Raw genomic sequence first — 56543 nt, forward strand, 5'->3', positions numbered from 1 at the left:
ATTTTGACGCTTCGGGAAATAGACGGAGAAACGCGCCGACGCCGCGTCGCAGCGCCGTTTCGAGCTTGCCGCACGAGCCGTTGACGGCCATTTGTTTAGCTGCTCCGATCCGTGTCCATGGGCAGCGCTGTGGAACGCGGAGACAAAGCATTGCAAAAGGCGCCGACACTATATGTTCACGTTTTCGCGCTCGCCCTGCTGTCGACGACCGTTTGCGCGAGGGAAAAGGGCGGCGTTCGATTCATGGAGCCCTATGCGGTCGAAGGATTGGGCGTTGGAGCCCCTGTCGTCCCCGGCTCATGGCAGTACAGACGATATAAATGTCAGCCGAGCGAACAATATCAGAGTTCGATCGTCTGCCGCTTCAACGAAATGAAGGACGGCGCCAGCAATGCGATCACAATTCTGCATCTCTACAACAACATCGTCACATATATAAATAAATCGGTTTCGCCCGCCTTTTTCACCCGACAAGAAATCGAGCGCGAACTGACGCGGCTTTCGACCCAGTTCGGGAACGCGCCGCAAATTCGCATGTCACGCGCCGGCGTGATCGCGACATGGGGCGACATCGAACTTCAGCCGTTGCATCCGCGCGCTTTGTCCGCGCTGGCCGGCGGGGACAATCCGAAACTCGGATTCCTCGTCGATTACCTCATGAATTTTCATCAGTCCGCAAGAGAGGGCCTTCCCGTCTACAGGCTTGCAGGTGGCAAGGGCTTCGTCTGGGTCGCCAGATTCGCGAGGCCGGGGCAGAATGGAATGCTCCGTTTTCTCGCGGCGGACCCTTCCCGGATGGAACAGACCTCCGCGCAGTTTCATCCTGTAGGAGAGGAGCCCGCCGAACCGCCGCCGCCAGCGCCGGGGGTTTCTCGTGTCCCGGGGCCGGAATCGAAGCAGGACGCCACGTCGTGGGGCTCGGGATTTTTCATTTCCGCTTCGGGGAGCGTCGTCACCAACGCCCATGTCGTCGAGGGCTGCGACAGGCCCTGGATCATTGCCGGATCGGGAGCGCCTGAACCCGCGCGCGTAATCGCCCGCGACAGCGCAAATGATCTCGCCCTGCTCAAAAGCGAAATAAAGCCTCCCTCGACGGCGTCGCTGCGCGCCGGCGTCAGGATCGGCGAGGAGATCGCCGTATTCGGCTATCCGCTGGTCGGCCTTCTCTCGACAAAAGGAAATTTCACGGTCGGAAATGTCTCTGCGCTCGCGGGCCTGAACGACGACACGCGATACATCCAGATTTCCGCGCCGGTGCAGCCGGGCAACAGCGGCGGCCCCGTGCTCGACCGGAATGGCGGCGTGATCGGCGTGGTCGTCAGCAAGCTCAATGTCCTCAAGATCGCGGCGACGACGCAGGACGTGGCCCAGAACGTCAATTTTGCGATCAAGGCGACGGTGCTGATGAATTTTCTCGACGTCAACGGCGTGCGCTACGCGACTTCGAACGCGACGCAGCCCATGGCCTCAGCCGATCTCGCCGAACACGCGAAAGCGATGTCGACGCTCGTCCGGTGCGACAGGTAGACGAATTGGAGCGCGCAGGCCTCACGCCCGCGGCCCCAGCCGAGATCTGAGAAATTTATCGGGAGAAGCGCATTCCTTTTTCATGATACGAGGACTTCCGGGTCAGCGTCGTCATCTGTTTGGATGACGCTGCACACAGCGGATCGCGGTAGCGTGAATCACGATCATTCGTTTCAATTCACATTAGACGACGAGCCGTGTCATGCAGATGCTATCTCAAGAAGATCAGGATTTTCTCAATCTTGAAAATTCCGTGTCCGAATTTTGCGCGCGCTTTCAGCAAAACGATCCCCACACGACAATAAGCTCGATTCACAAACTTTGCAGATCACTTGGGGATTATCTGCAGCACCAACCTGAAGACGTCGGCGAAATTCTTCGCCCGGCATGGCGACTGCACGGCGCGTCACCATTCATAAGGAGGCTGCAGAGGTGGCCGCGTGGTTATCCGGGCGACTTCGAAACGATCGAATGGTTGGCTGACGCAACGCCTCGCATCGACGCGAGCGATCCAGCCTACTGGCTGGAATGGTACGCCCTGAACTGTCCGATCGCCCAGCAGCACAGGAACAAACTCGTTTGGCAACGAAGGATTATTGAACGGGCGGCGCGACGAGGCGGCAGGATTATGAATCTCGGCTGCGGCGGATGCGCCGACCTCGCCGGCGATCCGCCATTCCTCGAGGATTGCGACTTCACCCTCATCGACATGGACAGCGACGCGCTCGCACTCTCGGCCGACAGGCTGCGAAAGGCCCGGTCGGTGGCTTCAATCAAACAGGATGCTTTAAGGGGCGCTCGCGAAGCGGCGACGTTGGGTCCTTTCGACGCCATCGTTTGCGGCGGATTGTTCGACTATCTGCCATCGCGGCACGTCAGCCGGCTTCTCAATCAGCTTTCGGCTTCGGTAGCCGCCGACGGCTGCATCGCGTTCACCAATATTTCCGACAGCAATCCATACAGGATCTGGATCGAGAACCTGGCCGACTGGAAACTGATTCACCGCAGCGAAGACGACATACGTTGCATTGTCGCCAAAGCAGACGCGCCGTCCGCGAAATTGAGAATAGAACGAGATGCGTCGAAGCTGGCGCTCCTTTGCACGCTGCATTTTTAGGCCTATGCCTGCCGCGTCAGCCGTGCCGCGAAAAACCCGTCGATCCCCGCAAGCCTCGGGTCTTCGTTCGGCCAGAAGCACGGCAGGGTGCGCAGGTCGCCGTCGCGATTGATGAATTCCGCCGGCACGCCCTCCGCGGCCGTGATCGGCTCGCGTCGGAAATCCGGATTGCGTCGCAGGAAGGCCGCTATCTGCTGCTCGCCTTCTTCCGGCTCCAGCGAGCAAGTGCAGTAGACGATGCGTCCGCCCGCCTTCGTCAGCAAGGCGGCGCGCGCGAGCATCTTGGCCTGCAGCGCGGCGAGCGTGTCGATGTCGCCGGGTTTCTTGGTCCAGGGCACGTCGGGATGCCGCCTTATCGTGCCCGTCGCGGAACAGGGCGCGTCGACGAGTATGGCGTCGAAAGGCTGCGCCTGATAGCCCGTGGCGTCGCCCACGGCGATATCGGCGCGCAGGTCGAGCCGCGCGAGATTTGCGGCGAGCAGCTTCAGCCGCTCAGCCGAGCGGTCCAGCGCAACGACATGGGCGCGCGCATGAACGAGTTGCGCCGTCTTGCCGCCGGGCGCGGCGCACATGTCGAGCACGCGCTCGTCGGGCTTTGCGCCGAGGAGACGCGCCGGCAGCGCGGCGGCTGCGTCCTGCACCCACCATTCGCCGTCGGCGTAGCCGGGAAGCTCCGGGATCGCGGCGCGCGTCCGCAGCCGCACGGAGCCCGTCGGCAGCACGAGGCCGTCGAGCTGTCTCGCCCATTCTTCCGGATTCGACTTCACGGAGACGTCGAGCGGAGGCTCAAGCATGTGCATGGCGGAGATGGCGTGCGCCGCCTCGTCCCCGTAGTGCTTGCGCCAGCGCTGGGCGAGCCAGGGCGGCGTGTCGTATTCGCCGCTCGCGGCGAGTTCGAGAAATTCCTCGCGCCGACGAAGCAGATTGCGCAGGACGCCATTAACGAGGCCGGCGAAGGCGCCGGTCTTGGGCTCGAGCCGCGTCGCTCGCACGGCGAGGTCGACGGCCGCGTGGTCGGCGGCGTCGAGAAACAGGAGCTGCGCGGCGGCGGCGATCAGCGTGTATTCGAGGCGCCCGGCCTGCCGCGGCAGGCCCTTCTCCAGAAGCTCGGACAGGACGTGACGGATGACGCCGAGCCGGCGGAGCGAGACGGTCGCGATGGAGCGCGTGAGCGCGACGTCCCGCGGGTCGAGGCCGGTGAGGCGCGAGGGCACCGCATTGGCCGAAAAACATTCGTCGAGCCGGTGGCCGCCCTGCACCACGTCGCAGATGATGGCGGCGGCCGCGAGACGGGCGAGAAGGCCGGGCGTCTTGGCCGCTTCGGCCTCGCGAGCGGCTTCCGCCGGGACGAAGCCCTGTCGCGCGGACGGCCGCGCCGGTTTCGATCGCGAGGGGGTTGATCTACTATTGCTGCTCACGAAATAGCCGTCTCCACTGCCCCGACGCGTCGCGAATCATATCACAAGCGACGCCTCGCAGGGCGAGGAAAGCAGGGAAAGCAGCCATGTCCGACGCGCCTCGCGCAAGCGACGACGACAAGCATCGCGAAACAAAGAACAATTTGCCGGCCGCCGCACAGCGAGCGCTGGCCGAGGCCGAAGCTCGCCGCCGCGACGCTGTGGACAAGGCCAAGGCGACGGAGATCGGCGGTCGCGGCGGGCTCGATCCCGCGCGCTTCGGCGATTGGGAGGTGAAGGGCGTCGCCAGCGATTTCTGAACCGGCCTACCCCACCCCCTTCGCCCGCAGGAAGGCCAGCATCCGCCCCCAGGCGTCGACGGCCGCGGCGTCGCGATAGCTCTCGCGGTAATCTGCGTAGAAGGCGTGGGGGGCGTCGTCATAAACGACAATTTCCGCCGGCGCCCCGGCCGCGGAGAGCTTCGCCCGCATGGCGGCTATGAGATCGAGCGGAATGCTCGGATCGGCGCCCCCGTAAAGGCCGAGCGTCGGCACGCGCAAGTCGCCCGCGATGTCGATCGGCCAGCGCGGCTGTCGGTCGGTATGCGGGCCGTCGAGGCGACCGTACCAGGGCGCACAGGCTTTCAGCTTCGGATTATGCGCGGCATAAAGCCAGGCGATGCGCCCGCCCCAGCAAAAGCCGGTGACGGCCGCGCGCGACACATCGCCGCCATTCGCGCCGGCGTGCGCCAGCGCCGCGTCGAAGATGGCCATAGTCTCGGCGTCCGGGACTTTGGCGACGATGGCGCGGATGGCGTCGATATCCGGCGCCGCCATCGGGTCGCCGTATCGGATGAGATAATCGGGGGCGACCGCGAAATAGCCCAGCTTCGCGAAACGGCGGGCGATGTCGCGGATATGTTCGTGCAGGCCGAAAATCTCCTGACCGATCAATATTACGGGTAGGCCGCGTCGTCCCTCCGGCCGGGCGACATAGGCGGGCGAGCCGTCCGGCAATGTCGTCAATGCCGCTTCCAGCCCCGCCTCGTCCGTGACGATCGTCTGTGGCGCGGCTGCGCCGGCCGCCTTCGCATATCCCTTGCCGCCGTCTTGTTGCGTCATCGCGGACCTCCGGGACGACAAACTGCGCGCTCGCCGGCGCCGGCGCAAGCCGCGACCGCCGGGCCAGCGCGACGGCGGCGCCTTCTCTTTGCGGAGAAAAGCGCGTATATCGCCGCTCCGATCGCGGAGAGGGCTCTCCGCGCTGGAGAGGGTAAGCCCGTGTTCGCCCCGAGTACCGTCGCAAAGGCGCCCTGTTCCAGACACGCGTCGCGCCGCGCTTCCGCCCGCAATTCCAGAAGGACCATTCAATGATGCAGCAGCCGGGCGCGGAACAGCCGCAGACGATCACGCCGGTTCCGGCCTCCGGCCCCGAACTCGAGCATGGGCATGAGCATGGCAAGGGCGGACTCATCGGCCTCGTGATCGGCTCGATCGGCGTCGTCTACGGCGACATCGGCACGAGCCCGCTCTATGCGCTGCGCGAGTCGCTCGCCCATCAGGTCGAGGCCGACTCGCTCACCGAGGAAGCTGTGATCGGCTCCATCTCGCTCCTCATCTTCGCGCTGATTTTCACGGTCACGATCAAATACATCTTCTTCGTGATGCGCGCCGACAACCGCGGCGAGGGCGGCATTCTCTCGCTGATGGCGCTGGCGCAAACGGCCATGGGTCGGCGCACGCAGGTCGCCTTCCTGCTCGGCGTCGGCGGCGCCGCGCTTTTCGCCGGCGAGGCGATGATCACCCCGGCCATCTCGGTGATGTCGGCGATCGAGGGTCTCGAACTCGTGACGCATCGCTTCAGCGAATTCGTCATACCCATCACCATTTTCATTCTGGTGACGCTGTTCTGGGTGCAGAGCCATGGCACGGCGCGGGTTGCGGCCTTCTTCGGCCCGATCATGATCACCTTCTTCCTCACCATCGGCGTGCTCGGCGCCTCGCATATTCCCGACGCGCCGCAGGTGCTCGCCGCATTCGATCCGCGGCGCGGCATCATGTTCCTTGTCACCCATGGCTGGCTCGGCTTCGTGGTGCTCGGCTCGGTGTTTCTGGCCGTGACCGGCGTCGAGGCGCTCTATGCCGACATGGGCCATTTCGGCCGCTTTCCGATCCAGATCGCCTGGCTCTGCTTCGTGCTGCCGGCGCTTCTGCTCAACTATCTCGGCCAGGGCGCGCTGATCCTGTCGAAGCCCGAGTCGGTCGGCAACCCGTTCTTTCTGCTTGCGCCGGACTGGGGGCTCCTGCCGCTCGTCATCCTCTCCACAATGGCGACGACCATCGCCGCGCAGGCGGTCATCACCGGCGCCTTCTCGCTCGCCCGGCAGGCCATCCAGCTCGGCCTTCTGCCGCGCCTCGAAATCACCCACACCTCAGCCATGCAGGAGGGGCAGATCTACATCGGCCGCGTCAATCGCCTGCTGCTGATCGGCGTGCTTCTGCTCGTCATCGCCTTCAAGAGCTCGTCCGCGCTCGCCTCCGCCTATGGCATCGCCGTGACGGGCACGATGGTGCTGTCGACCTCGCTCCTCTTCATCGTTGCCTGGCGCAAATGGGGCTGGCCGCTGGGGGCGGCGATCCTGTTCGCGGCGTCGTTCCTCATCGTCGAATTCGCCTTCCTCGCCGCCAATCTGATGAAGGTCGTGGACGGCGGCTGGGTGCCGCTGGTGCTCGGCGGCTGCGCGATGATCGTCATGTGGACATGGGTGCGGGGAACGCGGCTGCTGGCCGAAAAGACCCATCGCGACTCGCTCCCCATCATGGAGCTGATCGCCATGCTGGAGAAATCCCGTCCCACGCGCGTGCCGGGCATGGCGATCTTTCTCACGAGCGACCCCAATGTCGCGCCCACCGCGCTCATGCATAATCTCAAGCACAACAAGGTGTTGCATGAGCGTGTGCTGGTGATTTGCGTGAAGACCGAGGACCGGCCCCGCGTCGCGCCGGAGAAGCGTTTCGAAATCGAGAAGCTTGCCGAGAATTTCTACACCGCGAAGCTGCATTACGGCTTCATGGAAAGCCCGCGCGTGCCCGCCGCCCTCGCCGCCATGCGGAAGGCGGGGCTGAAATATGACATCATGACCACGAGCTTCTTCCTCGGCCGTCGCTCCATCAAGGAAAGCCCCGCCTCCGAAATGCCGGCCTGGCAGGACAAGCTCTATGTCGCGCTCACGAAACAGGCCGCCAACGCCACGGACTTCTTCTCGATTCCATCCGACCGCGTGGTGGAGCTGGGGGCGCAGGTGACGATCTGACGCGCGCCTTTTCGGACCGAGCGAAAAGGGTGGACGAGAGACGGGCCAGGGACTAAGCCATCGGTTGAAAAATGGCGGCATGACCCATCACGAAGACCGCTGAACCGGAAAGAACTCGAAGCCTTATGTCCACTCGCATCGACGACCGTTTCAACGCCCTGAAAGCCGAAGGGCGCGCCGCGCTCGTGACATTCGTGATGGCGGGCGATCCCGACCCCGCGACCTCTCTCGACATCGTCAAGGCGCTGCCAGCCGCCGGCGCCGACGTGATCGAACTGGGCATGCCCTTCACCGACCCCATGGCCGACGGACCGGCGATTCAGGCCGCGGGCCTGCGGGCGCTCAAGGCCGGGATGACGCTCAGGAAGACCCTGAAGCTCGTGACCGACTTCCGCGCCGGCGACAACGAAACGCCAATCGTGCTGATGGGCTACTACAACCCCATTTATGTCTATGGCGTGGACAAGTTCCTCGCCGACGCCAGGGCGGCGGGCGTGGACGGCCTGATCGTCGTCGATCTTCCCCCCGAAGAAGACCAGGAGCTGTGCATCCCCGCGCGCGACGCGGGGCTGAACTTCATCCGCCTCGCCACGCCGACGACGGACGACCGGCGCCTTCCCAAGGTTCTCGAAAATACGTCTGGCTTCGTCTATTATGTCTCGCTGACGGGCATCACTGGCGCGGCGCTCGCGGATTACGCCGGCGTGAGTCAGGCGGTGAAACGCATCAAGGGCCATACGGGATTGCCGATCGCAGTGGGCTTCGGCGTGAAAAACGCGGCGAACGCCGCGGAAATGGCGCGGACGGCGGACGGCGTGGTGGTGGGCTCGGCGCTGGTCGAGGCGCTGAAGGCGTCGCTCGACGCTGGTAACAAGGCGAGCCCGCAAAGCGTCGAGGCGGTGACGTCGCTCGTCGCGAGCATCGCCGGCGGCGTGCATGGCGCGAGAAGCCCGGCCCCCGCGAAAATCGGCGCGTTTTCCTGGCTGACGAGGCTCTGGTCATGAACTGGTATTCCAACGTCGTCCCGCCCAAGATAAAGGCCCTCATCAAGCGCGAGGCGCCAGAGAATCTATGGGTGAAATGCCCGGAGAGCGGCCAGCTCGTGTTCCACAAGGACATCGAGGCCAATCTCTTCGTCGTGCCGGGCTCCGGCTATCACATGCGCTGTCCGGTCGAGGTTCGGCTGACGACGCTGTTCGACAATGGCGAGATGGAGCTGCTGCCGACGCCCGAGGCGCCGGTCGATCCGCTGAAATTCCGCGACATCAAGCGCTATGTCGACAAGTTGAAGGAATATCGAACCAAGACCGGCATGCAGGACGCGGTGACGCTCGCGACCGGCAAGCTCGAAGGTTCGCAGGTCACGGTCGCCGTACAGGATTTCGACTTTCTCGGCGGCTCGCTCGGCATGGCGGCGGGCGAGGCCATCGTCGCCGGCGCCGAACATGCGCTCGCCAAGCGCACGCCTTTCATTATCTTCACCGCCTCCGGCGGCGCCCGCATGCAGGAGGGCATGTTCTCGCTGATGCAGATGCCGCGCACGACCATCGCCGTGCAGCGCCTGCGCGACGCGAAGCTCCCCTATATTGTCGTGCTGACGAATCCGACGACCGGCGGCGTCACGGCCTCCTATGCGATGCTCGGCGACGTGCAGATAGCGGAGCCCGGCGCGATCATCGGCTTCGCCGGCGCCCGCGTCATCGAGCAGACGATCCGCGAGAAACTGCCGGACGGCTTCCAGCGCGCTGAATATCTGCGCGACCATGGCATGGTCGACATGGTGGTGCCGCGTCAGGAGATGCGCGAGACTCTCGCGCGCCTGTGCGGCCTCCTGACCAAGTCGCCGCCGCGCCGCGCCGCGTAATCTCGAGAAAGGCGCGACCCGCAATGGATCAGCATGACGCGATCCTGTCGCGACTGCTCACGCTTCATCCCAAGCGCATCGATCTGTCGCTCGGCCGCACCGAGCGGCTGCTGGAGGCGCTCGGCCGTCCGGACCTGCGCCTGCCGCCGACGATCCATGTCGCCGGCACGAACGGCAAGGGCTCGACCATCGCCTTTCTGCGCGCGATGCTGGAGGCGGCGGGCAAGCGCGTGCATGTCTACACCTCGCCACATCTGCTGCGTTTCAACGAGCGCATCCGGCTCGGCGCGGAGGGCGGCGGCAAGCTCGTCGACGACGACCGGCTGAATGCGGCGCTGGAGCGCTGCGAACAGGCGAATGGCGGCCAGCCGATCACCTTCTTCGAGGTGACGACGGCGGCGGCCTTCTCGCTGTTCGCCGAGACGCCCGCCGACTGGCTGCTGCTGGAGACCGGCCTCGGCGGACGCTACGACGCGACCAACGTCATCGCCAATCCAAAGGCGACGATCATCACATCGATCTCGATCGACCATCCCGAATTCCTGGGCGCGACCGTCGACAAGATCGCCTATGAAAAGGCCGGCATCTTCAAGCGCGGCGCGCCGGCGATCATCGGCTTCCAGTCCGAGCCGGCCGCGAACGTGCTTGAGCGCGAGGCGCGGCGCGTCGGCGCGCCGTTGATCGTCGCCGGACAGGATTTCCATATTCGCGAGGAGAACGGTCGCCTCGTCTTCGAGGACGAGGGCGGCCTGCTCGATTTGCCGCTGCCGCGCCTCGCTGGGCGCCACCAGCATGAAAACGCCGCCGGCGCCATCGCGGCGATCCGCGCTGTCGCGCCCGAACTGCCGTCGAGCGCGATAGAAGCCGGCCTCACCCGCGCCGAATGGCCCGCGCGCCTGCAAAGGCTGATGCGCGGCCGCGTGGTCGATCTGGCCCCCGACGGGGCCGAGGTCTGGCTGGACGGCGGCCACAATGAAGACGGCGGCAGGGTGCTCGCCGAGGCGATGGCCGAATTCCACGACCGCGCGCCGCGCCCGCTGGCGCTAATCTGCGGCGCGCAGACGACCAAGGACGTGGGCGCGCTGCTGCGGCACTTCGCCGGTCTCGCCCGCGAAGTGGTGGCCGTGCCCGTCGAAGGCGAGCACAAGAGCTGGCCGCCGGAGGAAGTCGCCGCGCTGGCGAAGGCCGAGGGCATTCCGAGCGCCGCCGCCGCCAACAGCGTCGAGGAGGCGCTGTCGATCCTGCGGATGCGGAGCTTCGACCAGCCGCCCCGCGTGCTCATCGCCGGCTCCCTCTACCTCGCCGCGACGGTGCTGGGAGCGAACGGGTCGCAGATAGAGTAGGCCGCGCGCATCCCACACGAATGTAGTAAGAGCTGCAATCGACGGTTTTTCGGAGCGTAAGTAATGACCCTGATGTTGGCCAGCGTTCTGTCGCGCGAGGAGGCGGAGATCGCGCTCGCGCACGGCGCCGACATCATCGACTGCAAGGACCCCGCTCGCGGCGCGCTCGGCGCCCTGCCGCTAGCGCAGGTCTCCGAAATCGTCGCCGCGGTGAACGGCCGCCGGCCCGTGAGCGCCGTCGTCGAACTGCCGCATGACGTGGCCCACGCGCGCCGCGACTTCGAGGCCGCCATCGCGACTGGCGTCGAATATGTGAAATTCGCTTTGCCCGTCACACCCGACGCCGACGAGATCATCGAGGCCCTGGCCCCCCTCGCGGCGCGCGTAAAACTCGTCGCGGTGATTTTCGCGGACCTCGGACCGGACTTCGACCTTCTTCCCGCCCTCGCCCGCGCCGGTTTCCACGGCGCGATGCTGGACACGGCGCACAAGGGCAAGGGCCGCCTCATCGACATAATGAACATCGGCGACCTTTCCGAATTCGTCGCCAAATGCCGCGCACTGGGCCTCGCCTCGGGACTCGCCGGCGCGCTGGAGCCGCCCGACGCCCCGCGCCTTCTCGTCACGGGCGCGAGCGTCATCGGCTTTCGCGGCGCGCTTTGCGCACATGGCGACCGGCGCGGCGCCATCGACGGCCGCGCGACGGCGCTGATCCGCGATCTCATCCCGCTCGAGCGCGGCGAGAAAGTGGCGCCCGTCGCCGACTGGTCGCATCTCGGCCGCGGCTATATCCAGCCGCCCAGCGCCAATGACACCGACTGCGTCTTCCTGCACGACTATGTCGTGCCGATGGAGGTCGGCGCCTATGCGCATGAATATGGTCATACGCAACGCGTGCGTTTCAACGTCGACGCCGACGTGGCGCGCGCCAATGGCGCCGACGACATGCGCTCGGTCTTCTCCTACGACGTCATCATGGACGCGATCAAAATGATCCTCGCCGGAGGCCACATCGCCATGGTCGAGACGATCGCGGAGCGGCTTGCGGAGAGCGTGCTGCTGCATGAGCGCGTGCGCTCGGTGACGGTGCAGGTCGAAAAGCTCGACGTTGCGCCCGGCGCCGTCGGCGTGAAGATCCGCCGCGAGCGCGTCCATGAGGACGCCCGCCGCTCGCCCTACGCGCCGAACTACGCCGATGCCGCCGAAGACTGAGGCGCGGCCGCTCGCTGTCGCGAAGATCGGCGGCAGCCTTCACGCCTCGCCCGATCTCGCGCGCTGGATCGCGGCGCTGAAAAACTATCCGCACAGGCTGACGCTGGTTTCAGGCGGCGGCCCCTTCGCAGACGCAGTGCGCGCCGCGCAGCCGAAGATCGGCTTCCCGGATACGACAGCCCACGCCATGGCCGTGCTGGCGATGGAGCAATACGCGCTGGCGCTCGCGAGCCTTCACGATCTCGACCTCGCCGGAACGCGCGAGGAGTTCGAGGCGATCCACGCCCGCGGCCGCATCGCGCTCTGGCGCCCCTCTCCAATGGTCGGAGCGGCGCGCGACATTGCGCCGGGCTGGGACGTGACCTCGGACAGTCTTGCGGCCTGGCTGGCGAGAGAAACGAATGCGGCCGCGCTACTGATGATCAAGAGCGTCGATGTCGGCGTCGATCTTGCTTTGCGCGATCTCGTCTCGGCCGGCGTTGTCGACCTGGCCTTTCCAACCTATGTCGACGGAACGCCCGTCTTCGTCGCCGGTCCGCGGGCGCTCGCTGATGCAGCGCAGCTCTTGACCGGCGGCGCCCTGCCCGGCGTTCCTGTCGCGGCATCAACACAGAAGATCGCCTCATGACAAAAAAGAACGTTGTGACGCCGCGCTGGGGCTGGGCGCTCACCGGCTCGGGACATTTCTTTACCGAATGTCTCGAAATGATCCGCTCGCTCGATCACTGCGATCTGTTCGTCAGCAAGGCGGCGGCGGAAGTCGTGCGCATGTACAAGCACGACCTCGACCTGCCGGACACGATCCGCATCTTCAAGGACACGACAGCGAGCGCCGCGCCAGTCGGCGGCTTCTATTACAACGTCTATCACACGCTGGTCGTCGCGCCCGCGACCTCGAACACCGTGGCGAAAGCCGTCGTCGGAATTTCCGACAATCTCGCCACGAATGTCTTCGCGCAGGCCGGCAAGTGCCGCGTGCCGACCATCGTCTTCGCCTGCGACACGGCGCCGGAACTCGAAACGCGCGCGCCAAAGGGCATGGTGATGGTCTACCCGCGCCGCATCGACCTGGAGAACACCGACAAGCTCAAATCCTTCGAGGCGACGCAGGTCGTCGAGAGCCTCGCGGCCCTGAACGAGGCGGTCGAACGCCGCCGCCGCGAAGTCACGCCGCAAGGATAGGCGCGCCAGCGGGCGTGCTTCAAATGAAAGACATTGCATGAGCGAGCGCCTGCTGTTCCTCACCGGCCATCTGGCCTTTCCGCGGCTCGAGCGGATGGTGGCGGGCTTCGGCGAGACGGCGCGCGACTGGCGCATTCACGACATTGGCGTGAAGGTCGCGGCGTTGATGACGCAGGAGATCATCCAGCGTCGCCTGCCCCGGCCCGTGGAGGCGGATCGCGTGATCCTGCCCGGCCGCTGCCGCGCTGACCTCGACGCGCTCGCCAGGGAATTCGGCGTGCCCTTCGAGCGCGGGCCGGAGGAAATCGCGGACCTTCCCGCCTATCTCGGCCATGGCGGCCGCGCGCCCGATCTCTCGCGCCATGACATGCGCATTTTCGCGGAGATCGTCGACGCCTCGAAAATGACGGTCGACGAGGTGGTGACGAAAGCGCTCGTCCTGCAACGCGGCGGCGCCGACGTCATCGACCTCGGCTGCCTGCCCGATACGCCGTTCGACCACATGGAGGAAACCATAGCGGCGCTGAAGGCGAACGGCCTCAAGGTGAGCGTCGATTCCGCCAATGTCTCCGAACTCGAGCGGGCGGCGAGAGCCGGCGTCGATCATCTGCTGAGCCTCGACGAAGAGACGCTGCGGATTCTTCCCGATCATTCGTCCGTCGTTCCGATACTCGTGCCGCGCCCGCACGGCGATCTGGATTCGCTTCAGCGCGCGGCGCGGATCGCGCACAGACGCGGAATCAGCGCGATCCTCGATCCGATTCTCGATCCGATTCACTTCGGATTCGCGGCGTCCATCGCGCGCTATGTGGAGCTGCGCGCGCGCGAGCCCGAGGCCGAGATCATGATGGGCACGGGCAATCTCACCGAACTCACCGACGCGGACTCGGGCGGCGTCACGGCCGCGATGCTCGGCATATGTTCGGAGCTCAATATCCGCCATCTCCTCACCGTGCAGGTGAGCCCGCACACGCGTCGCACGCTGCAGGAGCATGACGCGGCGCGGCGTCTTATGTACGCGGCCCGCGCCGATCGCGCGTTGCCGAAGGGTTACAGCGACGCGCTCTTACAATTGCACGACCGTCGCCCCTACGCCGCTACGCCGCTCGAAATCGCCGAGCTCGCGCGCGAATTGCGCGACAGCAATTTCCGAATCGATACGACGCAGGACGGCGTTCATATCTACGCCAAGCGCTTCCACCACGTCGCGAGCGACGCCATGTCGCTCTTTCCGCATCTGGGCGTCGAGCACGACGGCGCGCACGCCTTCTATCTCGGAACGGAGCTGATGAAGGCCGAGATCGCCTTCAAGCTGGGCAAGCGCTATCGCCAGGACGAGCCGCTGGACTTTGGCGCGGCCGTGGACATTAATGAAGAGGACGCCACGCGCTTCAAGGAAATGGGACACACCATGCGCAAGGCGGGCGAGGGACGCGCGGAAGATGCCTCTGATACATGAATGCGTCGTGACGACGCTCTCTCCCGTCGGCCGCCCGCATATCGCGCCTCTCGGACTGATCGAGGACGGACCTCACTGGATCATCGCCCCCTTTCGCCCCTCTGCAACGCTCTTCAATCTGAGCCAGACGCCGAAAGCCACCGCCAGCTTCACGGACGACGCGCGCGTCTTCGCGGGGCTCGTCGTCGGTCATCGCACCTTTCCGCTGACGGACATAGAGAACTGGCCGGCCCCGCGCCTCTCCTGCGCGCTGGCCCATGCGGAACTGGAAGTCGTGCGCGTCGAGGAGGATGAGATTCGCCCGCGTTTCATCTGTCGCGTGAAGCACACGGAAGCGCATCGCCCCTTCCTCGGCATGAATCGCGCCCGCGCCGCCGTGCTGGAAGCGGCGATTCTCGCCACGCGTCTCGGACGCCTGCCGCGCGAGAAGATCGAGAGCGAAATCGCCTATCTCAGGATCGCAATAGAAAAGACGGCGGGAGAGGCCGAGCGCGAGGCCTGGGACATGGTGATGGAAAAGATCGCCGAGCATCTCTCGCGGGAAACCGCCTAGGCGCATTCTGCGAAAGCCGACAGACTTTTGCAGCCAGAATGCGCGCCGGCTTCATGTTTATGCGCGCTACTTCTCTTCGAGTAACGCGAGCGCCGCCGCTGGCGCGCAATCGGACGCCGCCGCGCGCAAATCTTCGGGCGCGGGGATGAAGTCCGCGAAATCCTGATAGGGGCGCGCCGTCATTTGCGCGAGACGCGCGACAAGCGCGCGGCCGACGCCGGCGCCGATGAAGGGCGCGTCGGGCGCGATCGCGTCGCGCGAGGCGAGGAGCGCGATCTGGTCCTCGATGGCGCGCATCTGCGCGCGCGCGAAATAATCGGCCAGCGCGCGCGCCTGCGAATCGGAAAGCTGCGCGGCGTCGCGGGCAATGAGGCGCGCAAGCCGCGCGCGCGAAGCGGGAATCGTTTTCGGGCGGCCGTCGGCGGTCGGCGAGAGATCGGCGCCGCTCTCGCCCTCCGGCAAATCGCCGAGCACGCGGCGCACGTCGGCCATGGAGGCGAAGGCCTCGTTGACGAGCGGCGTCCACGTCCCGTCGATTGGCGCGCGCGACGCATAGGCCTGCGGAGACCCGCGGCTGAAACCGGCGTAAGCGAGTTCGCCGGAGGCAAGCCGCTCGGCGTCAGTCGCGCCCGAGGCGCTGACGCAGCCGTTACGGATGGGGATCAAATCGCTCGTGGTCGAACCGATGTCGACGAACAACGCTTCGGCGCAATGCTGCGCGGCGAGTTCGGCGCTCGCGCGCCAATTGGCGGACGCCACCGACCCGGCGAATTCCGGCAGCGCCGCGCGCGAAACGAAACCATCCGCGCCGGCGTAGAAAAGAATATCGCCCGCGCCGATCTCCCGCGCGACGATCGCCGCAACCGAGATCACGCCGCGCGCGCGGTCCTCGAAAGCGTCCGACAATTCGGCCGTCATCGTGACGCGATGACGCGCGGCGGAGCCGAGTTCCGCGAGCGTTTCCCGGATCGGCTGCTCGAGATGCGCGAGGCCCATGTGCGGCGCGCAGGCGCGCTGGGTGACGGCGACAAGGCGACCATCTTCCGCCCGCGCGGCCTTCACATGCGCGCCGCCAATGTCCCAGCCGATGACGCTCGTCATGCTTCCTCGAAATGAAAAAGGGGAGCCCTGCGGCTCCCCTTCGATCTTACGCCGTCGCGCGAAATCAGTTCGCGGCGAAGGGGTGCTTGGCCTCGTTGCGCTTGGCGACGACTTCGGCGGCCTTCGGCTCGCCGCGAACGGCGCGGGCGATGGCTTCCTTCGTGGCCTGATAGTTGTAGTCCTGGATCTTCTTGTCGTCCGAAGCGTCCCAGTGAATGAACACGCCGACCGAGATGAACAGGTCGTCGGCTTCGGCCACCGGGATCACGCCCTCGGCGACCGAGTCGGCGACGGCCTTGGCGACGCCGTGCTGAGCCGGGCCGAACATCTGGACGGCCTGCTTGGCGCCCTTGATGGTGACCTTGTTGAACAGGATCGTGTTGGGCTTGCAGAGCAGGTTCGGAGCGACGACCGCGAGAAGCGTCGTGAAGCCGTCCTTGTTGTTGACGAGAGCGTTCGCGAAAGCGAGCTCGGCGGCCGAACCGCGCGGACCCATGATCAGGTCGATGTGCGCGACTTCATTGCCTTCGCCAACCAGCGACTCGCCGACCAGCATCTTGTTGATAACTGCCATGTGCGTTCCCTTTCAAAGAAACATTGCATCCCGCCAGGGGCGGCGGGCGTTTTGCCAGGAGCCGGACACACGAAGGCGCCGGCCATGAGAAAGCGCTGCGGACAAACGACCGCGGCGCGGACTCAACCAGTTTTGCGCACGCTTGCCAAGTTCCTCGCCCGGCAATTGCGCGCGCGTCTTACACGAGCTGACGCGCGAGGGCGAAAGCGTGACGGAAGTCGAGGCAGAGCGGCTTGTCGGAAGTGACCATCTGCTTGAAGAGGCCCGACTCCGCGCCGTATTTCACATTGCCGATGGCCAGCGCGCCGATGCCCAGCGCCCCATGCTCGGAAACGACGACGCCGTTGTCGTGCAGGCCGCAGCCTTCGACGCCGAGCGGCGGCACGGCGTTCACGTCGGCGGCGATCAGCAGGCTCTTCGCCGCGTTGAGGTCGTGCTTCGACAAGACCTGCACGCCGGCGCGGGCGGCGCAGAGCGCGATCTCATGCTCGACGAGCAGCGCGCGCACCATTTCCGGCGAGCTGCCGTCAGCCGGCTTCACCTTGATGTTGAAGCGCTTGCACATTTCGTCGGCCTGCTTGGCGACGCGGTCGAGGCCGCTGTAGCCGACGATCGTCACTTCGGCGCCTTCCAGCGCAGCGATGACAGCCGAGGAATAGCCGACGACGCCCGTGGCGCCGTAAATCACGATCCGGGAGCCCTTCAGCTCGCGCTGCTTCTTGTCGCGCAGCACCTTCTCGACGCAGGCGACCATCGCGCCGGCCGTGGTGAAGGAGCCGTAGGGGTCGGCGAAGAGCGAAACCTCGAAGGGCTTGAGCAGCGCCTTCTGGGCGGCTTCGAGCATGTCGAGGGCGAGCACGGCGTCGCGGCCCGCGAAGAAAATGCCGGTCTTCAGCGCCGCGGAGGGCGCGCGCGAGAACATCGCGTCCTGCACGAGCGCCGTGACTTCATCGAGAGTGACGTTGGTGTAGGGAATCGCCGCATCATAACCGGCGTCGAGGGCCATGTTCACGTCGAAGGGGCTCATATGCTTCAACGTGCTGAGCATGTGCAGAATTGCTTTGGCCATGGAATTTCCCCAACCTTTCTGTCGTTTAAGCGTCGCGCCGCCGCAAACCGGCGGGCGTGGCGGGAGGACAGGCTCCGGCCCTGTCGTTTTTCGAAGATTCCGGGCCAGAAAGAACGGCGCGGCGCGGCGCGCCTCGCCCCGCCCGGAGCGACGACAGGCTTAGAACCCAGAACGCCGCCGATGTCCAGAGGCGATTGCGGCTTCTCCGCAGGCTTTCCCGCTGTGGATTAACAAGGCATGACACAGATCAAGCCGCCCCGCCGGACCCGCCCGGTTGACGCTCGCGGCCCTTTGCTCTTATAAGGCTCGCGAACAGGGCTCGGCGCTTTGAGCCGCGAGCCTTTTGCGTCGTTTTCACCCATCGTCGGCGGCGCGGGCGCACCTTGGTCCCTGCCCGCCGCGTGGACGAAGCCAAAGCGGATTGAAAGGAAGTTCCATGTCCCGGCGTTGCGAGCTGACCGGCAAGGGCGTGCAGACGGGTAATCTCGTCAGCCACTCCAATCGCAAGACGCGCACGCGTTTCCTGCCCAACCTCGTCAATGTGACGCTCGCCTCCGAGGCGCTCGCGCGTTCGGTGCGCCTGCGCATCTCGGCGGCCGCCCTGCGCTCGGTCGAGCACCGCGGCGGTCTCGACGCCTTCCTCGTGAAGGCGCGCGACGAGGAGCTTTCGCAGAACGCCCGCGTGCTGAAGCGCGAGATCGAGAAGAAGCAGAGCGCGGCCACCGCGTAATTGCCTTCGATCATTCTGGTCCGACATGGCCCCGTCGCTGTCAAGGCGTCGGGGCTTTTCTCGTTTCGAGAGTTCTGCGCCTATATCGACGCCTATGAACGTGCCGGGATAGAGGCTGACGCCCTGCCGCCCGAAGAAGTTGCGCGACTCGTCGGCGGAGCAGCGACTGTCCTTGCGAGCGACGCGCCGCGTGTTTCGGAAACCCTGGCGCGGCTTGGCGTTACAGCCGATGTGAGCGAATCGGCCTTTCGGGAAGCGCCGCCGCTCACGCCGAATCTGCCGCTGAAACTTCCGGCGATCGCGTGGATGATCCTCGCGCGGGCGCGCGGAGAATTTTCCCCCGCGCTGGCCGGGGCGCGCGACGATCTGCGCAGCCGCGCCGGGCAATGCGCGGAACGACTGCTGGAAGCGTCGGCGCAGGGCGACGTCGCGCTCGTCGGCCATGGCTGGTTCAACCGCTATGTGGCGCGGACGCTGGCCGGTCGCGGCTGGCGGCAGACCGCAGGGCCGGGGTTTGACCGGCCGTGGGGGTATTTGATTTTCAGTCCCTAGAAAAGCTCACGAGCCAGCTTGCGCCGCCCACCCGCTGCAGGGAGACTCGCCCCGCAAAGCGCGGTCCGGAAGGGGCAAATCTTCGGCGTCGACGCAGCGCCCTGCCCGACGGTCTCCGACCGCCATACCTCCCTGCTTGCGGGGAGATATGGCGGCTCGAGACTCGAAGCCTAGGACCTCACGTCCGGCGGCGTCGCTTCCGCCGCCAGCTGCGCCAGCGCCTCGTCGATTCCCATCTGCGTCTGCTGCTGCGAGCCGAGACGGCGAATCGAGATCGTGCGCTCGGCCGCCTCCTTCTTGCCCGCGACGAGAAGCACCGGAACCTTGGCGAGCGAATGTTCGCGCACCTTGTAGGTGATCTTCTCGTTGCGCGCGTCGATGTCGACGTTGAGCCCGAGTTTTCGCGCGGCGGCGGCAACCTCATAGGCGTAGTCGTCGGCCTCCTGCGTGATCGTGCAGATGACGATCTGCAGCGGCGAGAGCCACAGAGGTAGATGGCCGGCGAAATGCTCGATCAGAATGCCGGTGAAGCGCTCGAGCGAACCGAACATTGCGCGGTGGATCATCACTGGAATCTTCTTGTCGCTGTCGGCGCCGATGTAGAAGGCGCCGAATCGCACCGGGAGGTTGAAGTCCACCTGCGTCGTGCCGCATTGCCATTCGCGGCCGATGGCGTCGCGCAGCGTATATTCGAGCTTCGGCCCGTAGAAAGCGCCCTCGCCTTCCTGAATGCTCGTCTTCAGCCCGCGTCGGGCAAGTTCGTCGAGCACCTTGCCGAGCGCGGCTTCCGCCTTGTCCCACGCCTCGTCCGAGCCGACGCGCTTTTCCGGGCGCGTCGAGAGCTTCACCACGACATCGTCGAAGCCGAAGTCGCGGTAGATCGTCAGGATGAGGTCGTTGATCTTCAGCGCCTCGTCCATGATCTGGTCTTCGGAGCAGAAGATATGCGCGTCGTCCTGCGTAAAGGCGCGCACGCGCATCATGCCGTGCAGCGCGCCGGAGGGCTCGTAGCGATGCACGACGCCGAATTCCGCGATCTTCACCGGCAGGTCGCGATAGGACTTCAGCCCGTTCTTGAAGATCTGCACATGGCCGGGGCAGTTCATCGGCTTCAGCGCGAAAATACGCTCGTCTTCCGTCTTGGTGACGAACATGTTCTCGCGATAGGTCTGCCAGTGGCCCGACGTCTCCCACAGCGCGCGGTCGAGCACCTGCGGCGTGTTCACTTCCGTGTAGCCCGCCGCCTTCTGTCGCCGACGCATATAGGAGACGAGCGTCTGGAAGAGCGTCCAGCCTTTCGGATGCCAGAAAATCGCGCCCGGCCCCTCCTCCTGGAAATGGAAGAGATCCATCTCGCGGCCGAGGCGGCGGTGGTCGCGGCGCTCGGCTTCCTCCAGGCGATGCAGATAGGCGTCGAGTTCCTCCTGCGTGGCCCAGGCCGTGCCGTAGATGCGGCTGAGCATCGGCTTCGTCGAATCGCCGCGCCAATAGGCGCCCGCGACCTTCATCAGCTTGAAGGCCGTGCCAATCTTGCCGACCGAGGGCAGATGCGGGCCGCGGCAGAGATCGAGCCAATGGCCCTGCTTGTAAACGCTCAGCGGCTCGTCGGACTTGATGCTGTCGATGAGTTCGCCCTTGAAGGTCTCGCCCTTGGCGATGAACCAGGTCCTGGCGTGGTCACGATCCCATTCCTCGCGCACGATGGGCGCGTCGCGCGCGACGATCTCCCGCATCTTCTTCTCGATCGCCGGCAGGTCTTCGAGCGTGAAGGGCTCGGCGCGATGGAAGTCGTAATAAAAGCCGTTCTCGATCACCGGGCCGATCGTGACCTGCGTGCCGGGATAAAGCTCCTGCACCGCCTCCGCCAGCACATGGGCGGCGTCGTGGCGAATGAGTTCCAGCGCGCGCGGGTCCTCGCGCGAGACGAACTCGATCTTCGCGTCCTGTTTGACAGGCTTCATCAGGTCGACCAGTTCGCCGTCGAGCGTCATGGCGACCGTGCGCTTGGCGAGGGAGGGGGAGATGCTCTTCGCGATGTCGAAGCCCGTGACGCCGGCTTCGAACTGACGGGACGCCCCGTCGGGGAATGTGACCGCAACCATATTTGCCTCCTGACGCGCTCAATCGCCGCTGCAAACCGGCGTAAGTCGCTGTGGATGGAAGGCCGCGTTTTTAGCGCCCCGCGAGCGAGGGCGCAATTGCCCGGCCCCATCGCGCGGGCGCTCGGGGGCGGAGGAGTCTCCCGAAAAAAAGCCGCCGGCGAAACGCGGGCGGCTTTCATTTTGTCTGGCGAATCGCGCGACCCGGCGTCAGTGAGAGCCCTCGAGATGAACGCCGTGGTGGTGGTGCTTGCCCCAGTGATAATCATGATGGTGGCGCCAATGCCTGTCATGGTGGCGCCCGTAGCCGTTGTGGCCGTGATGCTCGCGCATGTGCCGCTCATGCGTCGAGTGCCAGGCGAGAGCCTGACCCGACAGGACGACGACGCTGGCGGCGGCGACGACGATGAACAGCTTGCGCACCATATTTCCTTCTCCCGTTGTATGTCTGTTTCGGTCCGTTGCTGCAAAGACGACGGCCTTCAAACCGATCTAGAGCGGCGCTCTGTCACAATCGAGTGAAGTCGCAGTTGCGCCATTTTTCCTGCGGGCGTGGTGAATTTTCGGCGTTTACGTAAAGAAGCCTGCGATCTCGCGCGACGGTTTCGCCTGTCGGGGAACTTCGCTGCGTCGATCGCGCCGAATCCGGGCGCGCGCAAGCGGCGGCGCCATCACCACTGATCGCCAATCCGGCATGGGCCGGCGCGCGAAGGCTCTACGTGAAAATACTGCGACATTTCTTGTCGCGCGGAGTCGCTTCCCGCTCGCCCTTGCCGCCATATTTAACATCGCAAGCGGCGAAAGACCCCGACCGGCCACGGCATGGCCGCAGGGGCGCACTTTCCCTACTGCAGTCGAGAAGAAGGCGTGATGCGGAAGAATGGCGCGCCCGAAAGGATTCGAACCTCTGACCCCCAGATTCGTAGTCTGGTGCTCTATCCAGCTGAGCTACGGGCGCCCTGTCGTCTCGTGACCGCCCCGGAGGCGGCGACGACATGCGCTCGTTTAACGGCAAGCGGCCCGATTGGCAATAGCGGTTTTGAATTTGGCCACACAACGCTTGCGCAGGGCGTTTTTGCGTTTAAGTAGAAGGGTCTAACCGGGATTCATGATGGAAACTTTCATCTCGAATGGCGTCGAGATTGCGTATTCGGATTTCGAGCCCCTGACAGAAGATCGGCGCGAGCCCATCGTTCTCATTCACGGCTTCGCCTCCACCCATGCGGTGAACTGGATGTTCACCCAATGGGTGAAGACCCTGACCGAGGACGGCCGGCGCGTGATCGCCTTCGACAACCGGGGTCACGGGAGATCGCAGAAACTCTACGATCCGGCGCAATATTCGCTCGATATCATGGCGCAGGACGTGATCAACCTGCTCGATCATCTCGCCATCGAGCGCGCCGATGTCATGGGCTACTCGCTGGGCGCGCGAATCGCCACGGTCATGAGTCTGGCGCATCCCGAGCGCGTGCGCGGGCTGGTTCTCGGCGGCATCGGCCAGTATCTCGTCGAGGACGCCGGCCTGCCGGGCGGTCTTGCGGAGGCCATGGAGGCCGAGCGCATCGAGGACATCGACAATTCGATGCTCAAGATCTTCCGCGGCTTCGCCGAATCGACGCGCAGCGATCTCGCCGCGCTCGCCGCCTGCGTGCGTGGCGCGCGCAAGGCGATCGAGCCGTCGCTTCTCGCCCGGATCGAGAGCCCGGTGCTCATCTGCGTCGGAACGCGGGACGACGTGGCCGGCGATCCCGCGCCGTTGCAGCCCCTGTTCCGCAATGTGCGAATTTTCGACATTCCCGGCCGCGACCACAACCGCGCCGTCGGCGACCGCCTCTACAAGCAGGCGGTGCTGGAGTTCCTGTCGGCGCGCCCCTGAGGCCGGCGCGCCGGGCGGGATGATTTCGGGATAGAAAACCCCTATATAGCGGGCGCAAGAGGAGAGCCCGAATGGCCGTCGACACCCGCGAACAATCCGCGAAAGTCATCGACTTCACGCAAGGGGACCCGATGCTCGCGCGGATGCGGCTCGAAGCGGAAGACGTGCTGCGCCGCGAACCCGAGCTTGGCGGCTTCATCCATCCGGCCGTGCTGGCGCAGGATTCCGTTGCGGGCGTGGTCACGCATCGCGTCGCCCAGCGGCTGGATCGCCCCGAGGCCTCCTACGCCGCGATCCGCCAGGCCTATGAGGCCTGCCTCGCCCGCGACCCGTCGATCGCCGAGGCCTTTCGCGCCGATCTGCTCGCGGTGGTCGAGCGCGACCCCGCCTGCACGCGGCTGATCGAGCCGGCGCTCTATTTCAAGGGTTTCCACGCGCTTCAGACCTACCGGCTGGCGCATTGGCTGTGGAAGAACGGCCGCAGCGACTTTGCGCTGACCCTGCAGAGTCTCTCGTCGCAGATTTTTCAGACCGACATTCACCCCGCCGCCGTCATCGGCAAGGGCGTGTTCATCGACCATGCGACCGGCGTCGTCATCGGCGCGACCAGCGTGATAGAGGACGACGTCTCGATGCTGCATGGCGTGACGCTGGGCGGCACCGGAAAGGCGCGCGGCGACCGGCACCCGAAGGTGCGTCGCGGCGTGCTGATCGGCGCCGGCGCGAAAGTGCTGGGCAATATCGAGATCGGCCGCTGCGCCATGATCGCGGCGGGTTCGGTGGTCCTTGACTCCGTGCCCGCAAACAAGACTGTCGCAGGCGTGCCGGCGCGAATCGTCGGCGACTCGAAATGCGCCGAGCCGGCGCTGGCGATGGACCAGATGCTGGCGGTTCTGGACGCAGGGATGTGAGGGCGAGGGGTTAACGTGAGCAGACTTCTTTTCGGCGCGGCGCTTTTCATCCTTTCGGCCGCGACTCTTTCGTCGCAACCCGCCCGCGCCGCCGGCTGGCATTACTATGATCCCGACTGCCCCATCGCGCTGGGCGAAAAGTCGATGAAATTCGTCGCCATGCAGCCGAAGAAGAACATCGACCGCGAATGCGTCGCCCTGCCCGACACCGGCCCGAGCGTCATCGTCCTCGACGCCTCGGACAATGAGCTGCGCGACATGAACTGGGACATTCGCATCCTGCGCAGCAAGGGGCCAAACGGCGAGGCCGACCCCGAGGCCGATGTCGTCGGGCGCCTGCCCGTGCAGAAATTCCGCAACGGGATGGTGAATTTCGATCAGGACTTCAAACAGCCCGGCAATTACGTGCTCTACGCGAAGCTCGTCAGCGACAATGGCGCCAAAAGCTACGAGGGCCGTCACCCCTTCTCCGTCGGCCTCATGACCGACGAGGAGTTCTACCTCTATATCGGCTTCGGCGTATTCGCCGTCGTCGCGGGCGGCGTCGCGTTCACAATGTGGCGGCAGGGGAAGCTGTTTTTCAGGATCCCGGATTTCTCGAAGCCGTCGTGATTGCGTTCTGCCCCCGCGGGAAGAACGCGCGGGCGCCTGTCGGGCGCCTCACCCAAACCTGTTATTCCTCGGGAACCCCCGCGGCGGCAGCCTTCCGGCTTCGGCGCGGTGGCCGATCCACTCTTTCAGCTCCAGCTTCTCGACGGTAAAGACGCGGCCCGACGAATCCGTCCATGTCAGCCCGTCGGCGAGCGAGAACACCTTTGCGTCCGCGACGCCGCCGTCCTTGTAGCGCTGCATGCGCACGCCCTTTCCGCGCGCCATGCGCGGCGCCTCCTCCAGCGGGAAGACGAGGAGCTTGCGGTTCTCGCCGATGATCGCGACATGATCGCCCGCCGCCTCCGTGACGACCTTCAGACGCGCCGGCGGTTCGACATTGAGCACGGCGCGGCCCTTTTTCGTTGACGACAGCAGATCGTCCTGCGCGACGACGAAGCCGCGCCCGTCGTCGGCGACGAGCAGCAATGACGCTTGCGGCTCATGCGGCAAGACGCGCGCGACGCTCGCATCCTCGTCGATATCCGCGAAAAGACGGATCGGCTCGCCATGCCCGCGCCCGCCCGGCAGTTTCGAGGCGTCGAGCGTATAGGCCTTGCCATTGGTGGCGAGCACGAGGATCTTCGACGTCGTCTGAGCAAAGAAGCTCGTATCCAGTTCGTCGTCGCCCTTGAACTGCAGCGTCGACAGATCTTGCACATGGCCTTTCAGCGCGCGAATCCAGCCCTTCTTCGAAACGACGACGGTGATCGGCTCGCGCTCGATCATGGCCTCCGCGAGATCGAGATCGACCGCGGCCGGCGCGTCCTCGAAGGTCGTGCGACGCTTGCCGATTTCAGTCTGAGGCCCGTAAATCTTCTTCAGCTCGCGGACCTGGGCGGCGATCGTCTTCCATTGCCTGCCGTCGTCGGCCAGCAGCGCCTCGATGTCTGCGCGCTCGTCCGTGAGTTCTTTCAGCTCGCGGCGCAGCTCCATTTCCTCGAGCTTGCGCAACGACCGCAGGCGCGTGTCGAGAATATAATCGACCTGAAGGTCGGTGAGCTTGAACGCCTTCTTCAGCTCGCCCTTGGCGTCGTCCTCCTCGCGGATGATGCGGATCACCTCGTCGAGATTGAGGAAGACGATGATCATGCCTTCCAGTTGCTCGATGCGGCGCAGGATCGCGGCGAGCCTGTGGCGCGAGCGGCGTTGCAGCACTTCGCGCCGGTGATCGAGCCACTGCCGCAGCGCCTCGTCGAGCGAGACGACGCGCGGCGTCACGCCGTCGACGAGAACATTCATGTTCATGCCGAAGCGCGTTTCGAGTTCGGAGAGCTTGAACAGCGTCTCCATCATCAGCGCCGCGTCGATGTTGCGCGAGCGCGGTTCGAGGACGATGCGCACGTCCTCCGCAGACTCGTCGCGCACGTCGGCGACGAGCGGGAGCTTGCGCTCCGAGATCAGCTCCGCAAGTTTTTCGATGAGACGCGACTTCTGCACGCCATAGGGAATTTCCGTTACGACGGCGACCCAGCCGCCGCGCGGCAGCTCCTCTTTCGTCCAGCGCGCGCGCACGCGGAAGGAGCCGCGCCCCGTGCGATAGGCCTCGACGATCTCCTCGCGCCTGTCGACGATAATGCCGCCGGTCGGAAAATCCGGCCCCTGCACGAAAGTGAGCAGCTGCTCGCTCGTCGCATTTCGATGCGAAATGAGATAGAGCGCCGCGTCGCAGAGCTCGGCGAGATTGTGCGGCGGGATCGACGTCGCCATGCCGACCGCAATGCCCTGCGCGCCATTCGCCAACATGTTCGGCAGCGCCGAGGGGAGGACGATCGGCTCCTTCTCTTCGCCTGAATAATTCGGCTTGAAGTCGATCGCGTCTTCGTCGATGCCTTCGAGCAGCCCGCGCGCGACGGACGTCATGCGCGCTTCGGTGTAGCGATAGGCGGCGGCCGAGTCGCCGTCGATATTTCCGAAATTGCCCTGCCCGTCGACGAGCGGATAGCGCGAGGAGAAATCCTGCGCGAGACGCACCAGAGCGTCATAGATCGCCTGGTCGCCATGAGGATGGAACGAGCCCATCACGTCGCCGACGATCTTCGCGCATTTCTTGAACGGCGCGCCGGGATCGAGCCGCAGCACATGCATGCCGTAGAGAATGCGACGGTGAACGGGTTTCAGACCGTCGCGCGCGTCGGGCAGGGCGCGGTCGGTGATTGTCGACAGCGCATAACGCAGGTAGCGTTCTTCCAGCGCCTCGCGCAGATCGACCGGCGTCGGAGCCGTCTCCTCGCCGCCGCCCTTGCCCCTGCCCGCCGAACCGCCCTTTTGCGCCATTCACCTGATCCTGTTGTCGCGCGCCCGCGCCCGTCCTATGAGCCGCGAGCCGACGGCGCAAGCGCGCCGTCGTCAATCCACAAGTCTAACCGCCAGCCCTGACGGCATTTTTTCTTTTACCCGAAATAGTTGCATTTTAACGCTTGCCGCGCCGCGGCCGCCTCCTTTAGAAAAGTAGCCGCTTCGATGGCGCGGCGCTATGACGCGCGAATTTCAGTCATCCCTCCAGCAAGGCGAAAATGAAGAAAATCCTTACGCTTCTGGCCATGACGTCAATTTTTGCCGGCGCCGCGCAAGCTCTCGAATTCCCGTTCTTTTCCGTCGCTGATTCGGCTCACGCCGCGCGCCGCCGCGCCGCGCCCGCGCGCGAGGAAGCCCGCAACGACGAAGGGATGCAGGCGGTGTGTCGCGAGATCCTCGTCGACACCGACGAGGGATATGGCGTGACGAGCAAGGAATCGCGAATCATCTGCGACGAACTGCGCTGAGCCGGTTCTCACGCCGCGGCCCGCGCAAGGGCGTCGATATAAAGCGCGCGTGAAGCCGGCATCGCCACGCCGCGCGGCGCCAGCACGTCGCGGGTGAGAAAATAGCCGGTCAGCCGGAAGGCGGCGGCGACGTCATCGACAGCGGCCACATCACTCGCCTCTCGCAGGAACGCCGGATAGGGCAGCAGCCGCTCCCGCCAGGGGGCGCCCGCCTCACGGCTCACCGCGCGGCCGGATTTGGGCGACACATAGGCCAGATCATCGCGCGCGCCGGTGAGCGCGCAGGCGCCGAGATCAAGGCCGAAACCGAGCGCGCCCAGCAACGCCAGTTCAAATCGCGCCATCAATGGCGCGGCGAAGTCAGCCGCATCGAGCCGGCAGGCGATGGCGTCGGCCATTTCGAACAATTCCTCGTAAGGATCGCGTTCCGGAAGCAGGCGGAGCCACGCCGCCAGCGCCGCAACGCCGTGCAGCGCCGCGCCGCGATCCAGATAACGTGCAGCGCGGGAAGCGAGCGGTTCGATGGCGAAGGCGCCGAGATGGACCTCCAGCCGCGCTCGCCAGCTGGCGACCACGAGATTGCCGGGCTGCAGGACGGGCCGCATCGCCTGCGAGCGGCCTCCCCGCACGACGCCGAGGTGGCGGCCATGCTGGCGGGTCATCAGTTCGAGAATGACGGAAGTCTCGCCGTGCTTTCGCGCGCCGATCACGAGACCCTCGTCGCGCCATTCCATTTCGGGCTCAGACCTCGGAAAGTTTTATGTCCGGCTTGTATTCCAGGTCTTCGACATCCTTGGTCAAAGCCTGTCCGCAAATGACGCGGCCCTTTGCGGAATCGAAAGTAAGCGTGGGCGAGCCATAGAGCTGCCAGCCCATGCTCAGCGCCTGTGTGACGCGATGACAGAAGGAGACGTCGTCAGGGCCGGTCAGATATCGATAGACGGTCGTGACCTTGCGTTTCTCCGACATTTTCCCTCCCCGCAGAATCTGCTTCGATCGTCGATACTACCCGCCCTTTGGAAACTCCAGACGCATTTCGCGGTAGCGCTCCGGATCGTCCGCCCAGTTTTCCCGAACCTTAACGAAGAGGAAAAGGTGAACGGGCTGCTCGGCGGCCTCCGCGATCTCGCGCCGCGCCGCCTGGCCGATGGCCTTTATGGTCTTCCCGCCCTCGCCGATGACGATGCGTTTCTGCCCCTCGCGGGTGACATAGATCGTCTGCTCGATGCGCGCCGAGCCATCCTTCTGGTTCGTCCACGAATCGGTTTCGACGGTCGACTGATAGGGCAGTTCGTCGTGCAGCCGCTCGTAGATCTGCTCGCGCGTGATCTCGGCGGCGAGCAGCCGCAGCGGCGCGTCGGAGAGCTGGTCCTCGGGGTAGAGCCACGGCCCCGGCTTCATGCGCTTTCCGAGCGCATGGCGCAGATCCCCGACGCCGTCGCCGGTGAGCGCGGAGACCATGAAGGTCTCCTCGAACTTCCCGCGCTCATTCATTTTCGCGGCGAGCGCAAGCAGCTTTTCGCGGGCGATCACGTCGATCTTGTTCAGCACCAGAATCTTCGGCGCCTTCACTTCCGCAAGCTGCGTCAGGATCGACTCGACTTCCTCATCGAGCCCCCTTCGCGCATCGACCAGCAGAGCGACGACATCGGCGTCGGTCGCGCCGGAAAGCGCGCTCGCCACCATGGCGCGGTCGAGTCGGCGCTTCGGCTTGAAGATGCCGGGCGTATCGACCAGTATGATCTGCGCCGGTCCGTCGATGGCGATGCCGCGCACGAGCGCCCGCGTCGTCTGCGCCTTGCGCGAGACGATCGACACTTTCGCGCCGACGAGCTGGTTCAATAGCGTCGACTTGCCGGCGTTGGGCGCGCCGACGAGCGCCGCGAAGCCGCAGCGCGTTTCCTGTCCAGCGGCGTTTTCTTCGGTCACGTCGATCCCTTTCCGTCCTCGACGCCCTCGCGCGCCATGAAAGCCGCCGCGGCCGCCTGTTCCGCGACACGCTTCGAGGCGCCCGCTCCCCCGGCCGATTCGAAGCCTTCTATGTCCACCGCCATCTCGAATGAGGGCGCGTGGTCCGGCCCGCTGCGCGCGATCAGCCGGTAACGCGGCGGCGGGAGCCGGCGAGCCTGCGCCCATTCCTGCAGCGCGGTCTTGGCGTCGCGCAGGTCGCGCCCCGCTTCCAGCATTTTCGGGCCAAAGCCCGCGCGCACCACACGCCCGGCGGCGTCAGCGCCGCCGTCCAGAAACACCGCGCCGATGATCGCCTCGCACACGTCGCCGAGAATCGCACGCTTCTTGCGGCCGCCGGTCTGCGCCTCGCCCTCGCCCAGCCTCATATAGGGCCCGACGCCCCAGATCTCCGCGACTTCCGCGCAGGTCTCCTTGCGCACCAGCGCGGCGAGGCGGCGCGAGAGTTCGCCCTCGCTCTCGCCGGGAAAAGCCTCGTAAAGCATGTGCGCCACGGCGAGGCCGAGCACGCGGTCGCCGAGAAACTCCAGCCGCTCGTATGACTCGGGCCGTTGCGACGACGCGCTGACATGGGTCAGCGCCCATCGCAGCAGGGACTGGTCGGCGAACCTGTGTCCGACGCTCTCCTCGAGGGCGGCGAGATCGACTTTCGCCCGCGCCATCGCGCGCTCAATGGGCCGGCTTGAACAGGCGATCCCAGCGCACCGACCACGGCCAGCGCCAGAAGGCGAGCGCGGATTCGTCCTTCTTCACCGAGAAGAAGATGATCTCCGCGCGGCCGACGAGATTGATGAAGGGCACATAGCCCACCCCGCCCAGATCCGGCGCGATGCGCGAATCGGTGGAGTTGTCGCGATTGTCGCCCATCATGAAATATTGATCCGGCGGCACGACGAAGAGTTCGGTGTTGTCGTTGATGCCGTGGTCGCCCTCGATCTCGATGATCGTGTGCTCGACGCCCGGATAGCCGTCGCCCCCCGGCAGGGTTTCCTTGTAGGTCGGAACCGGAACCTCGCGGCCTTCGCGGTTTTCGGTGCGGGCCTTCTCGATCGGCTCGCGCGGCACGATCACGCCATTGATGTAGAGGCGGCCCTCGATGACCTGGATGCGGTCGCCCGGCAGGCCGATCACGCGCTTGATGTAATCGGTCTCATTGTCGCGCGGCAGTTTGAAAACGACCACGTCGCCGCGCTTGGGCGGCGAGGAAAGGATGCGGCCCGGCAGGATGTTGGGGCCGAAGGGCATGGAGTAATTCGAATAGCCGTAGGCGTATTTCGACACGAAGACATAGTCGCCGATCAATAGCGTCGGGATCATCGAGCCTGACGGGATGTTGAAGGGCTGAAACAGCAGCGTGCGAATGACGAGCGCGATGGCGAGCGCCTGGACGATCACCTTGATCGTTTCCAGCAGACCGCCTTCTTCGTGTTTGTCAGCCACCGGGACGTTCCTGCTCAAGCCGCCTCACTCCTTTGTCGTTGGGCGGCGTCGGCCTGCCCGGCTTGCCCCGCTTAGCACGCCACGGCCTCAATGAGAACCTGCGCTTGCGCGAGAGGATATTCGTCCGTGAGCGTCAGATGGATGACGGCGCGCATGCCCGGCGGGGTCATCTCCTCCAGCCGCGCGGCCGCGCCCCCGGTGAGCGCCATGGTCGGCCGGCCGGAGGGAAGGTTCACGACCCCCATGTCCCTCCAGAACACGCCCTGTCTTATGCCTGTGCCGAGCGCCTTGGCGCAGGCCTCCTTGGCGGCGAAGCGCTTGGCGTAGGTGGCGGCGCGCGCCGCGCGGCGATCCGACTTCGCGCGCTCTATGTCCGTGTAGATCCGGCGCGTGAAACGCTGCCCGTAACGCTCGAGCGCCCGCTCGATGCGGCGGATGTCGCAGAGATCATTGCCGAAGCCGAGAATCATCGAAGCTGCGCCTTTCCACGCGCCTTACCCTTCGAGACGCGCGCCCGGCGCGCTCCTCGGGATGAGGAAGCCGGCTCTTGCCAGGCGGCGCGTCATGCGGCGCTCGCCCTGCCGTCGTCCATCGCGCGCCGCATCTGCCGGATGGCCTCGGCGAGACCGACGAAGACCGCTTCGCCGATGAGGAAATGGCCGATGTTCAGCTCGACGATCTGCGGCAGGGCCGAAACGCGGCGCGCGGTCTCATAGTCGAGCCCGTGCCCGGCGTGGACCTCGATGCCGCGCTCAGCGGCGTAGGCGGCGGCCTTTTCGACGCGCGCGAACTCCCGCTCCGCAAGGGCGAGATCGCGCACCTCCACCGCATGGCACCAGGCCCCCGTGTGAAGCTCCACGACCGGCGCCCTGATCGATACGGCGGCGTCGATCGCCTCCTCCGATGGCTCGATGAACAGCGAAACCCTTATGCCGCCGCGCGCGAGCTGATCGACATAGGGCGCGAGATAGTCATGCCCGCCCACGACGTCGAGCCCGCCCTCGGTCGTGCGCTCGGTGCGCTTTTCGGGAACGAGACAGACGGCGTGCGGCGCGGTGGCGAGCGCGATGTCGAGCATCTGCCCGGTCGCGGCCATCTCGAAATTGAGCGGCCGGGTGATGGCGGCCTTGAGCCGCGCCATGTCGGCGTCGTTGATGTGGCGGCGATCCTCGCGCAGATGCGCCGTAATGCCGTCGGCGCCGGCTTCGATAGCGAGCAGCGCCGCCCGCACGGGGTCGGGGCGCGGCCCGCCGCGGGCGTTGCGGATGGTGGCGACGTGATCGACGTTGACGCCGAGACGGAGGGATTTGGTGTTCATGCGGCTTTCTTAGCGCGCGCGGGGGGCGATTGCCATTGGGGCGGGCGGCGGACGCCAGGCTTTCCGCAGGAAGTCTTGTACAAGAAAAGTCTACAGAAATCAGGAGCATGATCCTGGCGCAAATCTCGATTTACACAAATTTCCATGAATCAATGTGGGGATTGGTCATAGAGTCGTATTCGCTGGTAAATAAATATAATGTATAAATCGGCCTTACTTGGGATAAACTTAATCTTTGCAATAAGGAGTTGGTAAATGAAAGCTCGAGGTCTCGCGGCTTCTTTAGCCGTGACTGTCATGCTTTTCGCAGGCGCGGCGTTTGCGAAAGTTCCCTATTTCGCCGCCAAATGCCCAACGGACATCTCCGTCGAAACCGACCGGGCCGGCCGCGCTTATCTGAACGGAAAAAGAGCGACGGTCCGCTCGAAGAACGCGAATTATTCCGAGATCGTAGGGGGCGGCGTCACCATCAGCGTTGCGCGGGATTCGGGTTCGCTGATCGTCTCCTATACCGGGCCGCACAGAGCCAATGGCGTGTGCCAGGTCGTTGAACAGGAGACTGTCGAGAGCGCCCCGTCGGAGCCAGCCAGGCCGGAGTCGGCCAAGGTTTACGACGACGTGCCGAAGCGCGACAAGCAAGCCTGCCTGAAGGCGGTGAAGAAGACGACGCACAATCCGAAAGTGGTGGTGATCAGCGCCGTCTCATCGGAGGCGAACAACACCGTGACGGTCGGCGTCGGCGCGGAGAAAGCGCCGTGGCGCTGTCTCGTCAAGCGCGGCAAGGTCGCCGATGTGATGTCCCAGACAGATGAAGGCGCCCTCTGATCGACAATGCGCGGCGGCTCGATCCGCCGCGCTCCTCACCCGATCACCCGCTCCACCTTGCTCACCAGCGGGCTCGCGCGCAGCCGGGCGATGACATCCGTCAGGTGCTTCAGATCCGCCACTTCGAGATCGAAGGTCATTTCGCGGAAGTCCGGCGAATGGGCGCGGAAGCTGATGTTGTCGATATTGGCGCCCGTCTCGCCGATCAGCGTCGCGAGCGCCCCGAGCGAACCCGGCTCGTTCATCGCCGTTGCGACGATGCGCGCGGGGAAGAGTTCGCGCGTGTCGGCGTCGATGTCCCAGCGCACGTCGAGCCAGCGGTCGGGCTGGTCGTCGAAGGCGGTGAGGGATGGCGACTGGATCGGATAGATGGTGATGCCCTCGCCCGGCGTGAGAATGCCGACGATGCGGTCGCCCGGCACGGCGCCGCCCTCGGGCGCGAAGCGCACGGGCGCGTCGCCGCGCAGCCCGCGGATCGGGATGGCTCCCGGCGCGCCGTCGACGGCGTCCGGGGCCTTGAACACGACATTGGCGTTGGCCTTGACGCCGAACCAGCCCGGCTCGCCCGGCCCCATCGGCGTCGGGCCGCCTTTGCGCTCCTCGCTGAAGTCTGGATAGACGGCCTTCACCACGTCGCCGGAATAGATTTCCCCGCGCCCCACCGCCGCCAGCACATCGTCGATCGACGGCCGCGCCAGCCGCGTCAGCACGGCCTTCAGCTTGTCGTCCGAATAGGCGCGGCCCGCGCGCTCGAAGGCCCGCTCGATGATCTGCCGGCCAAGCCCCGCATATTGCTGGCGCACGGCCTCGCGCGTGGCGCGGCGTATGGCGGCGCGCGCCTTGCCGGTGACCACCGCGGCCTCCCACGCCGCCGGCGGAACATGCCCGTCGGCGCGGATGATCTCGACCTCGTCGCCGTTCTGCAAAGGCGACAGGACCGGCGCGACGCGGCCGTTGATCTTGGCGCCCACCGCCGAATTGCCGAGCTTGGTGTGCACGGCGTAGGCGAAATCGATCGGCGTCGCGCCGCGCGGCAGGGCGATCAGCCCGCCCTTGGGCGTGAAGCAGAAGACCTGATCCTGGAACAATTCGAGCCGCGTGTGCTCCAGAAACTCCTCGGGATGGCTGTCGCCATGGGCGAGCAGCTCCAGCGTCTCCTGCAGCCAGCGGAAGGCGCGGCTTTCCTTCGCCAGCTCCTCGCGGCCTTCTTCGCCGGTCGCGTCCTTGTAGAGCGCATGGGCGGCGATGCCGAAGCGTGCGATCTCGTGCATCTCCGCCGTCCGGATCTGCAGTTCGACGCGCTGATGGCCGGGGCCGATGACAGTGGTGTGGATCGAGCGATAGTCGTTCTGCTTGGGCGTCGAGATGTAGTCCTTGAAGCGCCCCGGAACATTCGGCCATTTGGTGTGAATGACGCCGAGCGCGCGATAGCAGTCCTCCACCGCGCCGACGATGATGCGGAAACCGAAAATATCCGAGAGCTGCTCGAAGGAGACGGATTTGCGCTCCATCTTGCGCCACACGGAATAAGGCGTCTTCTGCCGCCCGGTGACCGCCGCCTCTATTCCGCGCCTCGAAAATTCCTTTGTCAGCTCGTCTTCGATGCGCTTGATGATGCGGCCGTTCTTCGTGCGCAGATCATGCAGCCGCTCTTCGATCGTCTGATAGGCCTCGGGCATCAGATGGCGAAAGGCGAGGCCTTCCAGCTCCTCGCGCAGGCGCTGCATGCCCATGCGGCCGGCGAGCGGCGCATAGATGTCGAGCGTCTCCTGCGAGATCCGGGCGCGCTTTTCCTGCGGCACGAAATGCAGCGTGCGCATGTTGTGCAGACGGTCGGCGAGCTTTACGAGCAGCACGCGCACGTCTTCCGCGACGGCGAGGAGAAGCTTGCGGAAATTCTCTCCCTGCCGCGCCTGCTTGGAGACGAGATCCAGCTTCTCGATCTTGGTGAGGCCGTCGACGAGCTTGCCGATCTGCTCGCCGAAAAGACGATCTATCTCCTCGCGGGTCGTCTCGGTGTCTTCGATCGTGTCGTGCAGCACCGCCGCGACGATCGTCGCGTCGTCGAGCTTGAGATCGGTAAGGATCGCCGCGACTTCCAGCGGATGGGAGAAATAGGGGTCGCCCGAAGCGCGGGTCTGCTGCCCATGCGCCTTCATGGCGTAGACATAGGCCCGGTTGAGCAAATCTTCGTCGACGCGCGGATTATATTTCCGCACTCGCTCGACGAGTTCATATTGACGCATCATGCGCGACAGCCGCCGACCTGCAGCGCGGCCGGCGCCGCCGCCGCGTTCGACGCAAGCTACGCGCTACGCGACAAACGACGCCCGGCCGCTGGGAGTTTTCAACAGTGTAGACCAGCTTGGCGGCGGTCTCAAACAGGAGAAGCCGAAAACCGCGCCTCGTTGGCGAAGACGGGGCTTACTCGCCCTCGTCCTCGACCTCGGCCGGGGGCACGAGCCCTTCGAGGCCGCGCAGCAGGTCTTCCTCGGTCATGCGATCGAACTGGGCTTCGCCCTCGAAGTCGCCTGCGCCCGACGCCGGCGTCAGCGCCGGAGCGGCCTCGGCCTCGGGCTCGTCCACTTCGACATGGCGCTGCAACGAGTGGATGAAGTCTTCCGACAGATCCTCGGGAGCGAGCGCCGACTCGGCGATCTCGCGCAAGGCGACGACCGGGTTTTTGTCGCGGTCGCGCTCGACGAGAATCTGCTGGCCAGAGGAAATCAGCCGCGCCCGATGCGCCGCGAGAAGAACGAGATCGAAGCGGTTCTCGATCTTGTCAATGCAATCTTCGACGGTGACGCGCGCCATCTGATGCAGAACTCCTGTAAGGAAGGGGAATAAAGGCTGATACGCCAGAATCCCCGGTTAATCAACAGCGACGACTCAATCCAGGCATCGGGGGCCGCCTCAGCCGCGCATGACGCTTCTTTCGTAGAGAGCTCCACATATCGTAGAAAGCTCCGTACTTTTCCGGAATTTTTGAATTGATTTTAAGCGCTGCAAGGATTTAGATAGGTTGATCTCGGAGAAACTTTGTTAAAATTATTGTCAACGGCAATTGCCGCGCTTGACCTGTCGCATCTTCGGGGCAATCTATCCGTATAACAGGTTAGGCGACGATGCGCCTGCAAGCGTGCGAGTTTTGGCCGGAATTGTCAACTCTCCTTCAGATTGCAAGTGCGCGCCCATCAAAACGCAAGAATTGAATCGGGCGAGAGAGCCGAACGTAGGAAGAAGGCAAGACGACCCTGCGAACGCCGCTGTGGGTTGACGGCGTTATTTAAAAGTCGTCATGTCATCTCAGCATAAACCCGACCGTGAGAACGAAATGGCTGATATCGAGCGAATTGCATTATTCATTGACGGCGCGAATCTCTATGCGACCGCGAAATCGCTGGGATTCGACATCGACTACAAGCGCCTGCTCCGTGAGTTCCAGGGCAAGGGCCGCCTCATCCGCGCCTTCTATTACACCGCGCTGATCGAGGATCAGGAATATTCGTCGATTCGCCCGCTCATCGACTGGCTGGACTACAACGGCTACGCCGTCGTCACCAAGCCGACGAAGGAATTCGTGGATTCTCTCGGCCGCCGCAAGGTGAAGGGCAATATGGACATCGAGCTCGCTGTCGACGCGATGGAGATGGCCGAGCATATCGACCACATGGTGCTCTTCTCCGGCGACGGCGATTTCCGCTCGCTGGTCGAGGCCGTGCAGCGCAAGGGCGTGCGCGTCTCCGTGATCTCCACGATCACCACGCAGCCGCCGATGATCGCCGACGAACTGCGCCGCCAGGCGGACGAATTCATCGACCTGATCCACCTCGTCAGCAAGATCGGCCGCGATCCGGGCGAGCGCGCCGAGCGCATGCAGCGCTACCAGGAGCGCCGGCCCATGCCGCAGACCGCTCCGGCGGGCCATGAGGAAGACGAGGAGTAATCCTCCTCGTCAGGCTTCCTTCTGCGAATTCCAAAGCCCGGCGCCTCCGCCGGGCTTATCCTTTGTCGCGCATCAGCCGGCCTTTTTCGCGGCTCCAGTCGCGCTTCTTCTCCACCTCGCGCTTGTCGTGCAGCTTCTTGCCGCGACCCATCGCAATCGTCAGTTTCGCGCGGCCCTTTGCATTGAAATAGAGCTTCAGCGGCACGATGGTCATGCCCTCGCGCTCCACGGCCTGCGCCAGCTTCGCCAGCTCGCGCTTCTTGAGCAGCAGCTTTCGCAGGCGCTTGGGCTCGTGGTTGAAGCGGTTCCCCGCGAGATATTCGGGAATATTTGCGTTGACCAGCCAGGCTTCGCCCTGCCGGTCGACGTGGCAATAGCTTTCGGCGATCGTCGCCTTGCCGGTGCGCAGCGACTTCACCTCCGTGCCGGTCAGCGAAATCCCGGCCTCGAAGGTTTCGCCGATCTCGTAATGGAAGCGCGCCTTGCGGTTGTCGGCGACGACCTTGAAATTCGGGTCCTGCTTCGGGGCCACGGAATTTCCTTAGGCCGGAAGCACGCCGGCGTGAACCATGGCGGCGCGGATGCGGTCCCTGGTCGCCTGCGTGGAGGGAACCAGCGGCAGGCGCACCTCCTCCTTCGCCTTGCCGAGCAGCGACAGGCCATATTTCGCGCCCGTCACGCCCGCCTCCAGGAATGTGGCGACGTGCAGCGGCACGAGCCTGTCCTGAATCTCCAGCGCCTTTGCGAAATCGCCGGCGAGGCAGGCGTTCTGCAAATCCGCGCAGAGGCGCGGCGCAATATTCGCGACGACCGAAATGCACCCATGGGCGCCCGCCGCCATGCAGGCCAGCGCGGTGAGATCGTCGCCCGAAAGCTGGATGAAGTCGGGCCCCATCGCCTCGCGCTGAAGTGAGATGCGACCGATGTTGCCGGTCGCGTCCTTCACGCCGACGATGTTTTTCAGTTCGGACAGCCGCCGCATCGTGTCCACGCTCATGTCGATGACCGAGCGCGGCGGGATGTTGTAGATGATGATCGGGATCGAGACGGCGTCGTTGATCGCCTTGAAGTGCAGATAAAGCCCTTCCTGATTGGGCTTGTTGTAATAGGGCGTCACGATCAGCAGGGCGTCGGCCCCCGCCCGCTCGGCGTGGCCCGCGAGCGCGATCGCCTCGCGCGTGTTGTTCGAGCCGGCGCCGGCGATCACCGGGACGCGGCCGCGCGCGGCGCGGATGGTCTCGGTGATGACGCGGCCGTGCTCCTCATGGCTCAGCGTCGGGCTTTCGCCGGTCGTGCCGACCGGCACGAGGCCATGCGTGCCGCTCTCGATCTGCCAGTCGACAAGCGCCCGCAGCGCGTCGAAATCGACCTCTCCATTGGCAAAGGGGGTGACGAGAGCTGTGATCGACCCATGAAAAATCGGCTTTTTACTCATAGAATCAGAGCTTTCCCCGCGCCTCACAGCCGCCGTATTCGCGTCCGTATGATGGAAGACGTCTTTCATAGCCGCTGGGGGCGCCCGAGAAAAGCCCTTGCGAGCGCTCCGGTGTCGATAACCGTCGGCGGGGAGTTGGTTAACGCTCCGTAAACGAAATGAGAGCAGCCTTTGCGCAACAACGGAAGTGCAGTTCGATGATGTTGCCCTCTCGCGTCTCGACGCGCCTCAAGCTCCTTTCAACGGCGACCGCGATCGCGCTGATCACGCCCGCTTTCACGGGCTTCAGCGACATGGGCGACGGCGAGGCGAAACGCACGGAGAATCGCTGGATTCCCTCCGTCCCCTTCAGCCTCGGCGCGTGGCGTTCGCGCGTCGGCTCGCTCGAGGAGTCGCTGCGCGGATTCGTCACCGGCGTCCCCGCCGGCACGGAGGAGGCGCACCCGCCGCAGGCCGCGCTTTTCGGCGCCGATGACGGCCCGCTCTCGCCGCTCGCGGCCTATGCCCCCGCAGACGGATGGCTGAAGGGCGGAACGGGTCCGAGCCCTCTCGATCCTGCAAAACTGCTCGGCGACGACTCCGAAGTCTTCGCCCAGACGCTCGCCTTCTACAAGGCCGGCGATTTCGCCGCCGCCGAACAGGCCGCGGCGAATCTGCAGGCGAAGCTTCCCGACACCGCCGCGCGGTGGGGGGGCCTGCGGCTCCATCCCAGGGAGGCGGGCTTCAAGCGCATCGCGGGCTTCCTCGCCGACCATCCCGACTGGCCCGCCGCCGAATGGCTGCGCAAGCGCGCCGAGGAATCGCTCGTCGCCGAGCATCAGGCCGACAAGGTCGTGAGGGCGTGGTTCGCCGACTCGAAGCCCATTACCGCTTACGGCAAATATGCGCTGGCGAAGGCGCTGGCTCGCGACGGCGATTTCGAGGCGGCCGCGCGGCTCGCCCGCGACGCCTGGCGCGAGGACGACCTCGGCCAGAGCTTCGAGACCATGTTCCGCAAGGATCTCGGCGACTTTCTCACGGTCGAAGACCATAAATACCGCGCCGACCGGCTACTCTATTCGGGCAAGAACGCCCTCGCCCTGCGCGCCGCCGAACTCGCCGGCAAGGACGTGACGCTGCTCGCCCGCGTCCGCGCCGCCGCCTGGGGCGGCGCCGGCGGCGACAGGCTCTACGCCTCCGTCCCGCCGTCGCTGCAGAATGATCCGGGACTGCTCTTCTCGCGCGTCCATTCGCTGACCAACGCCAAGAAATACGCCGAGGCGGCCGCCCTGCTGCGCAAGGCGCCGCAGGAGCCCGAGCGCGTCATCGACGGCGACGCCTGGTGGGCGGAGCGCCGTCAGGTCTCGCGCAAGGTTCTGGATATGGGCGACGCCGAGACCGCCTATGTCATCGCCGCGCAGCACCGCGCCAGGTCGACGAGCAACAAGGTCGAGGCGGAATTTCAGGCGGGCTGGATCGCGCTGCGCTTCCTCGACGATCCGGCCCGCGCCTCACGCCATTTCGCAACGCTCGAACAGGTCGCCGAGACGCCGCTCCAGAAGTCGCGCGCGCTCTACTGGCGCGGCCGCGCCTATGAGGCGATGCGGACGCCGGAAGACGACGCGCGGGCGCGCGGCTTCTATCAGATGGCCGCCGCCCATTCGACGACCTTCTATGGCCAGCTGGCCAATGCGAAGCTCGGCGCCGCCGACAAGCCGCTGCGCACGCCGCCCGAAGCGACGAAGGGCGACCAGCGCCATGAGGCGGTCCGCGTCGTGGAGCTTCTGCTCGCGACCGGCGACAAGGAAATCGCCGCGCCCCTCGCCCTCGAGGCGGCGAAGAATGTCGCCGATCCGAAACATGTCGCCGCGCTGGGCGAGGTGATCGCGAGCCAGCGCGACGCGAAGCTCTCGCTAATCTTCGGCAAGAGCGCCTCATATCGCGGCGTGCCGCTCGACGACGTCGCCTTCCCCTCCTATGGCGTGCCGAATTTCGAGGCCCTGCCGAAATCCGCGTCGCGTTCGGTCGTCTACGCCATCGCGCGGCAGGAGAGCGCCTTCGATCCGAAGGCCGTTTCCTCCGCAGGGGCGATGGGGCTGATGCAGATGATCGCCTCCACCGCGCGCCATACGGCCTATCAGCACGGCGTCGGCTTCGACCTCTCGCGCATGCTGAACGAGCCCGCCTTCAATGCGCAGCTCGGCGCCGCGCATCTGGGGATTCTGCTCGGCGAATACAGGGGCGCCTATCTCCTCACCTTCGCGGCCTACAACGCCGGCGGCGGACGCGTGAAGCAGTGGATTGACGCCTATGGCGATCCGCGCAAGCCGAACGTCGATCCGATCGACTGGGTCGAGCGCATCCCGATCACCGAGACGCGCAATTACGTGCAGCGCGTGATGGAGAATTTCGTCGTATATCGCGCGAAATTCGGCGACACGGACACGCGCGCGCCGCAAATGGAGCTGGCGCGGGCCGGCGACGGATTATAAGGCGAGCTCTCCCGCCGCGATCATGGCTTTCCGCTCTTTCTCAACGATCCGGGCGGATAGCCGAACTTGCGCCGAAAGGCGGCATTGAAGTGGTTCACATGGGAATAGCCGAGGTTCGCGGAGATCACCTTCAGGGGCGCGTTGGTGTTTTCGATCGCCTCGTGGGCGCGTCTCATCCGATGCTCCATCATGAACGCATGGATCGGCATTCCATATTCGCGTGAAAAGTCCTCGTTCAAACTCCTCGACGAGCGATTGAACTCCTTCGCCAGCGTCTCCATAGTCGGGATCGGACCGTCGATCTGGATCAAATAGTCGTGCAACGCCTTCGCCCGGGAACTCGCTCGGTAGCCCGTCGGCCTCGTCACTTTCTCCGCGAGCGCAAAGTCGACCAGGCCGCTCAGATAGTCGAGAATGCGCGCCTGCATATAGAGTTTTCCCACCGGTCCGGTTCTGTTGGGAAGGGGCCGCTTGAGATGGCACGATACAGCCAAGGGAATCCTGTGCACCTCGGCTGACTCGGGTCCATCGAGTCCGAGACAATCGATCAGCGATTTTCCCGCGTCGCTCCCTACGAGCGTAAAGAGAACATCGTGATCTATCGTCACGACACTCGACTTGTAATCGAGCGTGGCGTCGACGCTGAGCATTGTTTCCATTGAAGCGCCCGATCTGAACAGGTCGAAGCCGCGAGAAATGCTGAAGATACGAGCCGAGCGCATATCCCTGTATTGACTCGACCCGCTGTGAACGACCTCCGTCTGGAACACCAGACGATTGAACTCCGAGCTTAAACTAAGCAATGGCTTCAATCGCCGCTCATCTGCGCCGTCGGCCCTGAAGTGAAAATGGAAAACATCCATTCCGGCAGCTGGAGAAAAGAAGGAAATCTTGACGGGCTTGTCATTAGCGTCGGTTGGAACGAAGATGTTTACGATTTCCTCGCTTGGCTCCACAAATTCACATTCCTGATTTACACTTAAGGTCCAGCGTATCACTGTCGACTTTCGTATCTTCATTTGAAATAATTATTCCGCATTTTTTGCGATTGAAAGCAGCGCTTCCGTTTTTTGGATAAGGCAGGATTCGTATAATCCGCTTCCAGTAAGCGTCTACATTACAGTATCGGAAATTCGTATGAGTCATTCATAAAATCGTTGGCATACCTTCGTTCACTACGCCTCTACTTCAATCACCTGTTTCGAGAACCGCAAGCCCGCGAGTGACGCGCGAGCAAACCCCGGTCATGAAGGCGGGATGTAGCGGCCGCGACTTTCAAAACCGAAGCCGCATCCACAAGCAAAAAGCCCGATTTCAAGTAAGGGAGCGGCGGAGAATTCGGGCTCATCAGCTCCATCCGAAATAGCTCGAAATGGATTACGGTTTTTCTGCATGAATGCCGAAAGGCGGGAATCGAGCCTTTTCATATTTTCGACGTGCGATTCACCGATAATAGGCGGGACGTTATGGCCGGCGAGGGGTTAGCAGACTTTCTTCCCATGACGACTTTGCGGAAGCGGGCATGGTGGAGTTTGGATTGAACCGCGCCGACGCGAAGTGGACACGCCGAGTGGACAACGATGAATTTGCATCAATCGCGTTGGTGGGCTGGATCCATTTGGCGCCGCCGGCTCTGTGGAAGCGCGTGGCTGAGGCGATGTGCGCCTTGGGATGGGGCAGGCTCAAACATATCGGAGCCGCGATTTGGAACTACGATCAAATGTGCAAACAATTCAGGGAATCTTCCCACAGACCCGCCACAGGTCTCCGGCGCAAATCCGGCTCCCCTCCGTGACGAGAGGACGGAACTCCGAAAAATCGTTCAGAACATGAGCGCGCCTGCCGCCGCCGCGCCGAGCAGGCAGAAGTCGTGCAGCGCGAGAGCGGCGCGCGGCGGACGCGCCGCTTCATGAAGCATCCGCAGCGTCGCGACATTGACGAGCGACCAGCCGACGCCGATGGCGATGAGCCCCGCCGCAACGCTCGCAATCGAGGCGCCCGCGTAAATTGCGCCCGCGCCGGCGAACATGATGAGGAGCCCGGCCGCCGCGACGGGAATGGGCGGAAACAGCGATGGCCAGCGCGCGGCGAGCGCGGCCGGCCCATACATCGCGAAGAGATGCCAGCCCATCGCGCTGCCGATGAGAGCCGGCCCGGCGGAGCAGACGGCGAGCGTCAGCGGCCCATGCAGCATGCCCGCCGCCATGGCGAACCAGGCGACCGCGCCGGCGAGCGTGGCGAGCGCGAAGCGCCCGGACAGCCGCCCCTGCGCGTGCGAAGCGGCCTCGCCGCGCAGCGCGTGCGGCAATCGCACCGACAGGGCGAGCGCCACGATATGTAGCGCCGCAGCGGCAAGCAGCGTCGCCCCGGGGCTTCCCGTGACGGAGACGACAAGCGGCGCCGCCAGCGCCGCCCCCGCCCCGCCCGCGAGCACGACGAGCCCGCCGCGCGCGGAGCCCTGCGCGGCGATGTGCCGATAGAAGAGCGCAAAGCCCTGCGCGAGTCCGAGCCAGAAGGCGCCGAGGCAGAGAGCGAAGAAATTCCCCCGCGTCAGCGAGAAGGCGCAAAGCGCCCCGCCCGCCGCGCCGAGACTCGCGCCGAGGCCGAAAGCCGCGCGACGGCCGAAAGCGTCCACGAGCATCGCCGCCGGAAAGGTCGCCAGCGCCGCGCCGATGAGCAGCAGCGCGAAAGGCCAGCCCATGCGCTCGGCCGTCGGCGCAAGAAGTCGGCTCTGCTCCGGCAGAACCGTCAGCGTCAGCGCCTGCGCCAGAACCGCGAGGCCGAAGCCCGCCGCGAGGATCGCGCGATTGTCGGTGACGGCTTCACGGTCGGCGCCGGGCGGACAGGCGCAGGCGAGGCGCCCGACGCGCATGGCGTCTTCGTCGATTTGATCGACGCTCACTTCTCGTCCTCGATGTCGTCGTCCATCAGCACGCGATGCGCCGCGCCGTCGAGATCGTCGAATTGTCCGCTTCTCAACGACCACATGAAGGCGACGAGAGCGACGAGGCCGAGCAGCACGGCGAGCGGAATGAGGAAGAGGAGAACGGTCATTCCGCCGGCGCCTCATATTGGGCGAAGGCGTCGCGGCGCGAGCTTATCCCCTCCGCCGGCTGGTTTCCTGCGGTCGAGGCCTTGCCCCCGCGCATCGCATTGAGCGTGACGAGGATCGACGAGCCCGACATGGCGGCGGCGGCGATGAGCGGCGTGAGAAGCCCCGCCATGGCGAGCGGCACGGCGAGCACATTGTAGAGAACCGAAAGCCCGAGGTTCTGCCGCATCAGCGCGCGGGCGCGGCGCGCGAGATCGATCGTCGTCAGCACGGGCGCGAGGCGTTCGCCGAGAAACACGGCGTCCGCGGCGGCCTGGGTGATCTGCGTCGCGTCGATGGGCGAAATCGAGACGTAAGCGCTCGCCAAGGCCGGCGCGTCGTTCAGCCCGTCGCCGATCATGAGAACCTTGCGCCCTTCCGCGCGCAGCGCGTCGAGCCGCGCGACCTTGTCGGCGGGCCTCAGCGCGCCGCGCCAGTCGGCGACATCGAGCGCGCGGGCGACCTTTTCGACAGCCTCAGCGCGGTCGCCGGAGAGGATTTCAATCGAGAAGCCGCGCGCTTTCAGATTGGCGACGGACCCGACCGCGTCGCTGCGCAAGACCTGCCGCACCTGAAACAGCGCGCGCGTGTCGTCATGACGGAAAGCGACGAGCGAAATGTCGGCGTCGAGCGCGCCCAACCGCGCGACTTCTTCCGCCATCCCGCAATAATTCGGCGAACCCAGCCGCGCCTCGGTCCCATCGACCAGCGCCGCGACGCCGAGCCCATGCGCCTCGCGCGCCTCCAGCGCCGCGGCGGCGGGCCGCTCCTGCGCGACCGCGCGAGCGAGCGGATGGCTGCTCGCGCGGGCGAGACGCGCGGCGAGATCGAGCGTGGACGCGTCGATTTCAGCCGCGTTGACGACGCGCGGCTCCGGCGCGGTCAACGTGCCGGTCTTGTCGAAAACGATGGCGTCGGCCTCGGCCAGACGCTCGATGGCGTCGGCGCTGTTGAGCAGCACGCCCGAGCGGAAGAGCGCCCCGCTCGTGACGACCTGCACGGCCGGCACGGCGAGCGCCAGCGCGCAGGGACAGGTGATGATGAGCACGCAGATCGCCGTCACCAGCGCGTCGTGGAAAGTCGCGCCGCGCGCGAGCCAGAACAGCGCCGTCGCCAAAGCCGCGACATGCACCATCGGCGCATAGAGCCGCGACACGCGATCGGCGAGCCGCACATAGCGCGAGCGGGCGTTGGTGGCTTTCTCCAGCAGCCGCTCGATGTCGTCGAGCAAAGTGGCGCCGCCAGCGGCGGCCACGCGCAGCATGAGGGCGCCGTCGTAATTCATGCTGCCGGCGTAGACCTGATCGCCCGCAGCGACCGCGCGGCGATCCGTCTCGCCGGTGATGAGGCTTTCGTCGAGCTGCGAGGCGCCCGAGGCTACGACGCCGTCCACCGGCAAACGCTCGCCGGGACGCACGAGCACGACGTCGCCGGGCCTGATCTGCGCGAGCGGCACGAGCGTCTCCGCGCCTTCCGCCGACAATCTGCAGGCGAGCGGCGCGCGCAGGGCCGCGAGATTGGCGGCGACGGCGCGCGTCTTGCGGCGCATGGCGTGATCGAGAAAGCGCCCCAGCAGCAGGAAGGTCAGCAGCATCGCCGCGCTGTCGAAATAGGCGTGCTCCGCGTGGGTCACCGTCTCATAGACCGACATGCCGAGCGCGAGCAGCACGCCGAGCGAAATCGGCACGTCCATATTGAGGCGCCCGGCCCGAAGCGCGGCGAAGGCGCTTCTGAAAAACGGCTGACCCGCGAAGGCCGCCGCCGGCAGGGCGATCAGCGCCGAGACGCCATGGAAAAGATCGCGCGTCTCGGGATCGATGTCGCCGCCTACCCACACGCCGACGGAGAGCAGCATGATGTTCATCGACGCGAAGCCGGCGATGGCGAGGCATCTGAGCAGCCAGCGCGAGGTCTCCGTTTCCTCCCGCTCGCTTTCCGCAAGCTCGAAAGGATGCAGCGTGTAGCCCATACGTCGCAGGCGCTCGAAGACGCCCGCAAGGTCGAAGCCGTCATCGCGCCACTCGAGCGCAAGGCGGCGGTTGGTGTAATTGACGCGCGCCGACTCCAGTCCGGGAAGGTCGCGCAAGCCGCTTTCGATTTCGCCTATGCAGGCGGCGCAGGTCATGCCGTCGATGGCGGCCTCGAAGCGCCGCGCGCCGTCCCCGGCGCGCGTGACGAAAGCTTCAAAGTCGAAAGCAGCAGCCATTTCGCGCCCTCTTGCTATTTCACCTCGACGCGGTTCCTGGAGCGGAAGACCTGCGCGCCGCCGAGATTGGCGCTGAGCTCCAGATCTCTTTGACCCGCAGGCAACGCCGCCCTCCCGGCGAAACGGCCCGGCGCCGTCTCCTCGAGCCTGAGGCGAACGTCCCTGGAGAGGTCAGCCGGCGCGGCGAAAGCGGCGTTCATCTCGACGCCTGTGATTTCGGCGCCATTCGCGTCGCGCGCGGTGACGAGGATTTCCGTCATGTCGGCGTTGCGCGTCAACTCCACATCCACCTTCCAGTCCCGCGCCGCCTGCGCGCGCGCCTGCGCAATGTCGCGATTGTAGGCGAGGCCGCGCTCATATGGATGGGCGACGACTTCGCCGGAGAAGGTCTTGATGGCGTAATAGATCATTACGCCATTGACGCTGCTGACGAAGACGAAGAAGCCGACGAGCATCGCCAGCACCTTCCATCCATTGAGCGGCCGGCCGCCGGCTTCGTAATCGGTCTGTGGCTCCGGCCTTGATCTGCGCATATTGCTCATGGCGAGGCTCATGTTTCTACCTCACGGCCATACGAAGACATCCTTGGCGTCGATTGTCGCGCCGCTGTCGATGTCCTTCACGGTGAAGACGACGGGGGTCTGTCCCTTTTTCTCCGCCGCGCCGCGGGTTGCAAGTAGAACGCGCGTCTCGCGCGTTTGATCCGGCCCGACTTCGATGACGACGCGGCCGCTGGCGTCGGGTTCGACCCCGACGACGTCGGCGCGCGCGTCGACGCCGGCAACGGCGAGGGTAAAGTGACGCGGTTCGGACTTCTTGTTGGAGAAGCGAACAGTATAACCGTTGCGCACGCCGCCGTCCTTCAGGCGAACGCTGAGCGGATTGCGGTCATGCAGCACGCTGACGCTCATGTCGCCGCGCGTCGCAAGCGTCACCGACATGAAGCCGCCGATGGCGAGAATGAGAATGGCGTAAGCGACAGTGCGCACACGGATGGGACGATAGATCGAGGTCTCGCCGCATTCGCGCCGCTTGATGTTCATCTCCGTGTCATAGCCGATGAGGCGCGCCGGCCGGTGAACCTTCTCCATGACGGCGTCGCAGGCGTCGATGCACAGGCCGCACTGGATGCAGCCGAGATTCGCCCCCTGGCGGATGTCGACGCCCGTCGGACAGACCGCCACGCACTGGCCGCAGTCGACGCAATCGCCCGCCAGCGCCCCTGCGGCCCGCGCGGCGGTCGCCTGCTTGAGCGACATGCGCGGCTCGCCGCGATCGTAGCGATAGGTGACGTTGAGCGCATATTCGTCGGTCAGCGCCGCCTGAATGCGCGGCCACGGACAGGCGTGCAGGCAAAGCTTCTCGCGCATCACGCCCGCGAAGACATAGGTCGTGAAGGTGAGGATGCCGATCCAGAGATAGGCCTCGCCGGCGCCGGGCTGGAAGGTCGCAAGCTCATAGACGAGCGTCGGCGCATCGGCGAAGTAGAGCACCCAGGCGCCGCCGGTCCACCAGGCGATGAGCAGCCAGACGAAGTGTTTCGAGACCTTCTTGCGGATCTTTTCGAAAGTCCACGGCCCGGAGTCGAGCTTCATGCGCTCGCGCGAGTCGCCTTCGATCCAGCGCTCCGTGGTCATGAAGAAATCGGTCCACACCGTCTGCGGACACATGTACCCGCACCAGATGCGGCCCGCGACGGCGTTCATCAGGAAAAGCACGAGCGCGGCGAGGATCAGGAGGCCCGTGACGTAATAGACTTCCTGCGGCCAGATCTCGATGAAGAAGAAATAGAAGCGCCGATGCGGGAAATCGACGAGCACGGCCTGCGACGGCGCATTCGGCCCGCGATCCCAGCGCACGAAGGGAAGGAAATAATAGATCGCGAGGGTCGCGAACTGGATGCCCCATTTGATGCGACGGAACTGGCCGTCGACCTTCTTGGGATAAATCCTCTTCTCGGGCTCGACGAAGGGTTCATCCAGGAGCGGTTGATGTGCGTCTGCGCTGGACATGAGCGGATACTCTGCTGTGTCTCGGACTCCGCGCCACGCGCCTCGTCCGTCGGCGATACGGTCGTCGCCCTGCTGCAAGTCGGAAAGTTCCGACTCGCAGATTGTGTCGTGAGGGCGCCCGGACAAGGACGCCGGACAAAGCGTCGCGCCTACTGCCCGCCGCCGAGCGAATGGACGTAGACGGTGAGCGCCTTGATGGTCGTTTCGTCGAGCTTGTCCTTCCAGGCCGGCATCACGCCGCCGCCGCCATTGGTGATGCGGGCGACGATGGACGGCTTGTCGGAGCCATAAAGCCAGACCTGGTCATAAAGCGCGGGCGCGCCCATTTCGGGATTGCCCTTGCCCTCGACGCCGTGGCAGGCGGCGCAGTTCTCGGCATAGAGCTTCTCGCCCTCAGCCGTCGGCGCATCCGAGTCCGGCGTTTCGGCGTAGGTGCGCACATGATCCGCGACGATCGAGATCTGCTCCGGCGTCAATATGCCGTCGCGGCCGAAGGCCGGCATGGCGGAGGTCCGCGTCGCCTTGTCGGCGTCCCAGCGCACGCCATGCTCGATCGTCTGCCGGATGTCCGCGAGCTTGCCGCCCCAGATCCAGTCGTCGTCGTTGAGGTTGGCGTAGCCCTTGGCGCCCTGCCCGCCCGCGCCGTGGCAGGCGGCGCAGTTCGTCGCAAAGGCGACCTTGCCGACCATGCGCGCCGCCGCCAGCAGTTCAGGATTGGACTCGATCTGCTCGAGCGAGGCGTCCTTGATCTTGGCGAGGATCGGTCCGCGCGTCTCCTGCAAATCGGCCATCTCCTGCGCCACCTGATCGCGCGAGCTCCAGCCGAACAGCCCCTTCGTGCCGCCCGAAAAAGTCGGCCAGGCCGGGTAAACGACCGTATAGGCGATCCCCCATATGATCGTCGCCCAGAGGGTCCACACCCACCATCGCGGCAGCGGCGTGTTCAGTTCCTCGATGCCGTCCCATTCATGGCCGGTCGTCGGCACCCCGCTGTGTTCGTCGATCCTGATCTTTCCGTGCTCAGCGTCCTGAGACATCGTCGTCATCCTCTCGCAAAGGCATTTCGGCTGCTTCATCGAACGACTTCTTGCGCGAGGGCCAGAAGACGTAGGCGATGACGCCAAGGAAAATCACGCCGAAGAAGATCAGACCCCATGACGCCGCGAATGCGCGCCACGCTTCATAGGTCGATACGACTTCGGCCGCTGCTCCGTTCATGGGATCACCTGATGTTGGCCTTGTCGTCGTAGAGCTTGAAGTCCACGGAGACGCCGAGGTGCTGCAGATAGGCGATGAGCGCGTCCTCCTCGGTCACGCCGCCCTTGGAGGCGACGTCCATGAGGACGGCGTTGGGATAGCGTTTCTGCATGGCGGCGGCGCCCGGATCGTCCGGCCCGCTCTGCGCCTTGAGATCGACTTGCGCGTTCTCGATCTGCTCGTCGGTGTAAGGCACGCCGACGATGCGCAGCGTCTTCATCTGCTCTTCGATGTGCTCCGATTTGAGCGGCGTCGTCGCGAGAAACGGGTAGCCCGGCATGATCGAGCTCGGCACGACCGAACGCGGGCTGCGCAGATGGTCGCGCTGCCAGTCGTTCGAATATTTGCCGCCGACGCGCGCAATGTCGGGACCATTGCGCTTCGAGCCCCACTGGAAGGGATGGTCGTACATGCTCTCCGCGGCGAGCGAGTAGTGACCATACCGCTCCACCTCGTCGCGCAGGGGCCGGATCATCTGCGAATGGCAGGTGTAGCAGCCCTCGCGGACGTAGATGTTGAAGCCCGCAAGCTCCAGCGGCGAATAGGGGCGAATCCCTTCGACCTTCTCGATCGTGTTCTTCAGATAGAAGAGCGGCACGATCTCGAAGACGCCGCCGATCGACACCAGAACGAGGATGGCGACGACGAGCAGGATCGAATTGGTCTCCAGCAGTTTTTGCAGTCCGCCGGAGGAAGGCGCGTGTTGAGTCGATTGCGACATGTCTTTCGTCCTCACTCGGCAGGCATGGGCGCCGCGGCGATGTCCGACGTCGGCTCCAATGCGGGAGAGGCAAGGGTGCGGTAGATGTTGTAGACCATGATCAGCGCGCCGATCAGGAACAGGCCGCCGCCGATCGCGCGAATGATGTATTCGGGATGCAGCGCCTCGGTCGTCTCCACAAAGGAATATTCGAGGAAGCCCTGCGGCGTATACGCGCGCCACATGAGGCCCTGCATGATGCCCGCCACCCACATCGAGGTGATGTAGAAGACGATGCCGATCGTGGCGACCCAGAAGTGCCAGTTCACGAGCTTGAGCGAATAGAGCTGGCGGTTGAACACCCAGGGGATCAGGCAGTAAAGTGCGCCGAAGGACACGAAGGCCACCCAGCCGAGCGAGCCCGAATGCACGTGGCCGATGCCCCAGTCAGTGTAGTGCGACAGCGAATTCACCGCCTTCACCGACATCAGCGGACCCTCGAAGGTCGACATGCCGTAAAAGGCGACCGACACGACGAGCATGCGCAGCACGGGATCGGTGCGCAGCTTGTCCCACGCGCCAGAGAGCGTCATCAGGCCGTTGATCATGCCGCCCCATGACGGCATCCACAGGATCACCGAGAAGACCATGCCGAGCGTCTGCGCCCAGTCGGGCAGCGCCGTATAGTGGAGGTGGTGCGGACCCGCCCAGATATAGAGGAAGATCAGCGACCAGAAGTGCACGATCGACAGGCGGTAGGAATAGATCGGCCGGCCCGTGCGCTTGGGGATGAAGTAATACATGATGCCCAGGAAGCCGGTGGTGAGGAAGAATCCCACCGCGTTATGGCCGTACCACCACTGGATCATTGCGTCCTGCACGCCGGACCACACGATCACGGAGTGCGGCGAGAAGATCGAGATCGGGATCTCGGTGTTGTTGCCGAGCACCAGAACCGCGATCGTCACAATGAAGGACAGGTAGAACCAGTTGGCCACATAGATATGCGGCTCGGTGCGGCGCGCGAGCGTGACGAGATAGACCAGCAGATAGGTCACCCACACCACGACGAGCCACAGGATCGCGTACCATTCCGGCTCGGCGTATTCATGCGATCGCGTGATGCCGAGCAGATAACCCGTGCCGGCGATCAGGATGAAGAAGTTGTAGCCCAGCACGATGAACCACGGCGCGAGATCGCCCGCGATGCGCGCGCGGCTCGTGCGCTGCATGACGTAAAAGGACGTCGCGAGCAGCACGTTGCCGCCGAAGGCGAAGATCACCGCGGATGTGTGCAGCGGCCGCAGGCGGCCGAAGTTGATCCAGGGCAAATCGAGATTGAAGACCGGAAAGGCGAGTTCGAGCGCCAGATAGAGGCCGACGATGAAGCCGGCGATCCCCCAGAACAACGCGGCGATCGAGGTGAACTTGATCGGCCCGTAATTATAGTTCGGGCGTCCGTCGATCACGAGCGGCGGGAGCGTCGCCGGCCGCGCGCGGTAACGCAGCAGTATGGCGACGACCGCGGCCACTGAGCCGAGCGAGAACGTCGCCGCATGAAAGGCGTAGGCCGGGGTGTAGGCTTTCGTCGCAATATAGGCCGTCGCGACGGCGAGCGCCGCGAAGATCGCCGACAGCGATATTTCGCCGAAGGTCATGCGTTTCGAGATCAGAGGTGGGCGCTCCATGATGTCTCGTCCTCGAGTGGTTGCGCAAAAATTTCGTGCGGATGCGAGAGTTATGGCCCCGCTTGGGAAAGCGAGGCTTGTGCCAACTCTTTCACCCTCGATTCACAGGTTGAATTGTACAGCGCAATAGAGCGCGGAAGTTGATATTGATCAAATTTTAAAGCCAAGCTTCGTTTGTGCGCGCAATTGTCACAGATCAAATTTTTGCGACATGCGCGGCGCTAGGCGGCGCTTGCATTTGACGCGTTCGGCCCGGTCGCGTCACGACGCCCGAAGGATCTCGATATCGGGTCGTCGCGCGATTATGTCGCAGCCGGAACGCGGCGGAAAATGCGGCTCAGCAGGGATAGCGGCGATGATAGCCGAGGAAGAATCCCAATAGACCGCTGTGACGAAACTGCGTGTGCGGCGGCGAGAAAAACAGGCCGCTTCCCGAGTAGGGGTAGCCGTAGTCGCAGGTGGGATCGTCGGCGGGCGCGACGGCGACCGGCGGCGCTTCGACGAGCGTGGCCGTCGCCACATAGCCGCGCCTGCCATCGAGCGAGACTTTCGTCCATTGCTCGCCGTCGCGCAGCACCACCAGCGTCGCGCCCGCCGGCGCTGACGCCACCACCCGATGACGCGCGCCCGGCCCGGCGCGCAGTTGCACGGGTTCGGCGAGGGTCAGCATGTTCGCAGCCGCCTGCCCCGCCGCGGCGAGCGCAGCGAGAATAACCATGATCGCCAGCAGCGGACGCCGCATATCGCCTCCAATGTCGCCGCCGCTCCCGATGTGCGCCGGCGCAAATCGGAAGCGGCGCTCCTAATCTAAGGGAAAAAGCCGCAGTCTCAAATCTCGAAAGGACGCGGGCGTGCGACCGAATGACGACAGAGACAAGGGCTCGACCCGTCTCGACTTTCCACCGAAGCGCGCCCTATGTTTGACGCGCGGCGCATGGTTTCAGCGTTCTTTGTCCCGCGTCGCTTCTTATGGTGTCGTCATGCGGCGAATTGCGTTTTCTCTCATGGCCGCGCTCGCGGCCTCCCTCCTTTCGCCCCAGGCCTCGACAGGCCGAGACGCCATAGCGGAGACGAAACAGAGGTCCGCCGCGGCGCAATTTTCGCCAAGAGATCTGCCGGCCGACCGTGATGGCGCGAGCCTGCTGACAATCCCCGCTGCGGGGCGCTACTCGATCCGGGCGAAGAGCCCCGCCGGCGCGCGCATCGAACTCGTCGACATGATCGCCGGACCGATGGAGTCCGCTGGCGCTGCGGGTCTGCGCGACGGCCGCATCGACGCGCTGCTCGACAAGGGCGTGTATAAAATTCGCGTCGCCGGCGCGAAAGGCGCGAGCGGCAAGGTCACGCTCGCGGCCGAGCCCTTTGCGGAAATGGAAGCGTCGCGTCCCTCGCTCGTCCAGGGCAAGGTTGAGAACGGCGAACTCGGCGACCTTCAGCAGCGTTCCTACACGCTCGACGTAAACGCCGGGGGTCCGGTCTATCTCGAAGCCGTCGGCCGCTCCCTGCGGGACCTGCGCGTCTGGCAATCCGACGGGGCGCTCGTCGACCTCGCCTTCGAGCGCGGCGCCGTCGAGACGAAACCCGGCCGCTACATGACGCGGCTGCGTCTCGAAGGCCCGCTGTCTCCCGGACGTTATGTTGTTACGGCCTATGGCGGCGAAAAACTCGTCTGGTCCGACGGCGCGACGACGCAGCCTTTCATGTTGCGTCTCGCCGATCCGGCGCTGCTGGCGGCGGGCGTTGCGGAGGGCGTCATCGGCCCCTTCGGCGCCGCGCGTTTCGAGGCGCCGGCGAGCTACGACGCATTCCGTCTCGAACTCCCCGAGCAGAAGCCCGCGCGTCTCGACGCGAGGCGCGGGAGCGCGCGTGACACGACGATCATCGACAAGACGAGCCGCGCTCCGGTCGCGATTGCGCGCGTCGCCGCCGACGGCAAGGCGTCGGCGCGATTGGAAATCTCCGGCCTGGAAGGACAGACGTTCAATCTGCGCGCCGTCCATCAGTCGAACCGCGAGACATTCGAGGCCGAAGGTCCGCATCTCGTCTCGATAGACGTCGCGGGCGAGGGGGGCGACGAGGCTCCGGCGACGGCGCTCCTCGCGCGGCTCGAAAAGGACGGCAAGACGCGCGTCATCGCCTCGGACGCCCCGCGCATCGGCGTCGGCAAGGCGTGGCGCGGCAGGTTCAACGTCCTCGGCTCGACCTCCCTTTTGTTCGAGGCGACGCGCGACGGTCCCGTCGAGATCGCAGTCAAGGGCGTGAAGCTGCGCGCGACGATCGAACCGGCGCTGGGGACATCGGCGCCGCGCGCCGACGGCAAGGACGCGATCCGCTACGATCTCGCCGCGGGCTATTATTTCCTCATGCTGGAGCCGCAAAACGGCTCCGGCGGCGTGGTCGACGTCACGCTCGGTCCGCCCGGGCTCGCCGCGCCGGCGCCGACCGCGCCGCCGTCGCGCGCATCGATCTCCTTTGGCGAGCATCGGCTGGAAAAGGACGGTTCCTATCTCATCCTCGCCAATGTCGCGCCGGGGCTCCTCACCGGTCCGCGCGTCGTCGCCCTGCCGGCGGAGCTCGACAAGGCGCCGCTAGCCCTGCATCAGGATGCGAACAAGGAAATCTCGCTGGCGACGCGCACGCCGAAAGCCGGCAAGACTATTGCGCGCGACGAGACAGGCGCCGACGTCGCCCTGACCTTCGCGGACGAAAAGATCGAGAACGACAAGCGCGTCGTCACGGTTAAAATCGCGCCCGTCGAAAAGGATCGCGCAATCGGCCTCGTCTTCATCCCCGACGCGCCGGCGACCGACGGCGGCGAATCGGCGAAGATCGAAGATACAGGCAAGATCGTCCGCGCCGCCGCAGGCCGCCCGGCTTTCTTCAATCTCGCCCAGGATGAAACGAAAAACCTGCGGTTCGACGTCGCTGAAGGCGGCCTTTACCGCATCGAGACTCTTGGCCGCATGAAAACGGCGCTGCGCGTCGGCGCGACCGCGACGCCGCGACTGGGCGAAGGCGAAGCGAACGGCCCCGGCAAGAACGGGCTGGTGACGACCTTCCTGCGCGCGGGCGCCTACCGCGCCGCCGTCACCGCAAAGGAATCCGCCGGCCATCTCGGCCTTTCGATCACGCCCGCGATTCTGACTCCGACGGCGAAAGTAACCGACGCCGGCGGCGCACGCGCGACGCTCGAACCCGGCAAGGGCGCCGTCGTTCCTTTCGAGATCACGAAAGCCGGCGATTATCGCATCGACCTGCTCGGCCTGAAGCGCGAATGGCGCGCGCGCATCGAGGACGCCGACGGCTGGCCGCTCGCGCCGCCCGGCAAATTCAAACGGGAGACGCGCCGCTACGAACCCGGCGCCTACCGCCTCGTCGTCACGCCCGAAGATGTCGAGGCGCGCATGGTCATGCGCCTCACGCCCGTCGTCGCCGCGGCGGACCTCGAAGGCCATGGTCCACACGCCCTGCCCTTCGAGAAGCCGCAAAGGCTGCAATGGCGCGAACCGCAGACGAAGGACGCGCCGCGCGCGCCCGACGTCTGGCGCTTCACGCTGCATGGCGACTCCGACGTCGAACTGACCATCGGCGAAGGCATGATCGGCGATATTGTGAAAGGCGAAAAGGAGTCGATCGGCAAGGTGGTCGGCGACCGCCCCTTCAAGGGAAAACTGGCCGCCGGAGACTATCGCGTCGACGCGCACAGCCTCAGCCACGATGACCGCCTCGATTACGAGATTTCACTCACGTCGGAACAATTGCAGCCCGACGCGCCGCGCCGCGTCGATCTCCCCGCGACCCTCGCATTTTCACTTGCACACGAGGCCATCGTCGATGTGACGGGCTTTGGCGACGAGGAAGCGATCGGCGTGCTGAAAAATGCGACGGGCGACATCGTCGAGCGCCTGCAGACCCGCGCCGACGACTGGAATGTCGCAATGTCGCGTCGCCTGCCGGCGGGAGACTATCGGCTCGAACTCGAGACACTCGGCGTTGTGGCTGAACCGCCAGGCGAAGGCTCAGACTCGAGCGACGAGAGCGCGAACAGCGAAAGCGCTGGCGATGAAAGCGCGGCGTCGGACGCGACAGAGGAAGAAATCCAAAGCGGCGTCGAAATCCGGCTCGCGCTGATGGACGAAAAGGACGATGGCGCTCTGACGTCGAGCGGCGAGACAGTCGTCACGGGCGCCGGCGCGCATCGCCTGCGCCTTCCCGCCACGCCGCCGGGGGAACTCGCGCTCGTCGCCGCGCGCGCCGATAGCGAAGTCGCCTTGTCCATCGAACGCCGCAGCGCAGACGGCGCATGGCGCGTCATCGGCGTCGAACGCGGCGTCGCGCCCGCGGCGGCGTGGCCCATGCCCGACGACAAGAGCGAATGGCGCGCGGTCGTGTGGCCTGTCGGAGGCGGCGCAACGCCCATTGCCATCGCCGCGCGAAGCATCGATCGACGCGCGCGGGGCGCCGGCGACATAACGCCGGAGATCGTCGACGGCGTGACGCCGCAAATTTGCGTCGCCAAGGCGGCGACGCCCGACGCCGCGCTTGTCGAACTATCTGCGCCCGACGGCGTGGCCGCTGGCTCCGCGCCCGCGCAACTGCTGCGCGCCGCGCGCTCCGGCCCCCTGGCCCCGCAAGCTCAGGCGCTGTGGCTGATGACGCGCGACTGCAAGACGAAGCCGCGCGTCGTCGCTTTCGAATGGAAGGGCGAGGAAATCTCGCTCGACATCGGCGAGAACGAGCGCGCCCAACTGCCGCCGCTCGCAGCGCCTAAGGGCAAGACACGGTTGTGGCTCGCGCGCTCCGCCTTCGCGCAGCCGGGAATCGAGGCTGGCCGCGGCATGGGCGTCGCCCCCGGCGCGGCGCTGGCGCTCGCCGGCGACACCGCGCCGCA

The 56543-nt window shown here is 65.2% G+C and carries 53 protein-coding genes and 1 tRNA gene (2 of these 54 cut by a window edge); 22 read left to right on the plus strand and 32 right to left on the minus strand.

The window, feature by feature from the left end:
- A protein-coding gene (locus MET49242_RS25530; RefSeq protein WP_158497286.1) for a hypothetical protein crosses the window boundary here: on the minus strand, positions 1-91 show its 5' portion. Its footprint begins 74 nt before the window's first position; 91 of the gene's 165 nt are visible here — the first part of the coding sequence; it begins with the start codon at positions 89-91; the stop codon falls past the left edge of the window.
- A 59-nt stretch (positions 92-150) separates the two neighbouring features.
- Between MET49242_RS25530 and MET49242_RS23340 the strand changes: the two genes are divergently transcribed.
- Together MET49242_RS23340 and MET49242_RS25920 are read left to right on the plus strand one after the other, a co-directional pair.
- Positions 151-1527: a S1C family serine protease gene (locus tag MET49242_RS23340; protein WP_158497287.1), complete on the plus strand. Its 1377-nt coding sequence runs from the start codon at positions 151-153 to the stop codon at positions 1525-1527.
- Between the two features lie 202 nt (positions 1528-1729).
- Positions 1730-2644 (plus strand): class I SAM-dependent methyltransferase, encoded by a 915-nt coding sequence (locus tag MET49242_RS25920; protein ID WP_051134131.1) that lies wholly within the window; start codon positions 1730-1732, stop codon positions 2642-2644.
- Between the two features lie 2 nt (positions 2645-2646).
- Here MET49242_RS25920 and MET49242_RS10730 read toward each other — a convergent pair whose 3' ends face one another.
- Positions 2647-4062, minus strand: coding sequence for an RsmB/NOP family class I SAM-dependent RNA methyltransferase (locus tag MET49242_RS10730; RefSeq protein ID WP_036282857.1), 1416 nt, complete (start codon positions 4060-4062; stop codon positions 2647-2649).
- An 86-nt stretch (positions 4063-4148) separates the two neighbouring features.
- On the opposite strand from MET49242_RS10730, the gene MET49242_RS10735 reads away from it, so the two are divergent.
- Positions 4149-4361 (plus strand): DUF1674 domain-containing protein, encoded by a 213-nt coding sequence (locus MET49242_RS10735; RefSeq protein WP_036282859.1) that lies wholly within the window; start codon positions 4149-4151, stop codon positions 4359-4361.
- Positions 4362-4367: 6 nt separating this feature from the next.
- Here MET49242_RS10735 and MET49242_RS10740 read toward each other — a convergent pair whose 3' ends face one another.
- Complete coding sequence (locus MET49242_RS10740) at positions 4368-5162, minus strand: dienelactone hydrolase family protein (RefSeq protein WP_036282860.1); 795 nt, start codon at positions 5160-5162, stop codon at positions 4368-4370.
- Positions 5163-5410: 248 nt separating this feature from the next.
- Here MET49242_RS10740 and MET49242_RS10745 point away from each other — a divergent pair, with 248 nt between their 5' ends.
- From MET49242_RS10745 to MET49242_RS10785, 9 genes are all read left to right on the plus strand, one after another.
- Positions 5411-7354, plus strand: coding sequence for a potassium transporter Kup (locus MET49242_RS10745; RefSeq protein WP_036282862.1), 1944 nt, complete (start codon positions 5411-5413; stop codon positions 7352-7354).
- Between the two features lie 125 nt (positions 7355-7479).
- The gene (gene trpA / locus MET49242_RS10750; RefSeq protein WP_036282864.1) at positions 7480-8358 is read left to right on the plus strand and encodes a tryptophan synthase subunit alpha; all 879 of its coding nucleotides are present in this window, start codon (positions 7480-7482) and stop codon (positions 8356-8358) included.
- Positions 8355-9218 (plus strand): acetyl-CoA carboxylase, carboxyltransferase subunit beta, encoded by an 864-nt coding sequence (accD, locus tag MET49242_RS10755; RefSeq protein ID WP_036282866.1) that lies wholly within the window; start codon positions 8355-8357, stop codon positions 9216-9218. The genes trpA and accD overlap by 4 nt, the downstream gene beginning before the upstream one ends.
- Before the next feature lie 23 nt (positions 9219-9241).
- The gene (locus MET49242_RS10760; RefSeq protein ID WP_036282867.1) at positions 9242-10561 is read left to right on the plus strand and encodes a folylpolyglutamate synthase/dihydrofolate synthase family protein; all 1320 of its coding nucleotides are present in this window, start codon (positions 9242-9244) and stop codon (positions 10559-10561) included.
- Between the two features lie 63 nt (positions 10562-10624).
- Positions 10625-11773 carry a (5-formylfuran-3-yl)methyl phosphate synthase gene (locus MET49242_RS10765; protein ID WP_036282868.1) on the plus strand — a complete coding sequence of 383 codons (1149 nt, stop codon included), beginning with the start codon at positions 10625-10627 and terminating at the stop codon, positions 11771-11773.
- The gene (locus MET49242_RS10770; protein WP_036282870.1) at positions 11757-12401 is read left to right on the plus strand and encodes a uridylate kinase; all 645 of its coding nucleotides are present in this window, start codon (positions 11757-11759) and stop codon (positions 12399-12401) included. The genes MET49242_RS10765 and MET49242_RS10770 overlap by 17 nt, the downstream gene beginning before the upstream one ends.
- On the plus strand, positions 12398-12955 hold the full coding sequence (locus MET49242_RS10775) for a flavoprotein (protein ID WP_036282872.1): 558 nt from the start codon (positions 12398-12400) through the stop codon (positions 12953-12955). Before MET49242_RS10770 ends, MET49242_RS10775 begins: the two co-directional genes overlap by 4 nt.
- A gap of 37 nt (positions 12956-12992) precedes the next feature.
- On the plus strand, positions 12993-14414 hold the full coding sequence (locus MET49242_RS10780) for a DUF6513 domain-containing protein (protein WP_036282874.1): 1422 nt from the start codon (positions 12993-12995) through the stop codon (positions 14412-14414).
- A complete protein-coding gene (locus MET49242_RS10785) occupies positions 14398-14967 on the plus strand; it encodes a DUF447 domain-containing protein (protein ID WP_036282875.1) in 570 nt (189 codons plus the stop codon). The genes MET49242_RS10780 and MET49242_RS10785 overlap by 17 nt, the downstream gene beginning before the upstream one ends.
- A 66-nt stretch (positions 14968-15033) precedes the next feature.
- Here the strand turns inward: MET49242_RS10785 and MET49242_RS10790 are convergent, their stop codons facing one another.
- The 3 genes from MET49242_RS10790 to MET49242_RS10800 form a co-directional block, all read right to left on the minus strand.
- On the minus strand, positions 15034-16068 hold the full coding sequence (locus MET49242_RS10790) for a hydantoinase/oxoprolinase family protein (protein WP_036282876.1): 1035 nt from the start codon (positions 16066-16068) through the stop codon (positions 15034-15036).
- A gap of 64 nt (positions 16069-16132) precedes the next feature.
- Positions 16133-16642 (minus strand): formaldehyde-activating enzyme, encoded by a 510-nt coding sequence (gene fae / locus MET49242_RS10795; RefSeq protein ID WP_036282879.1) that lies wholly within the window; start codon positions 16640-16642, stop codon positions 16133-16135.
- A gap of 178 nt (positions 16643-16820) precedes the next feature.
- Positions 16821-17711 (minus strand): NAD(P)-dependent methylenetetrahydromethanopterin dehydrogenase, encoded by an 891-nt coding sequence (locus MET49242_RS10800; protein WP_036282881.1) that lies wholly within the window; start codon positions 17709-17711, stop codon positions 16821-16823.
- 436 nt (positions 17712-18147) lie between these two features.
- Here MET49242_RS10800 and rpmB point away from each other — a divergent pair, with 436 nt between their 5' ends.
- On the plus strand, positions 18148-18441 hold the full coding sequence (gene rpmB / locus MET49242_RS10805) for a 50S ribosomal protein L28 (protein ID WP_036282883.1): 294 nt from the start codon (positions 18148-18150) through the stop codon (positions 18439-18441).
- The gene (locus tag MET49242_RS23345) at positions 18442-18993 is read left to right on the plus strand and encodes a histidine phosphatase family protein (RefSeq protein WP_051134132.1); all 552 of its coding nucleotides are present in this window, start codon (positions 18442-18444) and stop codon (positions 18991-18993) included.
- Positions 18994-19163: 170 nt separating this feature from the next.
- Here MET49242_RS23345 and thrS read toward each other — a convergent pair whose 3' ends face one another.
- From thrS to MET49242_RS10825, 3 genes are all read right to left on the minus strand, one after another.
- On the minus strand, positions 19164-21095 hold the full coding sequence (gene thrS / locus MET49242_RS10815; protein WP_036282885.1) for a threonine--tRNA ligase: 1932 nt from the start codon (positions 21093-21095) through the stop codon (positions 19164-19166).
- 207 nt (positions 21096-21302) lie between these two features.
- Positions 21303-21518, minus strand: coding sequence for a hypothetical protein (locus tag MET49242_RS24975; protein ID WP_144259586.1), 216 nt, complete (start codon positions 21516-21518; stop codon positions 21303-21305).
- A gap of 455 nt (positions 21519-21973) precedes the next feature.
- A tRNA-Arg gene (locus tag MET49242_RS10825) sits at positions 21974-22050 on the minus strand.
- A 153-nt stretch (positions 22051-22203) separates the two neighbouring features.
- On the opposite strand from MET49242_RS10825, the gene MET49242_RS10830 reads away from it, so the two are divergent.
- The 3 genes from MET49242_RS10830 to MET49242_RS10840 all read left to right on the plus strand — a co-directional run bounded on the left by MET49242_RS10830 (position 22204) and on the right by MET49242_RS10840 (position 24494).
- Positions 22204-22971 carry an alpha/beta fold hydrolase gene (locus MET49242_RS10830; RefSeq protein ID WP_036287713.1) on the plus strand — a complete coding sequence of 256 codons (768 nt, stop codon included), beginning with the start codon at positions 22204-22206 and terminating at the stop codon, positions 22969-22971.
- 71 nt (positions 22972-23042) lie between these two features.
- Positions 23043-23882: a serine O-acetyltransferase gene (gene cysE / locus MET49242_RS10835; RefSeq protein WP_036282889.1), complete on the plus strand. Its 840-nt coding sequence runs from the start codon at positions 23043-23045 to the stop codon at positions 23880-23882.
- Positions 23883-23897: 15 nt separating this feature from the next.
- Complete coding sequence (locus MET49242_RS10840) at positions 23898-24494, plus strand: hypothetical protein (protein WP_036282891.1); 597 nt, start codon at positions 23898-23900, stop codon at positions 24492-24494.
- A gap of 48 nt (positions 24495-24542) precedes the next feature.
- On the opposite strand, the gene parC is transcribed toward MET49242_RS10840, so the two are convergent.
- A complete protein-coding gene (gene parC, locus MET49242_RS10845; protein ID WP_036282893.1) occupies positions 24543-26807 on the minus strand; it encodes a DNA topoisomerase IV subunit A in 2265 nt (754 codons plus the stop codon).
- A gap of 239 nt (positions 26808-27046) precedes the next feature.
- On the opposite strand from parC, the gene MET49242_RS10850 reads away from it, so the two are divergent.
- Positions 27047-27295, plus strand: coding sequence for a hypothetical protein (locus MET49242_RS10850; RefSeq protein WP_192815593.1), 249 nt, complete (start codon positions 27047-27049; stop codon positions 27293-27295).
- A gap of 8 nt (positions 27296-27303) precedes the next feature.
- Here MET49242_RS10850 and recO read toward each other — a convergent pair whose 3' ends face one another.
- From recO to MET49242_RS10885, 7 genes are all read right to left on the minus strand, one after another.
- Entirely contained in the window at positions 27304-28029 is a 726-nt protein-coding gene (recO, locus tag MET49242_RS10855; RefSeq protein WP_036282895.1) for a DNA repair protein RecO, read from the minus strand.
- A gap of 7 nt (positions 28030-28036) precedes the next feature.
- Positions 28037-28264: a DUF1737 domain-containing protein gene (locus tag MET49242_RS10860; protein WP_036282897.1), complete on the minus strand. Its 228-nt coding sequence runs from the start codon at positions 28262-28264 to the stop codon at positions 28037-28039.
- Positions 28265-28300: 36 nt separating this feature from the next.
- Positions 28301-29224, minus strand: a complete 924-nt coding sequence (gene era / locus MET49242_RS10865; RefSeq protein WP_051134133.1) for a GTPase Era — start codon at positions 29222-29224, stop codon at positions 28301-28303.
- A complete protein-coding gene (gene rnc, locus MET49242_RS10870) occupies positions 29221-29925 on the minus strand; it encodes a ribonuclease III (RefSeq protein ID WP_036282899.1) in 705 nt (234 codons plus the stop codon). Before rnc ends, era begins: the two co-directional genes overlap by 4 nt.
- Before the next feature lie 7 nt (positions 29926-29932).
- Positions 29933-30703 (minus strand): signal peptidase I, encoded by a 771-nt coding sequence (gene lepB, locus MET49242_RS10875; protein ID WP_036282901.1) that lies wholly within the window; start codon positions 30701-30703, stop codon positions 29933-29935.
- Between the two features lie 71 nt (positions 30704-30774).
- Positions 30775-31173, minus strand: coding sequence for a holo-ACP synthase (gene acpS / locus MET49242_RS10880; RefSeq protein WP_036282903.1), 399 nt, complete (start codon positions 31171-31173; stop codon positions 30775-30777).
- A gap of 92 nt (positions 31174-31265) precedes the next feature.
- Complete coding sequence (locus MET49242_RS10885; RefSeq protein ID WP_036282904.1) at positions 31266-32021, minus strand: pyridoxine 5'-phosphate synthase; 756 nt, start codon at positions 32019-32021, stop codon at positions 31266-31268.
- 255 nt (positions 32022-32276) lie between these two features.
- Between MET49242_RS10885 and MET49242_RS23350 the strand changes: the two genes are divergently transcribed.
- Positions 32277-32846 carry a hypothetical protein gene (locus MET49242_RS23350; RefSeq protein WP_144259587.1) on the plus strand — a complete coding sequence of 190 codons (570 nt, stop codon included), beginning with the start codon at positions 32277-32279 and terminating at the stop codon, positions 32844-32846.
- Between the two features lie 35 nt (positions 32847-32881).
- Here MET49242_RS23350 and MET49242_RS10895 read toward each other — a convergent pair whose 3' ends face one another.
- Both MET49242_RS10895 and rpoZ read right to left on the minus strand, forming a co-directional pair.
- Positions 32882-35095: a bifunctional (p)ppGpp synthetase/guanosine-3',5'-bis(diphosphate) 3'-pyrophosphohydrolase gene (locus MET49242_RS10895; protein ID WP_036282906.1), complete on the minus strand. Its 2214-nt coding sequence runs from the start codon at positions 35093-35095 to the stop codon at positions 32882-32884.
- Between the two features lie 175 nt (positions 35096-35270).
- Positions 35271-35660 (minus strand): DNA-directed RNA polymerase subunit omega, encoded by a 390-nt coding sequence (gene rpoZ / locus MET49242_RS10900; protein WP_036282907.1) that lies wholly within the window; start codon positions 35658-35660, stop codon positions 35271-35273.
- Between the two features lie 520 nt (positions 35661-36180).
- Here rpoZ and MET49242_RS10905 point away from each other — a divergent pair.
- Positions 36181-36792, plus strand: coding sequence for an NYN domain-containing protein (locus MET49242_RS10905; RefSeq protein WP_036282909.1), 612 nt, complete (start codon positions 36181-36183; stop codon positions 36790-36792).
- A 55-nt stretch (positions 36793-36847) separates the two neighbouring features.
- Here the strand turns inward: MET49242_RS10905 and smpB are convergent, their stop codons facing one another.
- Both smpB and dapA read right to left on the minus strand, forming a co-directional pair.
- Complete coding sequence (gene smpB / locus MET49242_RS10910; RefSeq protein WP_036282911.1) at positions 36848-37324, minus strand: SsrA-binding protein SmpB; 477 nt, start codon at positions 37322-37324, stop codon at positions 36848-36850.
- A gap of 9 nt (positions 37325-37333) precedes the next feature.
- Positions 37334-38227 (minus strand): 4-hydroxy-tetrahydrodipicolinate synthase, encoded by an 894-nt coding sequence (gene dapA, locus MET49242_RS10915; RefSeq protein WP_036287723.1) that lies wholly within the window; start codon positions 38225-38227, stop codon positions 37334-37336.
- Between the two features lie 197 nt (positions 38228-38424).
- Here dapA and MET49242_RS26445 point away from each other — a divergent pair, with 197 nt between their 5' ends.
- The gene (locus MET49242_RS26445; protein WP_036282913.1) at positions 38425-40698 is read left to right on the plus strand and encodes a lytic transglycosylase domain-containing protein; all 2274 of its coding nucleotides are present in this window, start codon (positions 38425-38427) and stop codon (positions 40696-40698) included.
- 20 nt (positions 40699-40718) lie between these two features.
- On the opposite strand, the gene MET49242_RS25535 is transcribed toward MET49242_RS26445, so the two are convergent.
- The 11 genes from MET49242_RS25535 to MET49242_RS10980 form a co-directional block, all read right to left on the minus strand.
- Positions 40719-41696, minus strand: a complete 978-nt coding sequence (locus MET49242_RS25535; RefSeq protein WP_210162336.1) for an AraC family transcriptional regulator — start codon at positions 41694-41696, stop codon at positions 40719-40721.
- 824 nt (positions 41697-42520) lie between these two features.
- Complete coding sequence (locus MET49242_RS10935) at positions 42521-43600, minus strand: MFS transporter (RefSeq protein ID WP_036282920.1); 1080 nt, start codon at positions 43598-43600, stop codon at positions 42521-42523.
- Positions 43597-43752 carry a cbb3-type cytochrome oxidase assembly protein CcoS gene (gene ccoS, locus MET49242_RS10940; protein ID WP_036282921.1) on the minus strand — a complete coding sequence of 52 codons (156 nt, stop codon included), beginning with the start codon at positions 43750-43752 and terminating at the stop codon, positions 43597-43599. Before ccoS ends, MET49242_RS10935 begins: the two co-directional genes overlap by 4 nt.
- Positions 43749-45995: a heavy metal translocating P-type ATPase gene (locus tag MET49242_RS10945; protein ID WP_051134135.1), complete on the minus strand. Its 2247-nt coding sequence runs from the start codon at positions 45993-45995 to the stop codon at positions 43749-43751. The genes ccoS and MET49242_RS10945 overlap by 4 nt, the downstream gene beginning before the upstream one ends.
- Positions 45996-46009: 14 nt before the next feature.
- On the minus strand, positions 46010-46537 hold the full coding sequence (locus MET49242_RS10950) for a FixH family protein (protein WP_158497288.1): 528 nt from the start codon (positions 46535-46537) through the stop codon (positions 46010-46012).
- A 21-nt stretch (positions 46538-46558) separates the two neighbouring features.
- Positions 46559-48007 carry a cytochrome c oxidase accessory protein CcoG gene (gene ccoG / locus MET49242_RS10955; protein WP_036287732.1) on the minus strand — a complete coding sequence of 483 codons (1449 nt, stop codon included), beginning with the start codon at positions 48005-48007 and terminating at the stop codon, positions 46559-46561.
- A 149-nt stretch (positions 48008-48156) separates the two neighbouring features.
- Complete coding sequence (gene ccoP, locus MET49242_RS10960; RefSeq protein ID WP_036282923.1) at positions 48157-49044, minus strand: cytochrome-c oxidase, cbb3-type subunit III; 888 nt, start codon at positions 49042-49044, stop codon at positions 48157-48159.
- On the minus strand, positions 49028-49225 hold the full coding sequence (locus MET49242_RS10965; RefSeq protein WP_036282924.1) for a cbb3-type cytochrome c oxidase subunit 3: 198 nt from the start codon (positions 49223-49225) through the stop codon (positions 49028-49030). Before MET49242_RS10965 ends, ccoP begins: the two co-directional genes overlap by 17 nt.
- Positions 49226-49229: 4 nt before the next feature.
- Positions 49230-49985 carry a cytochrome-c oxidase, cbb3-type subunit II gene (gene ccoO, locus MET49242_RS10970; RefSeq protein WP_051134503.1) on the minus strand — a complete coding sequence of 252 codons (756 nt, stop codon included), beginning with the start codon at positions 49983-49985 and terminating at the stop codon, positions 49230-49232.
- An 11-nt stretch (positions 49986-49996) separates the two neighbouring features.
- A complete protein-coding gene (gene ccoN, locus MET49242_RS10975; protein ID WP_036282925.1) occupies positions 49997-51652 on the minus strand; it encodes a cytochrome-c oxidase, cbb3-type subunit I in 1656 nt (551 codons plus the stop codon).
- A gap of 337 nt (positions 51653-51989) precedes the next feature.
- Positions 51990-52394 carry an SH3 domain-containing protein gene (locus MET49242_RS10980; RefSeq protein WP_036282927.1) on the minus strand — a complete coding sequence of 135 codons (405 nt, stop codon included), beginning with the start codon at positions 52392-52394 and terminating at the stop codon, positions 51990-51992.
- Between the two features lie 262 nt (positions 52395-52656).
- Here MET49242_RS10980 and MET49242_RS10985 point away from each other — a divergent pair, with 262 nt between their 5' ends.
- Positions 52657-56543: the 5' portion of a hypothetical protein gene (locus MET49242_RS10985; RefSeq protein ID WP_244430788.1), read on the plus strand. It continues 1210 nt past the right edge of the window; 3887 of the gene's 5097 nt are visible here — the first part of the coding sequence; the start codon lies at positions 52657-52659; its stop codon lies off the right edge, out of view.

It is taken from the genome of Methylocystis sp. ATCC 49242, from assembly GCF_000188155.2.
In the GTDB taxonomy this organism is placed as follows: Bacteria; Pseudomonadota; Alphaproteobacteria; order Rhizobiales; family Beijerinckiaceae; genus Methylocystis.

What these genes read in the sequence shown, in the direction of transcription:
- MET49242_RS10980 (WP_036282927.1), bottom strand. Translation starts at nt 52,394, where the DNA reads ATGCGGCGTCCGCTGCTGGCGATCATGGTTATTCTCGCTGCGCTCGCC.
- MET49242_RS10765 (WP_036282868.1), top strand. Translation starts at nt 10,625, where the DNA reads ATGACCCTGATGTTGGCCAGCGTTCTGTCGCGCGAGGAGGCGGAGATC.
- MET49242_RS10905 (WP_036282909.1), top strand. Translation starts at nt 36,181, where the DNA reads ATGGCTGATATCGAGCGAATTGCATTATTCATTGACGGCGCGAATCTC.
- MET49242_RS26445 (WP_036282913.1), top strand. Translation starts at nt 38,425, where the DNA reads ATGATGTTGCCCTCTCGCGTCTCGACGCGCCTCAAGCTCCTTTCAACG.
- trpA (WP_036282864.1), top strand. Translation starts at nt 7,480, where the DNA reads ATGTCCACTCGCATCGACGACCGTTTCAACGCCCTGAAAGCCGAAGGG.
- MET49242_RS10775 (WP_036282872.1), top strand. Translation starts at nt 12,398, where the DNA reads ATGACAAAAAAGAACGTTGTGACGCCGCGCTGGGGCTGGGCGCTCACC.
- parC (WP_036282893.1), bottom strand. Translation starts at nt 26,807, where the DNA reads ATGGCGCAAAAGGGCGGTTCGGCGGGCAGGGGCAAGGGCGGCGGCGAG.
- MET49242_RS10745 (WP_036282862.1), top strand. Translation starts at nt 5,411, where the DNA reads ATGATGCAGCAGCCGGGCGCGGAACAGCCGCAGACGATCACGCCGGTT.
- MET49242_RS10945 (WP_051134135.1), bottom strand. Translation starts at nt 45,995, where the DNA reads ATGGCTGCTGCTTTCGACTTTGAAGCTTTCGTCACGCGCGCCGGGGAC.
- accD (WP_036282866.1), top strand. Translation starts at nt 8,355, where the DNA reads ATGAACTGGTATTCCAACGTCGTCCCGCCCAAGATAAAGGCCCTCATC.
- recO (WP_036282895.1), bottom strand. Translation starts at nt 28,029, where the DNA reads ATGGAATGGCGCGACGAGGGTCTCGTGATCGGCGCGCGAAAGCACGGC.
- MET49242_RS10760 (WP_036282867.1), top strand. Translation starts at nt 9,242, where the DNA reads ATGGATCAGCATGACGCGATCCTGTCGCGACTGCTCACGCTTCATCCC.
- ccoN (WP_036282925.1), bottom strand. Translation starts at nt 51,652, where the DNA reads ATGGAGCGCCCACCTCTGATCTCGAAACGCATGACCTTCGGCGAAATA.
- MET49242_RS10770 (WP_036282870.1), top strand. Translation starts at nt 11,757, where the DNA reads ATGCCGCCGAAGACTGAGGCGCGGCCGCTCGCTGTCGCGAAGATCGGC.
- MET49242_RS25920 (WP_051134131.1), top strand. Translation starts at nt 1,730, where the DNA reads ATGCAGATGCTATCTCAAGAAGATCAGGATTTTCTCAATCTTGAAAAT.
- MET49242_RS10885 (WP_036282904.1), bottom strand. Translation starts at nt 32,021, where the DNA reads ATGAACACCAAATCCCTCCGTCTCGGCGTCAACGTCGATCACGTCGCC.
- ccoO (WP_051134503.1), bottom strand. Translation starts at nt 49,985, where the DNA reads ATGTCGCAATCGACTCAACACGCGCCTTCCTCCGGCGGACTGCAAAAA.
- MET49242_RS24975 (WP_144259586.1), bottom strand. Translation starts at nt 21,518, where the DNA reads ATGGTGCGCAAGCTGTTCATCGTCGTCGCCGCCGCCAGCGTCGTCGTC.
- MET49242_RS10785 (WP_036282875.1), top strand. Translation starts at nt 14,398, where the DNA reads ATGCCTCTGATACATGAATGCGTCGTGACGACGCTCTCTCCCGTCGGC.
- MET49242_RS10830 (WP_036287713.1), top strand. Translation starts at nt 22,204, where the DNA reads ATGGAAACTTTCATCTCGAATGGCGTCGAGATTGCGTATTCGGATTTC.
- ccoS (WP_036282921.1), bottom strand. Translation starts at nt 43,752, where the DNA reads ATGACCGTTCTCCTCTTCCTCATTCCGCTCGCCGTGCTGCTCGGCCTC.
- MET49242_RS23350 (WP_144259587.1), top strand. Translation starts at nt 32,277, where the DNA reads ATGAAAGCTCGAGGTCTCGCGGCTTCTTTAGCCGTGACTGTCATGCTT.
- dapA (WP_036287723.1), bottom strand. Translation starts at nt 38,227, where the DNA reads ATGAGTAAAAAGCCGATTTTTCATGGGTCGATCACAGCTCTCGTCACC.
- MET49242_RS10965 (WP_036282924.1), bottom strand. Translation starts at nt 49,225, where the DNA reads ATGAACGGAGCAGCGGCCGAAGTCGTATCGACCTATGAAGCGTGGCGC.
- MET49242_RS10800 (WP_036282881.1), bottom strand. Translation starts at nt 17,711, where the DNA reads ATGGCCAAAGCAATTCTGCACATGCTCAGCACGTTGAAGCATATGAGC.
- thrS (WP_036282885.1), bottom strand. Translation starts at nt 21,095, where the DNA reads ATGGTTGCGGTCACATTCCCCGACGGGGCGTCCCGTCAGTTCGAAGCC.
- ccoP (WP_036282923.1), bottom strand. Translation starts at nt 49,044, where the DNA reads ATGTCTCAGGACGCTGAGCACGGAAAGATCAGGATCGACGAACACAGC.
- rpmB (WP_036282883.1), top strand. Translation starts at nt 18,148, where the DNA reads ATGTCCCGGCGTTGCGAGCTGACCGGCAAGGGCGTGCAGACGGGTAAT.
- acpS (WP_036282903.1), bottom strand. Translation starts at nt 31,173, where the DNA reads ATGATTCTCGGCTTCGGCAATGATCTCTGCGACATCCGCCGCATCGAG.
- MET49242_RS10735 (WP_036282859.1), top strand. Translation starts at nt 4,149, where the DNA reads ATGTCCGACGCGCCTCGCGCAAGCGACGACGACAAGCATCGCGAAACA.
- MET49242_RS10780 (WP_036282874.1), top strand. Translation starts at nt 12,993, where the DNA reads ATGAGCGAGCGCCTGCTGTTCCTCACCGGCCATCTGGCCTTTCCGCGG.
- MET49242_RS10790 (WP_036282876.1), bottom strand. Translation starts at nt 16,068, where the DNA reads ATGACGAGCGTCATCGGCTGGGACATTGGCGGCGCGCATGTGAAGGCC.
- cysE (WP_036282889.1), top strand. Translation starts at nt 23,043, where the DNA reads ATGGCCGTCGACACCCGCGAACAATCCGCGAAAGTCATCGACTTCACG.
- MET49242_RS10950 (WP_158497288.1), bottom strand. Translation starts at nt 46,537, where the DNA reads ATGAGCAATATGCGCAGATCAAGGCCGGAGCCACAGACCGATTACGAA.
- MET49242_RS10740 (WP_036282860.1), bottom strand. Translation starts at nt 5,162, where the DNA reads ATGACGCAACAAGACGGCGGCAAGGGATATGCGAAGGCGGCCGGCGCA.
- ccoG (WP_036287732.1), bottom strand. Translation starts at nt 48,007, where the DNA reads ATGTCCAGCGCAGACGCACATCAACCGCTCCTGGATGAACCCTTCGTC.
- rpoZ (WP_036282907.1), bottom strand. Translation starts at nt 35,660, where the DNA reads ATGGCGCGCGTCACCGTCGAAGATTGCATTGACAAGATCGAGAACCGC.
- rnc (WP_036282899.1), bottom strand. Translation starts at nt 29,925, where the DNA reads ATGGCGCGGGCGAAAGTCGATCTCGCCGCCCTCGAGGAGAGCGTCGGA.
- MET49242_RS10895 (WP_036282906.1), bottom strand. Translation starts at nt 35,095, where the DNA reads ATGATGCGTCAATATGAACTCGTCGAGCGAGTGCGGAAATATAATCCG.
- MET49242_RS10860 (WP_036282897.1), bottom strand. Translation starts at nt 28,264, where the DNA reads ATGTCGGAGAAACGCAAGGTCACGACCGTCTATCGATATCTGACCGGC.
- MET49242_RS10850 (WP_192815593.1), top strand. Translation starts at nt 27,047, where the DNA reads ATGAAGAAAATCCTTACGCTTCTGGCCATGACGTCAATTTTTGCCGGC.
- fae (WP_036282879.1), bottom strand. Translation starts at nt 16,642, where the DNA reads ATGGCAGTTATCAACAAGATGCTGGTCGGCGAGTCGCTGGTTGGCGAA.